Here is a 57003-nt window from a genome sequence, read left to right as displayed (position 1 = left end):
GATTGCCCGTACCCTCTGCATGGAATCGGAACTCATTCTCTTTGATGAAGCCTCAGCGCCCCTTGATCTGGATACGGTAAGGGAGGTGCTGTCTGGCTTGAAGAAGGTCGCCGAAGGCGGCAGGACCTGCATTTTGGTTGTGCACGAGATGGAGTTTGCCTGCGAAGCTACATTTCACCGACAGTGGTGTAATTGTCGAGCACGCTCCTCAGGCTGAGTTTTTATGCGCGCAAGCGCCCCAGGCTCGAATGAATTTCTCTCCAAGGTTCCATAGGCATGGCAACTGGCGAAGCGCGGCTTGCCGTTCGGCGTCGCCTCGGACCGTGGCGGCTCACGCTTCACTCCATGATCTGTGTATACAGGCTTCTGGGCGATCTCTTCACGGCGGCGTTCCGCAGAGGCCTTGGCCAGTGATGTCGATTTAGAGGATTTGGATCTTATCTTCGTTCATTCGCTACTCTGACGAAATCCAAATCCAACTTATATCACAACCTCAAACTTGGGGAATTTGTGCTGACGGGGACCAAGATAGGAACTTTCCTGGCGGGTCAACGGAGACCGACTTCCTTGAAATAGCGTTCAGCTCCCGGATGCATGGGAACTCCGTAGTCCTTGGCCCCCAACTCGGGAGTAATTCCTGCGAAGCTCGAGTTCTGCTCCTGCAGCGCTTCAAGGTTCTCCCAGAAGTTCTTCGTGAAACTGTAGATCATTTCTTCGTCTGCATCCGCATCGGTAAACACGACCTGTGCCAACCCGAATGTCTGGACCGCCTCGTCCTGCCCCTTATAGGTCCCGGCGGGAATCTCGAACGGCACCAACAGCCCGTCATAGGCTTCGTTCATACCGTCGATGATGGGTTGCGGGATATCCAGATACCTGATGGGAGTAGTTGCGGAAAGTCTTTGCGCGTTTCCAAGCCCGAGCTGGAACACATGGCTTCCACCGACAAAGATTCCGTTCTGAACCTCGTCGAATACCTGCCCCGTCGGGACATTTCCGGGCTGAAAGTCGGACATGGAGATCCCGGCGGCCTTGAGGAGCTCGACATTGAGGCCGTGGGTAAAGCTCGCGGGAACGTTGATATTGAAGGACTGGCCCTTGATACCGTCAATCGACGTGATGCCGCTGTCTTCACGGACAAAGAAATTCTCCGGAACGATGCCGAATGTGAAGAGCATACGCAGATCCTTGAACTGCTCCTTGATCGGAACTTCGGCAAAATCGCCCTTTTGCTGATAGGCGAAGCTCAGATCGATCAAGGTATTCAGGCCGATATCGACATCATCGTTCAGCACAAGGCCAAGATTGTCCTTGTAACCACCGCTTGTCTGAACCGAAAACCTGTAATCACTCTGTGCTTTGTTGGCGACATCGGCCATCAATGCCCCATTCACGTAGGGTCCTGAACCGGATGAGCTCGATCCGATCGAGATCTGGTCTTGCGCGAATGCAGGGCTCGATAAAATGGTGATGCCGGTCAAGACCGTTGCCAGTGATGTAGTCAGTTTCATGGGTTTCTCCTCTGTTGGATCTTTAGCTTGCTAAGCATGTTTTCTGGGGGTTCTGCGCGCGAGCCGAAGGGCCAGAATAGCTCCGACGACCGCAAGACCGGCGAGATCCGTTATGGAGCCGGAATCGATCAGCGCAATCGCAGCGACCACCAGTACCGCCCGCTCCGGCCAACCGATCCAGTCACCGCACCAGCCCTGGATGCCAGCCGCCATTGCAAAAACTCCGACGCCTGCCGTGACGGCTGCCATCGCAATCTGAATCGCGTTGCCCTGCAACAGAAGTGCGTCGGAATACAGGAACATGAAGGCCACAATGAAGCCCGGCAGGGAATGCACGAAAGCGGTGACGGCCGTTTTCCACCAGTTCGCTTTCGCGATACCGGCGGCGACAACCGCGACCAGCGCGACCGGAGGGGTCGAGCCGGATTTGATCGCGAAGTAGAACAGGAACAGATGCGTTCCGAGCTTCGGCGCGCCCGCGGTGATCAGGGCCGGTGCGGCAAACATTGCCAGCAGCAGGTAAGCGATGGGCGTGGGCATACCCATACCCAGAAGGGTCGCGGCAATGACTGCCAGGAATGCCGTGACAAGCAGTGAGCCATCACTCACGGCCAGAATGATTTCGGTAAGACGAGGACCCAGCCCCGTGGAGACAATCCCCGCCTGCAATATGCCGATTGAAACGATGAGCGCGGTAATCCCGGCCGCCTGACGGATACCTATATCGAACTGGTACAGTAATTCAGCCAAAGATATGCGTGTTGACGCACGAGCCATACCTGCAACCAGAGCCACAGCCAGGGAAATGAGGCTGGCATAGGCAGGCGTGAAGCTTTCCACGATCAGCAGCCAGAATAGCAATGCCGGGGCGATAAGCAGATGCCACCCATCGCGCATAGCCTGACGGGCGGACGGAATTTCGCTTTCCGGCATGCCATGCAGCCCTTCTTTCAGGGCTTCGATATGGATCACCCAGTAAAGGGAGAGGTAATACAAGATTGCCGGCAATATCGCAGCCATGGCGATGGTCGCATAAGAGATACCGGTAATCTGCGCCATGATGAAGGCGGCCGCCCCCATGATCGGCGGAACCAGTTGAGCGCCTTCCGAAGTATTGGTCTCGATCGCGGCGGCGACATGGCGGCGGAATCCGGTCTTGATCATGAGCGGAATGGTAAATGTGCCGGTGGCAACGACATTCCCGACGGAACTGCCCACCATGGTGCCAAGCCCGGCGCTGGCAGCCATGGCGCCCTTCGCCGCGCCGCCAGTTTGACGTCCGAGCGCGGCATTCGCGAGATTGATGATAAAATCGCCGGTTTTCGTGGCCTGCAGGGTTGCCCCGAACAGCATGAACATGAAGAGATAGGTGGCGGCGACCTGCAGGCCGGTGCCGAACAATCCCTCACTGGTATAGGATACGAGATAGGTGAAGCGCTGGATATCCATTCCGGCGTGCGAAAACACACCCGGTAGATGATTGCCCCAGAGCATATAGGCAACGCTTGCCAGTCCGAGCAGGGCCAGAACCACCGATTGCCGCCGGGCCGCTTCAAGGGCGACAGCAACCATCGCAAGCCCCATCCAGACGTCCAGGGAGGTAAGATAGTTTGCGCCCCAGAGGTTTAGAAGCCGTTCATATTCGATGACCAGATAGACCATGCTGATAACGGCTATTGCCGCGGCGAGGATATCCAGCCCCCATTGTCCTTTCCGCAACAAGGGTTTCTGGGACCTCTGGCGGGCAAGAAATGCGATGAACAAGGTGGCGGCCGCGAAGATCGCCAAGTGAACCACTGTCGTCTTGTAGGGACCGAACAGGGTCGCATAGGCCATATATACGAAAAGCCCCAGGCCGATTACCCGCAAGACAAAATCCAGCAGGACCGGTGTTTCCTGTTCCGTTTCAGCCGTCATTGGACGTTTCCTCATCTGGTTGAATTTCCGCCTGACTTGTTTGGCCGCGAAGGAAGTCCAGTATCGGGGATATGAAGAGATCGGGCTTTTCCACGAGCCCGAGATGCTTGAGCCCAGGAACCGCATGTAATCGGGAATTCGGCATTTCCGATTTCATGGCCCGGGCCATCGCCGGCGTGCTGCCGATGTCGTGTTCAGAGGTGATTATCAGCGCCGGCGTGTTCAGGGCCGGTTGTGGTGCGATCAACTCCTTGATGCCGAACGCCAGAACCCGACGCGCTTGCGCATAGCTGTCGGCATTACAGGACAGAACCCATTCCCTGATCTCTTCCACTGATTCGGGGCTGCGATTCCGGAATTCCTCCGTGAACCAACGCAAAAGCGCCGCGTCAATTGTTGCCGCAGGTCCACCATCTGCGCTCTGCTCGGCCTGCGCTTCGACCTTGCGCTGCCAATCCGGAGCACGTGCATGTGGGGAATTCATGATGATCAGTGCATCTGTCATCTCGGGATATGTCATCGCGAAACGACGGTTGATCATCCCTCCAAGTGAAAAGCCTGCTATCGTGGCTGACGAGAGCCCGACATGGCTTATCAGCCCATGCAATTGCTCTGCATAAAGGTCGAGCGAGGTAGTTGTAGGTGAGGCACCGCTCTTGCCGTGCCCGTAAAGATCGTAGGTCAGGACATGATAGCGCGCCGATAATGCGGGCAAAAATCTTCGCCACAACCCCCGATGAAGTCCAAGTCCATGAATCAGCACAAGCGATGGTGCATTCGCGGAGCCATGAAGATCGTATGCGGTCTGATCCCATCGGGCATCAAGCATTTACGGCCTCATTATTGTGTGACGGTATGATTGTCATACAATCTGTCGAAATGCAAGCTGGAAGACGGATGCGACTTGGTGTCGGGCCTGACAGGCTCAGGCGTGAGCCCCGATATATTCGGTCAGTCCTGTGGAAAATCGCGAAGGCGTATCAGCGCGGATTCAGCAGCAGCGGCAATATGTGCCTCACTGGCGATACGCGCTGCATCAACATTGCGTGCCTCGATTGCCTGGACGATCTTTCCGATTTCCGCCACGCTCTGACCAAGCCGCCCCGGTCGTGTCATCGACTGCGTGCGCAGGAAGGCGATGCGGTCGAGAACCGGCTCGAGCACGGTTCGGATTTCCGGGTTGCCGCATCGATCCATGAGGATATCGTAAAAGGCGGATGTGGCGGCCCGGACACTGCTTAATTCCGGCTTGTCGATGAGCGCGCGAAGTTCGCCGAACCGGGCTTTCAACGATGTGATATCCGCCTCGGCGCCGCGTTCCGCAAAGAACTGTGCCGCAAGCCCTTCCAAGGCACTGCGAAGCTCGTAAAGCGCGGCAACGCGATCGATGGAGGGCTGCGCGACCACGAAACCACGCGCGGGAATCCGATCGATCAGGCCGCGCGCCTCGAGATGAACAAGCGCCTCACGCAAAAGAGGCCGGCTGACCCCCATCGCCTCGCAAAGCTCCCGCTCGACGAGATGTTCTCCCAGTTGAAACTCTCCGTTGAGGATCGAGCTGCGCAGCGTCTCCTGGACATGATCCCGAAGGCTGGTGGGGCGTGGAACACGCAAACGCTGTCCCTTGGCCGAGGAGGAAATCGTCATATGACTGCCTGGGTTACGAACTCTTGCGCTTCTACAATATGCTGGTCTACCCGCCAAATCGCGAGCAGACATTCATATTGATAGACAATATGGCATGCATTCCGATCTACCATATTCAAAGAAACATCGGAATAACGCAGCGGCAGGCCAGCGCCGGATCACATCCCGTCAATGATGGCTATATCGGCGATGCAGGCGTCACTTCGGGCACCCCTCGCGGCGCGGTATTCGGGAGAGTTGTAGCAGGCGTTGGCTTGCTCCCTGCTGTCGAATTCGATCACCACGTGGCGTTCCCAAGCGGTTCCTTCGAGTGTTTCTGCAAGACCGCCGCGAACCAGGAATCGTGCCCCGTATTTGCTGAAGGCTTTCACGGCGAGGGCCTGATAGCTCGCGTATCTTTCGGGATCGGTCACGGTGACATTGGCGATCCAGTAGGCTTTTGCCATCGATATCAGCTCTCCAGGTCTTCGGCTGCAAGCAGGTGTTCGGCGATCGTAGTCACGTCGTCCAGATGCCGGTTGACTGCTTGGCGGGCGGCTTCCGGGTCACCGCTGACGATAGCGTCGCAGATCGCCTTCATATGCGCTTGCCCCGGCTGCTTGCGGTCGGAACTGGACAGGGTCATCATGCGCAACCGCGAGATACGCCCATTGAGCCGCTGCACGATTTCCCAGGCAACGCTGTGCCCGGCACCTTCGAAAATGACCTGGTAGAAACTCGCGGTCGCCCTGAACAATGCGCCGGGAGATTTTTCACCATAGCTTTGCTTCAGATCAGCCAGTGCCGCCTGTAGCTGCCCGGCAAGCTGCGGCGTCATGTTGGAGGCGCAGGTCGTGGCGGCTGCGGTTTCGAGCATGCGTCGGATATCATAGATCTGACGCGCTTCGTTCCAATTCATGCGGGCTATGATCGGGCCCTTATGGGGCAGGTACTCCACCAGCCCTTCCGCTTCCAGATATCGAATCGTTTCGCGAATGACTGTCCGGCTGACGCCGAGCTGCTCGCACATGACTCGTTCGATCAGCCGCTCGCCGGGCTTGAAATGACCATCGATGATCGCTTCGCGCATCCGCTCCTGAACCATGTCTCGCAGGGTTGCGGGAGGCTTGTCGATCTTGCTGAGAGGGGCGTTTTCCATGCTCGTCGAATACCAGTACGGGGTGAAGCAAACAAGCATTGATTGACAGACTATATGATTGTATACCATAAGACAGTAATATGAAAAATAGAGGTGTGATCGTGCCCGCCAAGATTCGCAAAACGCTGCTGCATGTCGAAGAGACCCTGATTGAAGGTGGCAAGGCTGCCCCGGTGCCACTGAAGATGATCGCGGCCGTTGCCGTCATCGAGAACCCCTGGGCCGGGCAGGGGTTTGTCGAGGATCTTCGGCCTGGGATCCTCGATTGTGCACCAGGACTGGGCGAATTGCTGACCGGCATGATCCTTGATGCCGCAGGTGGCGGAGATAAGGTGGAGGGATATGGAAAATCTGCCATTGTCGGCGTGAATGGCGAGGTAGAGCACGCTTCGGCGCTGATCCATACGCTGCGTTTCGGCAATCATTATCGCGAGGCGGTCGGGGCAAAATCCTACCTTGCCTTCACCAATACGCGCGGTCCAGCTAATGCGCCGCTGCAAATCCCGCTGATGGACAAGAACGATGGCGGTCGTCGCAGCCACTACCTGACAATCCAGCTTTCGGTGGCGGATGCCCCCGGACCGGATGAGATCGTGGTTGCCCTGGGCGCATCAGTGGGTGGGCGGCCGCATCACCGGATAGGTGATCGTTACCAGGATCTGAAGGAACTGGGGCATGATGTTGAAAACCCTGCATCTGTCTGATTCATACGGCCGGCTTTCCTGGCACGAGGCGGGGCAAGGCGCTCCCGTGGTGCTGATCCACGGGGTCGGGATGCAGTCGGCGGCATGGGAGCCGCAGATTGCCGCCTTGTCGGACAGCCATCACGTGATCGCTCTGGATATGCCGGGGCATGGCGGCAGTGGACTCCTGCCCGAGTCCGCAGCTTTGCCGGATTTCGTGGACTGGTTGCATGCCGCATTGCTGGCGCTTGATCTGGGGCCGGTTAGTCTGGCCGGGCATTCCATGGGGGCGCTGATCGCAGCCGGTTATGCAGTGACCCACCCGGAAATGGTCACCCGGGTGGCGCTGCTGAACGGGGTGTTCTGCCGCGATGCACCCGCCCGCGCCGCCGTCGAAGCGCGTGCCGCCGAGATACGGGCGGGCATGGTGGATCTGGAAACGCCGCTGGCTCGCTGGTTCGGAAGCGGCGATGACGTCCGGTCAGCGAGAGAAAAGGTGGCAGGCTGGCTGCGGACGGTCGATCTACAAGGCTATGCGACAGCCTATTCGGCCTTTGCTTGCGGAGACCGGATCTATGCCGACAGGTTTGGCGATATCGCCTGTCCGTTGTTGGCCATGACCGGCGAACTCGACCCGAACTCGACCCCGGGAATGTCCCACGCCATGACCGCCGCCGCGCAACATGGTCATGCGGTGATCATGAAAGGGCATCGCCACATGATCAACCTGACCAGTGCGGAAGAGGTTAATCGCGAGTTGCGGCACTGGCTCAATACATCAGCGACAGGAGGAGATGACATGAACGCTATCGATCCGCGCGCGCTGCGCAACGCCTTCGGAACCTTCATGACCGGTGTAACCGTTGTCACGACCAAGGATCCCGAGGGGAAACCGGTAGGGTTTACCGCGAATTCCTTTACCTCGGTGTCGCTCGATCCGCCACTGGTGCTGGTTTGCCTAGCGAACTCGTCGCGCAATCGGGCGGTTTTCGCCGAGGCGTCCGGATTCGCAGTCAATGTCCTTTCGGAGGGACAAAAACATATTTCCAATACCTTTGCCCGCCCGGTCGAGGATCGTTTCGAGGACGTAACCTGGCGCGACGCCCCCTTCGGCGCGCCAATTCTCGATGACGTGTCAGCGTGGTTCGACTGCTCCCGGCATAAGCTTGTTGAGGCGGGCGACCATGTCATCCTCATCGGCAAGGTCGAGGCCTTCGATGAATCTCCCGCCCCTGGCCTAGGTTATGCGCGCGGGGCTTATGTCACCCCGGCGATGGAAGCGCAGGCTCTCGGACAACAGGCGGATTTGATGGTGGCTGCGCTGATCGAGTATCAGGGCGAAGTCTTGTTGGTCGAGAATGACAACGGCGAACTGACTTTGCCGCTCGCCAGGGTTGGCAAGCAGGGCGTTTCGGCAACGCTTGTTCGCCTGATCTCGGAGTTTGGGGTCGAGACCGAACCGGGTTTCATCTACGCCGTCTACGAGGATGCCGATGCGGGTTGCCAGCATATTTCCTTCCTGTGCCAGTCGGCCGAACCCGTATCCGGGCGCGGGACCTTCCAGGCATTGACGCCCTCAGTGTTGGCGAAAATCGCGGACCCGGCCATGCGTACCATGCTGAAGCGTTTCGCAGCGGAAAGCCGGATCGGCAATTTCGGCGTCTATTACGGCAATCAGGTCAGCGGCAAGGTTCGCCCCATCGCCGCAGGGAGTGGATCGCAATGAAGTTTTCCCTTTTCGCGCATATGGAACGTATCTCGCCCGAACAGGATCAGCGGCAACTCTACGAGGAATTCATCGAGCTGTGCAGGATCGCCGATGAGGGTGGCATGCATGCGATCTGGACGGGTGAGCATCACGCGATGAATTTCACCATCGCGCCGAACCCGATGCTGAACCTGGTCGATCTTGCGCGGCGCACGAAGAATGTCCGCCTTGGCACCGGCACGGTGGTCGCGCCCTTCTGGCACCCGATCCGGCTGGCGGGCGAAGCGGCGATGACCGACATCCTCACCGATGGACGACTGGAACTAGGCATCGCCCGTGGTGCCTATACCTTCGAATACGAACGCCTGATGCCCGGCATGGAGGCGTGGGAGGCCGGGCAGCGTATGCGGGAGTTGGTTCCGGCGGTGAAGGCCTTGTGGAAAGGTGATCACGCCCAGGAGGGGGAGTTCCATTCATTCCCCAAGACCACCTCCTCGCCGCAGCCGGTGCAGCCGGATGGCCCGCCGATCTGGGTGGCTGCCCGCGATCCCAACAGCCACGAATTCGCCGTCTCGCAAGGCTGCAACGTGCAGGTCACGCCGCTGTGGAGAGGCGACGGGGAAATCACCGAGCTGATGGACAAGTTCAACGAGGCTTGCGCGAAATTCGCCGACCGTCCCCGCCCGAAGATCATGCTTTTGCTGCATACTTACGTTGCCGATAGCGCAGCGGATCTGAAGCGGGCTACCGAGGAACTGAACCGTTTCTATTGCTATTTCGGCGCCTGGTTCATGAACAAGCGCGAGACCAGCCAAGGCCTGATCGCGCCTCTGTCGGACGAGGAGATCGCGGCGCATCCCTTTTATACGCCTGACGCGATGGAACGCGACCTGGTGATAGCTCAACCCGATCAGGTCATCGAACGGCTCAAGGGCTACGAGGCGCTCGGTTATGACGAATACGCGTTCTGGATCGATTCCGGCATGTCCTTCGAACGCAAGAAGGCATCGCTTGAACGCTTCATCGCCGAGGTGATGCCAGCTTTTCGATAGGAGGTCGAAATGCAGAAATTCCAGCACTATATCGGCGGCGAATTTTCCGGCGGCGGCGCCCAGTTCGAAAGCATCGATCCCGCGACAGGACGTCCGTGGGCGCTGATGCCGGAGGCCCGTGTTGATGACGTAAACCGCGCGGTTGAGGCGGCGGAGCGTGCCCTGTTCTCACCCGAATGGTCGGGAATGGCAGCAAGTCAGCGTGGCAGGTTGCTGTATCGTCTGGCGGACCTGGTGGCCGAGAATGCCGGGCGACTGGCAGAGCTTGAAACCCGCGACACCGGCAAGATCATTCGCGAGACCAGTGCCCAGATTGCTTATGTCGCGGAATATTACCGCTATTATGCCGGTCTCGCCGACAAGATCGAAGGGACGCATCTGCCCGTGGACAAACCCGACATGGAGGTCTGGCTGCGCCGCGAACCGATCGGAGTTGTTGCCGCCATTGTGCCATGGAATTCGCAGCTTTTTCTTTCCGCCGTGAAGATCGGCCCGGCATTGGCCGCGGGATGCACCGTGGTGCTGAAAGCCTCAGAGGACGCTCCAGCGCCAATGCTGGAATTTGCCCGCATCTTCGATCAGGCGGGATTTCCCAGGGGGGTACTCAATGTCATCACCGGCTTCGGCGATCAATGCGGTTCGGTGCTGACCAGCCATCCCAAGGTGAACCATGTCGCCTTTACCGGTGGTCCCTCGACCGCCCGCCATATCGTGAGGAATTCAGCGGAAAACCTTGCCTCGACCTCGCTGGAACTGGGTGGGAAGTCGCCCTTCATCGTCTTCGAGGATGCCGATCTGGAAAGCGCCGTGAACGCCCAGATCGCGGGCATCTTCGCGGCGACCGGGCAAAGCTGTGTCGCGGGGTCGCGCCTCGTGGTGCAGAATTCGATCAAGGAAGAATTCCTGGCCCGGTTGAAGGAAAAAGCTGAAAAGATCGTGATCGGAGCGCCGGATGATATGGTGACCGAGATCGGCCCGCTTTGCACGCAGCGTCAACGCGATCATGCTGCAGAACTGATCGCGACATCGGTGAGGCAAGGTGCCCGGATTGTAACTGGTGGGGCGATATCGAAGGGCGAGGGATTCTATTTCCCGCCGACGATTCTGGATTGCTCGGATGCCCCCGAAGCGCCCGCCGTGACCAGCGAGTTCTTTGCGCCCGTTCTCTCGGTCCTCGAATTCGATACCGAGGCCGAGGCGCTCGAGATTGCCAACAACACCGCATTCGGGCTGGCCTCGGGGTTGTTCACCCGCGATCTGACCCGCGCGCATCGGATGATCCGCGGCATTCGTGCCGGTATCGTCTGGGTCAACACCTATCGGGCAGTAAGTCCCATCGTTCCCTTCGGCGGTCACGGCCTATCCGGGCATGGCCGCGAGGGTGGTTTGCAGGCGGCGCTCGATTACACCCGCGTCAAATCCGTCTGGCTGCGAACCAGCGACGAGCCGATCCCGGATCCATTCATCATGCGCTGAACCTCACCGCGTCCACGGCCGTGGTCCGGCGCATCCCGCACCGTGCCCGGTCCCATAACAGGGAGACAAGAAATGGCACAGGACACCGGGGCTCCGCCCAAAGACCGGATGGTTTCGGACAAGGGACCCTTCAAAGGCTTGCACAATGGCATGAGCATCGCATCCAAGGCGATGGTTGCGGCATTCGTCGTTTTCACCGTCCTCAATGTCGAACTGGCGGGAAAGCTATACGGCTCGATCCGCTCCTGGGTCGAGAGCGCACTGAACTGGTATTATATCAGCTCGGTCGTCGTCCTGTTCTTCATCTGCCTGTTTCTGATGTTCAGTCGCTTTGGCTCGATCCGATTGGGCGATGACGACAGCCGCCCCGAGTTCAGCAATTTTTCATGGTTCGCGATGCTGTTTTCCGCTTCGGTGTCGATCGGCATCATGTTCTTCGGCGTGGCCGAGCCACTGTTCTATTTCGACAATTCGGCAGGGTGGGGCTATCCCAACAATCCCTTTGCAGACAGGCTGGGTCATACCGGGCTGACGCCCGAGCGCGCGGTTGACGCGGTAAGGGTAACCAATTTCCACTGGGGTCTGCATGGCTGGGCGATCTATACGATCACCGGGCTATGCTTGGGCTATTTCGCCTTTCGCAAGAAACTGCCGCTGACCTTCCGCTCCGCGCTCTACCCGATCCTTGGCGACCGGATCTATGGCCCGGCCGGGCATGCGGTGGATCTGCTGGCGATTTTCGGCACAGTTTTCGGCATTGCGACCTCACTCGGCCTGGGAGCAACCCAAATGGCGCAGGGCATGAATGTATTGTTCGGCGTCGATTCAGGAATATTGACGCAGGTCTTATTGGTCCTGGGGGTTTCCGTCGTTGCTACCTTGAGCGCGGTGTCCGGTATTGGCCGGGGAATCAAGATCCTGTCGGAATGGAACATCATCCTGACGATCGCGCTGATCCTGTTCTTCCTTTTCGCAGGGCCTACCCAATGGCTTGTCGGTTTCTTCCTGAATTCGCTCGGAGCCTATGTGACGCATTTCGTGCCGATGGGGTTCTGGACGGCTTCCGAGCCCGGTGATGCCGCCTGGCAGGGCGGCTGGACCATCTTCTATTGGGGGTGGTGGCTGAGCTGGGCGCCTTTCGTCGGCATGTTCATTGCCCGGATCTCGAAGGGCCGCACCATTCGTGAATTCATGTTTGGCGCCATGTTGGTTCCGACCGCGATGGCCTTCATCTGGATATCGATCTTTGGCGGCAACGCGCTGTTTATCGAGATGAATGCGGTGGATGGTGTCGGCACCGCCGGGCTGATCGAGATGGTCAACAACTGGAATCTGGGTGGCACGCTGTTCGGGACCATTGACGGATTGGCAGGCGGGGGTGCCCTGACCTGGGTCATATCCGCTTTGGCGACTTTGCTGCTTGCAACCTGGTTCATCACCAGCTCGGATTCCGGAACGCTCGTCGTGACGACGATACTTTCCATGGGCAATCCGCATCCGCCAAAGCGGTACCGCATCATCTGGGGAGGGGCGCAGGCACTTGTCGCTGCCGTGTTGCTGATGGCAGGTGGATTGGGAGCGCTGCAAACTGCATCCATTGCCGCAGCCCTGCCGACCTCGATTCTCGTGGTGCTCATGGCTGTCGGGGTTCTGAAATCATTGATGGAGGATCCGAGCGCCGAGATCGCTCATGGTGGTTTTGCGCCGGACGGTACGGCGCTTGATGACGATCTGCGCGGTTAAAATACCTTGAAAACACCATGCAAGGGTAGATCGCGTCCGCCCTTGTTTCATGCCTTCCGGAGAAAGCAAATGCTGCACCTGTCCCGTGCCGATCTGCTGATCAATGACGCCTTTATCGCCGGCGAATGGATCAGTTTATCAAACCGTTTTGCGATAAAGAATCCTTCGACAGGAGAAGTGCTTGCGGAGGTGGCGGATTGCTCAAGGCAGCACGCTCGGCACGCGATTGACGCTGCCGCTGTCGCACAAAAGGAATGGGCTGCCCGGACCGGTAAGGAGCGCGCAGAAATTCTGCGCCGCTGGTTCGATCTGTTGATTGTTCACGCCGACGATCTCGCGGCAATTCTGACTGCAGAGATGGGAAAGCCCCTGCCTGAAGCCAAGGGCGAAGTTCTTTACGGAGCCAACTTCATCGAATGGTTCGCGGAGGAGGCAAAGCGCGTTTACGGTGAAACAATCCCCGGACACCAGCGTGACAAGCGCATCATGGTTATCAGGCAGCCAGTTGGCGTTGTCGGAGCCATCACGCCCTGGAACTTTCCCAATGCCATGATTACTCGAAAGGCTGCGCCCGCTTTGGCCGCAGGCTGTGCCATGGTGGTGAAACCGGCAGCAGAGACGCCGCTTTCGGCACTGGCACTGGCCAAGCTCGGACAGGAAGCCGGGCTTCCTTCCGGTCTCTTTTCAGTATTACCCGCAACGGACAGCGCCGGTATCGGGTTGGAGTTCAGCGAAAACCCCAAGATGCGCAAGATCAGTTTTACCGGCTCGACAAATGTCGGCCGCATTCTGATGCGTCAGGGAGCGGATCAGATCAAGAAGCTTTCCCTGGAACTGGGCGGGAATGCGCCTTTCATCGTGTTTGACGATGCGGATTTGGATGCGGCGGTTGAGGGAGCAATCCTGTCCAAGTTCCGCAATGCCGGTCAGACCTGTGTCTGCACCAACCGGATTTACGTGCAGGACGCGATCTATGAAACCTTCATCGAGAGGTTGGCTGCTGCAGTGGACGCACTTCCGGTTGGTGACGGTTTTGCCGAAGGCACCGCGATTGGCCCGCTCATCAGCGATACCGCCCTGGACAAGGTATGTCACCATATCTCTGATGCCGAGTCCAAGGGGGCGAAGGCAATTGTGGGTGGTGATCGGCACGCATTGGGTGGAACCTTCTTTCAACCCACCGTGCTGCGTGATGTTACCGCCGATATGGTGGTCGCCCGCGAGGAAACTTTCGGCCCTCTGGCTCCGGTATTTAGATTCTCTACCGAGGAAGAGGTGCTGACTGCAGCGAATGACACCGAATTCGGATTGGCTTCCTATTTCTATAGCCGAGACCTGTCTCGTATCTGGCGAATGATGGAAAGGCTCGAATATGGCATGGTGGGAGTCAATACCGGGTTGATTTCGACCGAGGTCGCGCCTTTTGGCGGGATCAAGCAATCCGGCCTTGGCCGCGAGGGATCGCGTCATGGTATCGAGGATTATGTCGAGCTCAAATATTGCTGCTTATCTGTCTGAAGGCGGAAATTTTGCCCTGGATCTCAGCCCAGCGGATGAATTTGCCCGAGATCGCGTGGAAGCGATATTCTGTCATGAATATGCAGAAGATTATCGACCGCCATTTTCCAATCACATCATCAACCCGAGAAGGGATATCCCAAGTCTGACATTCCGGAAGCCGGCCCCGGCCAGGATCGAGAAGAAGCACAGGAATATATCGATAAAATCGCCCGAGCCCGCGGATATGTACTGCCATATCACAAGCTGATGGCAAATGCCGACCTGCCTGTGCTGAAGGCCGCAAACAACCTTGTTGCCGCGGCCTATACGGATCAGCGCCATCTGAGCAGAGCCACGAAAGAGTTGATTTTTATCAATAGCCTGACCGCTCTTCGCGCACCCAAGGGACAAATCGCAAGCCATATACGCGTGGCTCTGGACCTCGGCATATCACCGATAGAGATTCTGGAGGCGATAGAGATTGTTTTGCCGGAAGCTGGTATCGTTGCCTTCCAGCACGGGTTCGAGGTTTGGGCTGAGATCGTGGGGGCAGAGGCCATTGAACCGACAATCTCAGTTCATGATTCTGAAAAATAGTCCGTAATCGGCGTTCGGTTCGATGGGTTTCGGTCTGGATTGCCGACAAAGCGGCTTATTTGAAGCCTAGGGCAGGGGTGCTCAGTCATCTCGGAAGGCTGGACGACATCTACGGCAAAATTCGGCAAAATCACCTACGTGAGATCCGCGCGACTGCCCTATTAATATTACACGCGCATTGCATATCAGTTGGAGGCAGGGCTATCCGGCCCATCATCAAAATCCTGCGAATTCACTGTGACCAAGAGATATCAAGCACGCGCCTGATCTCGTCGAGCATGCGCATCATCTCCAAAGTTGCGGCTAACGGTCTTTGACCGGCTTCCATGTGGCCTTCCGCGATGCAGCGCGCGACCTCTGCCGCTTCGAAATACAGGCCTTCGAAATGGCGACCGGCGGGTTCCGCATAATGCAGGCTTGCCGAACCATTCGCCGAGATGAGTTCGAACGGGCCCGGGAGGTTGAATTCGGACCCGAACCGGATCGTCGCCTCTGTGCCAACGATGGCGGCGTTTGTCGGGGTCAGGCCGTAAAGGGTCGTCGACATGCTGCCCTGATTTCCCGCCGCGTTCGCCATGGCGATCGAGAGCTGCCCATGAACACCGCTTGGGTCCTGCTGCTTCAAGCCGACCATCTGCTCGGCCGGTCCGAGAAGCTTTGACAGAAGTGAAATCGGGTAGGTTCCCAGATCAAGCAGCGGACCGCCCGCAAGCGACGGGTTGAAAATGCGGTGATCGCGGGTGAAATATTCGCCATATTCCGTGTGAACCGACTTGATCTCACCTAGGATTCCAGCATCGAAAATCTGTTGCAGCACATCGAATTTCGGCAGGAAATAGGTCCAGAGCGCCTCGCACAGGAATAATTTCTTCCGCCGGGCCACGGCCACCATTTCGGCAGCCTGCGCATGATCGAGCGCTATCGGCTTCTCGACCAGCACATTGCGTCCTGCGTTCAGCGCCAACAGGACATGAACATGATGCATGTTGTGTGGTGTGGCGACATAGATCACGTCAAGGCTGTCATCCGCGGCCAGTTCCTCATAGCTGCCATATGCGTGCGTGATGCCCCAGTTGCGGGCGAAGGCGGAGGCCTTGTCCAGGTTTCGGGAGCCCACGGCTGCAATTTCCTGCCGCGTATGGGCACGGACGGAACGGATGAACTGCTCGGCGATCCAGCCGGACCCGAGGATGCCCCAGCGAAGCGCGGGTGCCTGCATCGCGTCGGGAATTCGCGAGGCGGGCAGGGCATTCGGAAACGCCATCAGACGGTCTCCCATGCGCGAGATTGCAGCGAGCGTTCCATTGCATCCGCGATCCGCATGTTTTGCAGACCAAAGGCAAAATCGGGGTCACAGCCATTCTGCCCGCATATACCGGCGATCAGATCATGGACCTCGATCACCTTCACGTCGAAATAGCCCAATCCGCCGCCGCCGAAATCGAACGGGAAGAAGGCTGCGAATTGCGGCACCTGTGATCCGGCGAGCAGCGTCTTGAAACCCCGGTCGCGCTTGTCATCGCCAAATCGTGCGACTTTCAGCTCGTTGAAGCGCTCGCCCTCCATGATGATCGTTCCTTCGGTGCCCGAGATTTCCCAGTAGACACCGAACACCTTGCCCGCCGCGACGCGGGATGCCTCGATCGTGCCGCCGGCGCCGCTGGCAAAGCGGATCATTGTCTGGATCTGATCCTCGTTCTCGACTTCACGCCGCGGGGCGTCGGCATCGGCCTTGGCGCTGTAGTTCGCGGCACCCTGTGGCAGGGGGCGGGTCGGAAAATAGGTCTGCGCCTGCGCAATCGCGCTTTCAATATCGCCCATCAGATATTGCGCGACCGAAATGACATGGCTGCCCAGATCGCCGAGCGCCCCGGACCCGGCCTCCTTGCGGGTGCAGCGCCATGAAAAGGGAAGATCCGGATCGTTGAAGAACCCCTGATCGAACCAGCCGCGGAAACGCATCGGGGTGCCGATCTCTCCGGCGTCGATGATCTGTTTCGCCAGCATCGCGGCGGGTGTCTTGACGTTGTTGAAGGCAACCATTGTCTTGACGCCCGCAGCTTTGGCCGCGGCAGTCATCTCTTCGGCCTCGGCCACCGTCACGGAAAGCGGCTTTTCGCAATAGACATGCTTACCCGCCGCAATCGCCGCCAAAGCCATCTCGTGATGCAGGGCGTTCGGAGAGGTGATGTCGACCACATCCACCTTCGGATCGGTCACGAGTTTCCGCCAGTCTCCGGTCCAGGTCTCGAAGCCGAAGCGGGTGGCGGCATCGGCGGCAAGCTGGTCGCTGGCGTCAGCCAGTTTGTATAGACGCGGCACGGCGGGCAGATCCTTGTAGAGCATGCCCGCGCGGCGGAAGGCGTCGGCATGGGCCTGCCCCATGAAGCCCGATCCGATCAGGCCGACATTGAGTTGTTGCTTGGTCATCAGAACTCTCCGGAAATGTGGCGGAATAGGGTTTCGACATGGCGCATCGCCTGGGTAACAGCGGGCAGCGGCGGCGCCTTGGCCGGATCCTGCTCGGCCTCGACCACCATCCATCCACGATAGCCGCTGTCGCGCACAAAGCGCGCAACAGGAGCGAAATCGATGCAGCCATCGCCCGGCACGGTGAACATGCCTGCCCGGACGCCGGTATTGAAACTGGCATCGCGCGCGCGGATATCGTCCATGACCCGATCTCGCACATCCTTCAGATGAATATGCACGATCCGGTCGCCATGACGCTCGATCAGTCTGCCATAGTCAAAGCCCGCAGCGGCGGCATGCCCCGTGTCCAGCAAAAGTCCGAGTTCAGGCCCGCCATGGTCGAGGATACCACTGATCTCGCTCAATGTTTCGGCGATCATCATCAGATGGTGATGATAAGCCAGCCGCAGCCCGTATTCACCATGCAGCCAGCGGCCGAATTCCGTCAGACGCCGTGCATAGGCAGGCCGGGCCGCTTCATCTATCACCAGCCGCCGTGACATGGGTTCATCCAATGGCGCCTCGCCCGCCATCATCGCGACCTCTCCATAGACCATGACATCGCAACCCATTTGGGTCAGCAGCGACGCATGTGCCTGTGCGGCGGCACGTTCTTCCGCGGGGTTGCGCGAGGCGAGCTCGCCGGAATACCAACCCGATGCGAGCTCCAGGTTTTCCGCCGCGAGAAGTGGTGTGAGCTGCCCGACCTCTCGCGGGAACAGCCGCCCAAGTTCAACACCCTGATAACCGGCCTGCGCGGCCTCTTTCAGGCAGGTTTCAACCAGAGTCGTGCCACCCAGATCCTCCAGAACGTCATTTGTCCAGGATAGCGGACTGACCGCCAAGTGTACCCCTTTGGGCAGGAAATCCATCGCTCAGTCTCCCTGGTCCGGGGCCCAACCGGGCCCGAAAGCGATTGCCTCACCCGTCCGCGCGGACTGGGCGGCGGCCTCGACCAGCCGCTGCGCCTCCAGACCGTCTTCTATTCCGGCGAATGGCTGGGTGCCGTCACGCAGCAAGGCGACGAAAGCATCCATCTCATCGCCGTAAGCCTGCGCGAAACGTTCGAGGAAATAATTCTCGGGCGGAGCGGCTCGGCATCCTAGCGGATCACTGACGCTCAGCGTGGATTGCGGCTGGTTCCCCACCGTCAGCACTTCCCTGGCGCAAAGCGCCTCCAACCGCTGATCATAGCCCATCGGCCCCCGACGGCAGGCGGTGATCTGTGCCATCCGCCCGGATCGGGTGGTCAGGGTGATCATGATCGTATCGACATCGCCAGCGGCGCCGATCTCGCCGGAAATCAGGCAGGAGCCGACGGCGTAAACGCTTGCAATAGGCTCATCCAAAAGATGCCGCGCCATATCGGCGTCATGGATGGAACTGTCGCGGAACATCCCGCCCGAGGTTTCGACATAGCTGCGCGGAGGCGGCGCGGGATCGCGCGAGAACATCACCACCTGTTCCAGCCGCCCGCTGACGCCGGAGGATATGCGCTCTTTCAACTGTCGGAAGCTTTTGTCATATCGGCGCTGGAAACCCATCAAACAGGGAATACCGGACTCCCGCACCTTCTGCACGATATCGGCGGTCAGGGCGAAATCCAGGCTGATCGGCTTTTCGCAGAACACGGCCTTTCCTGTTTCGGCGGCGCGCTGCAACAACCCGGCATGGCTGCCGGTTGAACTGGCGATAATGATGCCGTCCACGCTGTCATCTGCGAAGACTTCGTCTGATCCGGCGATTTCAGCGCAGGTTCGCGCAGCCAGAAGATCGCGGTCAGCACCGGTCATCGGATCGACCAGATAGGCCAGTTCCACATCGGCATGCGCGGCCGCATTGAGCGCATGAATCTGACCGATACGGCCCGCGCCGAAACAGGCAAGCTTGATCATGGAATCCTCCTCTTCCGCCTCGTGGCAGCCTGGCCTGTAGAATTGCGATTGCGAGTGCTGCCGCCAAGCGCCATTCTTGAAGAAATTTCTTCAGAGAGGTGAGCGATGGCGCGCAAGGCTACCGCACAGGATGTCGCGCGTGAGGCAGGAGTTTCGGCTTCGACCGTGGACCGTGTGCTGAATGGCCGCGGTGGTGTCAGCTTCGAGAAGGAACAGCGCGTTTACGCAACAGCCCGCCGATTGAAGCTGGATCGCGCGCTGAACCCGCGCGATGCGCGCACATTGCGCGTTGCGGCTTTCATCCAGCCGCCATCGAACCCGTTCCACGCGGCGCTGAAGCGGGCCATGAAGGAGGAGAACCGGGGGCCGAATCCGTTCAATGTGCAGATCAAAGTGTTTCACGTCGACATGTCGCGCCCCGCTGAAACCGCCCGGAAGGTGAATGAATTAGGTGCGACGCATGACGCGCTGATGATCTGTGTCGCACATGACGAGAAACTGGGGCAGGTGCTGAGCCGCTTCGTCGATACGGGTAAACCGGTTGTGGCTTTGGCAACCGATATACGCTGTCATGGCACGATCTATATTGGCCCTGACAATTATCGCTCGGGCCGGCTTGCCGGTGAGTTGATGGGACGACTGCTCGGACCGTCGGGTGGCGATCTGATCGTCATTGCTGGTCTTTTGACCATGATCGGCCAGCAGGAACGCCATGCCGGGTTTCAGGCGGTGCTGCAGGAGCGTTATCCGAATTGCCGTATTGTGTCGGTGCATGAAAGCGGGGAACGGGGTGACAGGGCAGGCAGCCTCGTTCGACGCTCTCTGCGGCAGTGGCCGGAGGTCAGGGGTATCTATAATCAAAGCGCGGGCGCGGGGCCGGTGGTCGATGCCTTGCGGGCCGAGGGAAGGTTGAATGACATCCTGTTCATTACCCATGAATTGACCGACAGTCGCAGGAAATTGCTTGAGACCGGAGCCATCGATCTGTTGATCGACCAGAATCCGAGGCTCGAGGTCGAAGCCGCCGTCAGGGCGATTGCCGGAGCCTTCGGAAGGCTTGAACCTGCGCCGGGTCAGACAATCACGCCGGTTGCCATCTTCACGCGCGAGAATTGCCGACCGTAGCCGGGTATATTGCAATAGATCATCATCTGATTGATGATTTACATCATGTGTTACGTAGTGAGGCCATCATGACCCGACCGACGATCGCCGATTTGGCCAAGGCTGCCGGAGTCAGTACGGCGACCGTTGATCGGGTGCTGAATGGCCGCCAGAATGTGCGCGAAGAAACCATGCGCCGCGTCCATCAGGCCGCCGGCGAGATCGGGTATCACGGGGCAAATGTGATCCGGCACCGGATGCTGGCCGATAAGCCGGAGCTGCGCATGGGCCTTTTGCTGCAAAAGCCCCGCCATGCCTTCTATCAGGACGTGCAGGCGATTTTCGAAGCGCAGGCCCGCGCCTGTATGCAGCGCCGGGTCGAGGTCACGACGCGTTTCACCGAAACCGGTCAGCCCGAAGAGATCTCGGATATCCTTCGCAGCTTCAGGGGCCGCGTCGACGCGGTTGCCGCGACGGGGATCGATCATCATCTGGTCACCCACGCCGTGCAGGAACTGCGCGGAGCCGGTGTTCCGGTCTATTCGCTACTGTCGGATTTCGCGCAGGGTGTGCGCGAAAGCTATTTGGGGACTAATAACCTCAAGGTCGGTCGTATTGCGGGCTGGTTCATCGCCGGCCTATCGAAACGGCCTGGTAAGGTCGCGGTGTTCATCGGCGGGTCGCGCTACCATGGGCATGAATTGCGGGAAACCGGGTTCCGCAGCTTTTTCCGAGAATCCGCGTCCGAGTTTCATTTGTTGGATACCCAGATCAATCTCGAAACGCGGCAGCTGACATATGAAGCGACGGTCAACCTGTTGTCGCGGCATGACGATTTGGTCGGGCTTTATTGTGCAGGTGGCGGCATGGAAGGCGCCATCCAGGCCGTGCGAGAGATGCGCAAACCCGGTGACATGGTGCTGATCGTCAATGAATTAACTCCGGAATCGCGCGCGGGCCTGCAGGATCAGACGCTCAGCGTGGTTTTGTCAACGCCGGTGCAGCAGATCGCCGATGATCTGATCGGTATGATCATCGCGACATCGGACAAGGGAATGGCCGAGACACCTGGCCAGCGGTTCTTTCCCGCGCAGGTCTGGACTCCGGAAAGCGACTTCCTGAGGTAATTACCTCATTTCAATTTCATTTTACATCATGAATGATGGTTTTGAACGACTCCTTTCATTGACCGGTTGAGCGAAATCGGGAATCGTAATGCCATCGGCACGGGTGAGGAGACCCTGCTGCAACAACATGGTGAGAGTCAGGCTGCTGCCGCCGCTTACAACGGTAGGATGAGCTTGTCCTCGTGGCATCGACGGCGCTCATGCGTCGCGTTTGGAGGAGACGATGAGAAAAATTTTGCTTTCGACCGCGTTGGTCGCCGGCCTGGCCGGAACGGCCTCGGCCGAGAATATCGGCGTCAGCATGGCGCTGTTCGACGACAATTTCCTGACCGTTCTGCGGAACGGTATCCAGGATCTCGCCAATGGCATGGATGACGTCGATGTCCAGATCGAGGACGCGCAGAACGACGTGGCCAAGCAACTCGACCAGATCAACAACTTCATCGCCAGCGGCGTGGATGCGATCATCGTCAATCCGGTCGACACCTCGGCCACGCAGGCGATGACCGATGCGGTAGAAGCGGCCGGGGTACCGTTGGTCTTCGTCAACCGCGAGCCGGTCAATGTCGATGCGCTGCCGGAGGGACAGGCATTCGTCGCCTCGGATGAGCGCGAGTCCGGAACGCTGGAAACCATCGAGGTTTGCGATCAGCTTGCCGAGGCTGGAAAGAGCGAGGCCAATGTCTATGTCATGATGGGCGAGCTTTCGAACCAGGCCGCCGTGCAGCGCACCGCCGACATCCATGATGTGATCGAAGCGGGAAAATGTGCCGTGACGCTGAACATCATCGACGAGCAGACGGCCAACTGGAACCGTGACGAAGCGCAGGATTTGATGACCAACTGGCTGACGACGGGTGAGCCCTTCGACGCAGTGATCTCGAACAATGACGAGATGGCGATTGGCGCCATTCAGGCCATGAAATCGTCGGGTATCAGCATGGACGATGTCGTCGTCGGCGGCATCGATGCCACGCAGGACGCGCTGTTGGCCATGGCGGCAGGCGAGTTGGACGTCACCGTGTTTCAGGACGCCGCCGGACAGGGCTCCGGTGCCCTGGATGCGGCGCTGAAGCTTTCTCGCGGGGAAGAGGTGGATCAAAAGGTGTACGTGCCGTTCCAGCTTGTGACGCCCGAGAACATGTCCGAGTTCACGCAGAGTAACTGAGGCGGGGCCTCGCATCCGGGCGGCGCGCAAGGTGCCGCCCGCGGAATCGGCAGGCGAGACGCGTCTCGCAAGAGGGGATTACCATGTCAGATACGTCCCACGGGGTCGGAGGGCTGAGCTTTGATCAGTCAAGGCGCGGTCTGCCGGCAGAAGCAGGTGTGGCCATCGCACTTGTCCTGATCGTCGTCGTGTTCGAATTGCTCGGTCGGATACTGATGAATGACAGTTTCCTGTTCAATACGCGCGAGAATATTGACGGAATATTCAATGTGGCGCGCCTGGAGATCATCATTCTGCAGGTTTCGATCATCGGGATCATCGCGCTTGGCGTGACGCAGGTCATCATTACCGGAGGTATCGACCTGTCTTCGGGTTCGGTTGTCGGCATGACAGCGATGATCGCCATGAGCTTCGCACAGGTGGGCGAGATCAACGGCCTCGAAAACACCCGCGCTGTCTTTCTCGACCGCGGCTGGGTCAATCTGCCGGTGATCATTCCGGTGCTTGTCGGGATGGTCTGCGGGCTGTTGGCAGGGCTGATCAACGGGTTGCTGATCGCCTATACTAGGATTCCACCCTTTATCGCGACGCTGGGGATGATGGTCTCGGCGCGCGGAGTCGCAAAATGGTGGACGGCCGGTCAGCCGGTGTCCTTTCCAACCGAAGGCTATGCAGCCATCGGCAAGGGCATGATGCCGGTGGTGATATTCGTGGTCCTGGCGATCCTGTTCTACCTGATCCTGAAATATACCGTCTATGGTAAGCACACCTACGCAATCGGCTCGAACGAGGCGGCGGCGCGCATGTCGGGTATCAATGTCGCGCGACACAAGGTCCTGGTCTATGCCATCGCCGGGTTGCTGGCGGGTATCGCCGCCATCGTGCTGAGTGCAAAGAACCTGACCGCGCAGGCCGGCATGGGGGTGATGTATGAACTGGACGCGATTGCCATGGCGGTGATCGGCGGTATTTCCCTGGCCGGTGGACGCGGAACGATCCTGGGCACTGTTCTGGGTGCACTGATCTTTGGCGTCATCATATCGGGTTTCACCTTCCTGCGACTGGATGCTTATTACCAGGAAATGGTCAAGGGCGCGATCATCGTCGGCGCCGTCGTGCTGGACCAGTGGCGTCAAAGCCGCGCGGCAGCAAGGTCCTGAGGAGGATATCATGTCAAGCGATCTGCAAACCAACATTTCGGGTGCCGAGGCACCGCAACCGCAGTCCGGTCTGGGCGAGGTTATCCTGCGCACCGAAGGTCTGACCAAACATTACGGTGGTGTTCACGCCCTGGTCGATTGCAATTTCGAGATCCGCAAGGGCGAGCATGTGGCGATCATGGGCGATAACGGGGCTGGTAAGTCCACATTCGTTCGCCAGATCACCGCGGTCGAGCAGAAGACGGCGGGCAAAATCTGGTTCAATGGCGATTATGTCGAGTTCGATGGACCGCTGGCTGCGCGTGAAGCCGGGATCGAGACGGTGTTCCAGACTCTCGCGCTGGCCGATCATCTCGACGTGCCGGACAACCTGTTCCTCGGGCGGGAAAAGCGGCTGCTCAATCTTGGGCCGTTCTCGATCCTCGATTACAAGGGCATGCGTGAGGCGACGAAGCGCGGGTTGGAAAAGACCGGGGTGAAAATCCCCAATATTCGCAACACCATCGAGAACATGTCCGGCGGACAGCGGCAATGCGTGGCCATCGCCCGCACCGCGACCTTCCACTCCAAGCTGACCATCATGGATGAACCCACCGCGGCGCTTGGTGTGCAGGAAACCGCGCAGGTGGAAAATATCATCCGGACCTTGAAGGAGGCAGGCGAGCCATTGATCCTGATCAGCCATAACATGCGGCAGGTGATGGACCTGTGCGACCGCATCGTCGTCTGGCGGAGGGGTCGGATCTGCGCGAATCTTCGGAAAGAGGACACCGATGGCGAAGATGTCGTCGCATATATTACCGGCGCCAAGACGCAGCCGGAATATGAAAGCGCAGCGTGAGACCCGTCAACAACAGGAGAGAATGATGCAATTCTCGAAAAAGGCCTTTTCCGTGCTGGCGGTGTTCGGTGTCGGGATGGTTGTCGCAGGTTCTGCGGTCGCCGAAACACGCATTGCGGTCTCGATGACGGCCTTCGATAATCCGTTCCTGACCATTATCCGTGAGGGCATTTCGTCCGAAGCGCAAAAACACGACGATGTCGATGTCGTGGTCGAGGATGCCCAACTTGATGTGGCGAAACAGCTTGCCCAGGTGCAGAATTTCGTGGCCGATGGTTATGACGCGATCATCGTGAACCCGGTGGATGGCGACTCGACTACCGCGATCACGCAAACGGCTGTCGAGGCCGGTATTCCTCTGGTTTATGTGAACCACCCGCCGGGCGATATCGACAACCTTCCCGAGGGTGTGTCCTTTGTCGGCTCGAACGAAGTCGACTCGGGCACCATGCAGACAAGGCAGGTGTGCGAATTGCTGGGTGGGGAAGGCAAGGTTCTGATCATGATGGGACCGCTGGAAAACCATGCGGCCCTGACCAGAACCCGGGATGTTCACGACGTCATCGCAACGCCGGAATGTTCGGGCATGGAGGTGATCGAGGAGCAGACCGCCAACTGGAAGCGCGGCGAGGCGCAGGATCTGATGACGAACTGGCTGACTTCCGGCATCGAATTCGATGCTGTCATCGCCAATAACGACGAGATGGCGATCGGTGCGATCCTCGCGCTCAAGGCTGCAGATATCCCGATGGATGATGTCGTTGTCGCCGGTATTGATGCCACGTTAGACGGCCTGACGGCCATGCAGGCTGGTGATCTTGATGTCACGGTCTATCAGAACGCGACAAGGCAGGGCGAAGTGTCCTTGCAGACAGCGATCGGGATGGCCGCTGGCGAAAGCTCCGATAGCAATATCTGGATTCCGTTCGAGCCTGTCACCCGCGACAATCTCGACGCCTACAAGTAACCCGGTCGCGGGTTGCGCCCGCGCCGTACACGACCATGCGGAACACCGGCGATAACCCGGCGGCCCGTCCGCTACACCTTAAAGGCAAGATCATGAAAATCGCTCTCGACCCCTTTATGCACCGTCACCTGTCGCTGGACCAGTTACCCTCCAAGGTGGCAGAGCTTGGCTATGAGTGGATCGAACTCAGCCCGCGCGCCGATTTCCTCGAATGGTTCAAGGCGCCGCGCGTATTTCCCGATCGCATCAAGTCCTTCAAAAAGGCGCTGAATGACGCCAATGTCGGTATTGCCAGCCTGCTGCCGATGTATCGCTGGGCCAGCAATGACGAGGAAGAGCGCAAGGCCGCCGTCCGTCACTGGAAACGCGCCATCGAGATTGCCGTGGAACTGGGCGTCGATACGATGAACAGCGAGTTCGGCCGCGGCCCGCATCCAGACAAGGGCACCTGCTATTGCTGTCATACCGGCTCGATGATCGAGGCATGCGAGGATGCATGGTGGCGCTCGATGGAGGAACTGGTGCCGATCTTCGAGAAGGAGGGCATCAACCTGCATATCGAACCCCATCCCGAGGATTGGGTGGAAACGCTGCAGCCCTCGGTGGATCTGATCCGCACGGTGAACTCGCCGCGCGTCAAGTTCCTCTATTGCACGCCGCATACCTTCTATTTCGGAGATGACACCGTGGCGATGCTGCGCGAATGCGCCGATGTGCTGGCCCATGTCCATATCGCTGACACCTTCAATCACAAGGCCAGCTCCGGCCTGCGCTATATCATCAACCCGCCGGGCTCGTCGGCCCGTGTGCACCAGCATCTGAATATCGGGCAGGGTGAGGTGCCGTGGGACGACTTTTATCGCACGCTGGCCGAGATCGGCTTTGATGGCGTCATGACCGCCTGCGTCTTCGCGTGGGAGGAAAAGGCCGACGAGTCGGGCAAATTCATGCGCAGCGAGATGCAGCGCTATGTCGATCAATATTTCAAGTGAGGCACAGGACATGACCGTCACAATTGGCGTTATCGGAACAGGTATGATCGGCCGCGATCACACGCGGCGTATTCAGCAGGTGTTGGCCGGGGCCAAAGTGGTCGCGCTGAGCGATTATAACCCGGACTCGGCGCGGGCCGTTCAGGTCGATCTCGCGCCTGAAGCGAAACTCTATGAGAAGGGCGAGGATCTGATCGCCGCCGAGGATGTGGACGCGGTACTGGTCTGCTCGACCGGCTCGACGCATGAGGCATATGTGCTGGCGGCGATTGCAGCGGGCAAACCATGCTTCTGCGAAAAACCGCTGGCGACGACCGCGGAAGGTGCGCTTCGCATCGTCGATGCCGAAGTTGCCCATGGCAAGCGACTGGTTCAGGTTGGATTCATGCGTCGCTACGATGCTGGGTACCGGCTGCTCAAACAGGCTGTCGATCATGAGATCGGCACCCCGCTGATGGTCCATGCCGCGCATCGGAACCCCACGGTGCCGGAGCAATACGTCACCCCGATGGCGATCCATGACACGCTGATCCACGAAATCGACGTGTTCCGCTGGTTGCTAGACGATGATTACGTCTCGGCGCAGGTCGTCTTTCCGCGCAAGAGCAGCCACGCCCATGACAGGGTGGCAGACCCACAAATCGTCCTTTTGGAAACCGCCAAAGGCATCCGCATCGACGTCGAGATTTTTGTCAATTGCCGCTATGGTTACGACATCCAATGCCAGGTGGTCGGAGAGGAGGGGCTTGTCAATCTACCCGACCCGATGGCGGTTACCCTGCGCAAGGCGGCGCGTCTGCAACGCGAGATCCTCACCGATTGGAAGGACCGCTTCATCGACAGCTACGATGTCGAGTTGCAGGATTTCGTCACCGCTGCCGCGAAAGGAACCGCCGCTGGCCCAACCAGCTGGGATGGCTATGTCGCGGCAATTTCTTCGGATGCCTGCGTCGAAGCGCAGGAGAAATCCGGCCAGATCATTCCCATCTCGCTGCCGGACCGACCGGCGCTTTACGACAAGGGCTGACTCATGCGTTTCGCGATCAACCATATTTCGGCACCGAAATTGCCATTGGCCGAATTTTTTGCCATGTGCCGCGGGCTCGGCGTCACAGAGGTAGAAATCCGCAACGATATACCGGATGTCCTGGGAACGATGACACCTGCCGATGTCCGTGCCGAGGCCATTGCCCAAGGTATCACCATCCTGTCGATCAATGCGTTGTATCCGTTCAACTTGTGGGCGGAGGATCTTCCCGACCGTGCGCAGAGAATGGCCGACTATGCGGCGGAATGTGGGGCCCGGGCGCTGGTCATGTGCCCGCTGAACGATGGGACCAAGGTGCCGCATTCCGAGGTGGTGAGGGCGCTGGACGCCATGAAAGACATCCTGCATGAGCGGGGCCTGACCGGTCTGGTCGAGCCTCTGGGGTTTCCGATCAGCTCAATGCGCAACAAGGCCGAAGCCATCTCCGCCATCACCGAGGCTGGCGCAGACGGCACCTATGCGTTGATGCATGACACGTTTCACCACCACCTTGCCGGCGAGGCCGAGGTTTTCCCGAACCGTACCGGCCTCGTTCATATTTCGGGTGTGACCGATCCGGGCGTGGAGGTGGACGCTATGCTGGATGCGCATCGCGTTTTGGTGGATGCTGGCGACAGACTGGGGAATATCGCGCAGATCAGGGCGCTTCTGGCGGGCGGGTATGGCGGCCCATATTCCTTCGAACCCTTCGCGGAAGAGGTTCACAACGCTGCCGATCCCGAGACGGCGCTGCGTCAGAGCATGGATTTCATCTTGACCGCTTTGGCTGAAGAGGGGGCGGCATGAAAACGCTTGACGTGATCACGATCGGCCGAAGTTCGGTTGACCTTTATGGCCAGCAGGTTGGCGGGCGGCTGGAGGATATGGGGAGTTTCGCCAAATATATCGGCGGCTCTCCGACCAATATCGCCTGCGGGACGGCGCGGCTCGGGTTGAAATCGGCGGTGATCACCAAGGTCGGTGATGAGCATATGGGGCGGTTTATCCGCGAGCAGCTTGTCCGTGAGGGTGTCGATGATCGCGGCGTCGCGACCGATCCCGAGCGGCTGACGGCGCTGGTGCTGCTGGGCATCCGCGACGAGGACAGTTTCCCGCTGATCTTCTACCGCGAGAACTGCGCCGACATGGCACTGAGCGAGGACGATATCGACGAGGATTTCATCGCCGAGGCGCGCTCGGTTTTGGCGACGGGGACGCATCTGAGCCATAAGCGCACCGAGGGCGCAGTGCTCAAGGCGCTGGAACTGGCGCGGCAGCACGGGGCGAAGACGGCGCTGGATATCGATTACCGCCCGAATCTCTGGGGCGTGGCCGGGCATGGCGAGGGCGAAAGCCGCTTTGTCGAAAGCGCCAAGGTGACGGCCAAGCTGCAAGCGACACTGCATTATTTTGACCTGATCGTGGGCACCGAGGAAGAGTTCCACATCGCGGGCGGCACGACCGATACGGTGGCGGCCTTGCGCGCGGTGCGGGCAGTCTCGGATGCCACGTTGGTCTGCAAGCGCGGGGCGGCGGGGGCGGTGGCTTTCGAAGGCGCGATCCCCGACAGTCTCGATGACGGCGAGACCGGGCCGGGCTTCCCGATCGAGGTGTTCAACGTGCTGGGTGCGGGGGACGGGTTCTTCTCGGGCCTGCTGAAGGGCTGGCTGGATGGTGAGAACTGGCCCACGGCGCTGAAATACGCCAATGCCTGCGGCGCCTTCGCGGTCAGCCGCCATGGCTGCACGCCGGCCTATCCCTCTCTGACCGAACTGGAATTCTTCCTCAAGCGCGGGGTGATCCGCCCCGATTTGCGCAATGACGCCGAGCTGGAGCAGATCCACTGGGCCACGAACCGGCATGGCGACTGGTCCAGCATGCGAGTATTCGCCTTCGATCACCGCATTCAGCTTGAGGACATGGAGGGCTATACCCCCGAGAAGGGCGGGGCCTTCAAGGAATTGTGCCTGAAGGCGGCGCTGCGGGTCGCGGACGGGCGGCCGGGTTATGGCATTCTCTGCGACAATCGCATCGGGAAACGGGCGCTGCATGCGGCCTCTGGCACGGGGCTGTGGATAGGGCGGCCCTGCGAATGGCCGGGCTCGCGCCCGCTGGAGCTGGAGCCGGAACTGGGGCCGGATTGCGGCGGCTTGCAGGAATGGGCGCGCGAGAACGTGGTCAAGGTATTGTGCTTCTGCCATCCCGATGACGATGCGGCCACCCGCGCGGATCAGGAGGCCACGGTCAAGCGTCTGTTCACGGCGGCACGGAGGGACGGGCTGGAATTTCTGCTGGAGATCATCCCGTCGAAAGTCGGTCCGGTGGATGACCAGACCACGGCTATTCTGATCCGGCAGTTTTACGCGGCTGGCATCTATCCCGACTGGTGGAAGTTGGAACCCTTGAAGACCCGCGCAGCCTGGAGCAATGCCATCTCTGCGATCGAGGAGCATGACCGGCATACGCGCGGCATCGTGGTGCTGGGACTGGACGCGCCGGAGGCCGAATTGGCGGCCAGCTTTGAAGTCGCCGCCGGGTTCGATCTGGTGCGGGGCTTCGCCGTGGGCCGGACGATCTTCGGCGAGGTGGCGCGGGACTGGCTGGCCGGACGGATCGGCGACGAGGATGCCGTGGCGCGGATGGCTGAGCGTTACGGGCGACTTTGCGGGATCTGGGATAAGGCGCGTATTCGGGCGACAGCGTGAGGTTGGCAGAGAAAGGCGGGGGCGCTGCCCCTCTTGGCCTGCGGCCAATTCACCCCGGGATATTTGAATGAAGAAGAAGGGGCTTGAGATGGGGGAAACGGTTCGGCTGACAGCGGCTCAGGCCATGACGCGTTGGCTTTCGGTGCAGATGACCGGGGAGGGTGAGCGCTTCATCGAAGGGGTCTGGGCGATTTTCGGGCATGGCAATGTGGCCGGTATCGGCGAGGCCCTGCACGGGATCGGCGATGACCTGCCGACATGGCGCGGGCAGAATGAGCAGACAATGGCCCATGCCGCGATTGCCTATGCGAAGGGGTGTGCGCGCAGGCGGGCGATGGCGGTTACAAGCTCCATCGGGCCGGGGGCGACGAATATGGTGACTGCGGCGGCGCTGGCGCATGTGAACCGGCTGCCGGTGCTGTTCATTGCAGGAGATGTCTTTGCGAACCGCAGGCCGGATCCGGTCCTGCAGCAGGTCGAGGATTTCGAAGACGGCACTGTTTCTGCGAATGATTGTTTCCGGCCGGTGGTGCGTTATTTCGACCGCATCACCCGGCCCGAGCATCTGCTGACCGCGTTGCCGCGCGCGCTGCGCGCAATGACCGACCCGGTCAATTGCGGGCCGGTCTGCTTGTCCTTCTGCCAGGATGTGCAGACCGAGGCCTATGACTGGCCCGAAGCGTTCTTTGCGCCGCGCGTCTGGCATATCCGTCGGCCCGAGCCGGATATGCGCGAGTTGGAGGAGGTTGCGGAGATGATCCGGGCGGCGAAAGCCCCGGTGATCGTCTGCGGCGGCGGGGTGATCTATTCGCAGGCCGAACATTCGCTGGCGAAGTTCGCCACCCGATTCAACATACCCGTGATCGAGACACAGGCCGGAAAGTCCGCCTTGCCGCAGGATCATCCGATGAACTATGGCGCGGCGGGGGTTGATGGCTCGGCGGCAGCGAACCGGCTGGCTGCGAAGGCCGATCTGGTGATCGGGATAGGGACCCGGCTGCAGGATTTCACCACTGGCTCCCGGACGTTGTTCGGTGGGGCTAAGCTGGCAAGCATCAATGTGCAGCCCTATGACGCGTCCAAGCATGGCGGAGTGTCGCTGGTGGCTGACGCGATGGCCGCTTTGAGGGCACTGGTCAACGCGCTTGGCGACTACCGCGCCGATACTGCCGATCCGAGGGCGCGCGCAGACTGGCTGGCGGCGGTGGACGCACATTGCGCCGCGCCTGCCGGGGGGAACGAGTTGCCGACGGATGCGCAGGTGATCGGGGCAGTGCAGCGCGCCTCGACCACGGACAGTATCGCCATGTGTGCCGCCGGAACGATGCCGGGCGCCTTGAAGCTGCTCTGGCAGGCCGCACAGGGCGGCTATCACATGGAATATGGCTATAGCTGCATGGGCTACGAGATCGCGGGCGCGATGGGGCTGAAGCTGGCGCAGCCGGACCGCGAGGTTCTGTGCTTCGTGGGCGATGGCAGTTACATGATGGCGAATTCCGAACTGGCGACGGCGGTGATGCGGCGCATCCCCTTTACCGTGATCCTGACCGACAATCGCGGTTATGGCTGTATCAACCGGCTGCAACAGGGCTGCGGCGGGGAAGAGTTCAACAATCTCTACAAGCACTGCAATGTCGAGGCGCAGCCGCAGATCGACTTTGTTGCACATGCCGCCAGCATGGGCGCTCATGCGGTGAAGGCAACGGGCATCCCCGATCTGGAGGCGCAGATCGCGGCGGCGCGAACCCGCGACATCCCGACCGTGATCGTGATCGACACCACCGCTGCGCCGGGGCCGGGCGACGGTCTGGAAGCGGCGGGCCATTGGTGGGATGTCGCCGTGCCGGAGGTGGCCGGCAGCGAGAAGCTGAAACGGGCCTATGCCGAATATCTGGGCCATGCCGCACGGCAGAGCCTTGCGAATTGAGGGAAACGCGATGATTTTCTATGGCACCAATCCGATTGCCTGGTCGAATGACGACGACCACTCGATCGGCGATCATCTGAGCCTGGATGACTGCCTGTCCGATTGCCGCGAGATCGGTTTCGACGGAATCGAGAAGGGCCACAAGATGCCCTCGGAGGGTGCGGCGTTGAAATTGGCCCTGGGCGCTTACGGACTGCGCTTTATCGGCGGCTGGCATTCGACCAATATTCTTGCCGATGGTTCGACGCTGGAATCCGAGAAGGCCGCGATGGATGCGCATATCGCCATGTCGAAAGCGGCGGGCACGGATGTTCTGATCGTCTGCGAATGCTCGAACACCGTGCATGGCCGCCCGGATGTGCCAGTGAATGACCGCCCCGTCCTGTCGGATGGTGAATGGGAACGCTTCATGGCCGGGATCAATGCGCTGGCCGATCACGCGAGCGCGCAGGGGATGCGTTTCTGCTATCATCACCACATGGGGACCTGTGTGGAAAGCTCTGCTGATATCGACCGTTTCATGGCGGCGGCAGGGCCCGAGGTGAAGCTGTTGCTGGATACCGGGCATTGCCTGTTCGGCGGCGCGGATCCGGCGGAGGTGGCGCGGAAGCATATGGACCGGGTGGGGCATATCCATTGCAAGAATATCCGCCGACCCGTCATGGAGCAGGTGCGCGCCGAGGGGCTGAGCTTTATCGAGGGAGTGAAGCGGGGCGCCTTCACTGTGCCGGGCGATCCCGAGGGTTGTGTCGCCTTCGAGCCGGCGCTGAAGATTGCCGCCGAGCATGGTTATCAGGGCTGGCTGGTGATCGAGGCCGAGCAGGACAGCGCCATCCGCGAGCCCCTGCATTACCAGCGCATGGGGTATGATGCACTGCGCCGGATGGCCGTCACTGCGGGACTCGACCGGAATGCCGCTGCGTGACCGTGGGCGAGGGGGCGCTCGCGCCCCCTCTTGGCCTGCGGCCAATTCACCCCCGAGGATATTTGGATGAAGAAGAAAGGGACGAGGATGAGCCAGCTACTGCGCAGACCGTTCGGCAGCCACGGCAAGACCCACCAGATCACGCCAGCGGATGCGGGCTGGCGATACGTGGGATTTTCCCTTTACCGGTTGCGGCCCGGAGAGAGCGCCGAGGAGGCGACCGGCAGCAACGAGGTCATCCTGGTCATGGTCGAGGGCAAGGCCGCGTTTCATGCCGCGGGCCGGGATTGGGGTGTGCTGGGCGAGCGGATGGATGTGTTCGAGAAGACCCCGCCGCATTGCCTTTATGTGCCCAATGGTGCGGAGTGGCGCGCCGTGGCCGAGAGTGATTGCACCATCGCGGTCTGCACGGCCCCCGGACGGGGGGGGCATGAAGCGCGCCGGATCGGACCGGATGGCATTTCCCTGACCGAGCGGGGAAAGGGCGGTAATACCCGCTATATCAACAATATCGCGATGGAGGCCGAGGATTACTGCGACAGCCTGCTGGTGACCGAAGTGTTCACGCCAGCCGGGCATTGGTCCAGCTATCCCAGCCATCGCCATGACGAGGACGATTTTCCGCGCATCACCTATCTGGAAGAGACCTATTACCATCGCCTGAATCCGGTGGATGGCTGGGCCGTGCAGCGGGTCTATACCGATGACGGCAGTCTTGACGAGGTGATGGCGGTGCGGAACCATGACGTGGTGCTGGTGCCGCGTGGCCATCATCCCTGTGGGGCTCCCTATGGCTTCGAACTCTATTACCTCAATGTCATGGCAGGACCGCGCAGGAATTGGCGTTTCGTGCCGGCGCCGGAAGTGGAACAACTCATGTGAGGGCGCGCGGATTACATGCCCACAAGCTTGATCTCGGTATCCATGCGGAGAGAGCCTCGGGCCCGGGCATTTGCCGTGTTGGGGATTTGCAGGAAGTTCGGCGTTATCCTTGTCAGTTTACCTTGGCGTGGCAGGGTTTCTGATCGGAATCTTGCCATTCCCCAATGCTTGAGACGGAGGCTAAGTCAGACGCTTCCGGCAAGCACCGCGCCGGCAACTGGACAGGCGGAATCTATGGCCAACTGCCAACACCCGATGCAACGATGCCCATTGGTCGCATGTGTTGGTTCATTTTTAGCTGCAGTCAGGCGGCCAGTTCTTCATCCGCTGGCACACAGAACTGTCCTTTACCCCCGATTGTGCTTTCAGACGCGTCACACGATCGGCCAGATACGATGTCATGGCGGGGACGCTACCAGCGTCCGAATTCTGTCGTGAAGGGCCCCGCCAAGCGGAGCGAAGTCGCCGCGCATCATAGCAAACGCAGGTTCTGGAGGAGAGTGGTCAAGGTCGTCACGCTACGGATCCTCAGAAGTGGGTTCTGGGAAAACTGTTTGGCTACCAGCTATGCAATTATCATATATCATGCATGATGCTTGACGAAAGGATATTGGAAGGCTAAAGATCGCTTGGAATAGCTGCGACGGCCCGCAGCCCTAACCCTGATCATGGGAGGATAAGCGTGACGGTGAACACCGATATTTCAGCGGAGCAGATTGATAGGCTTGAAGATCGAGCTCGCTTCGTCCGGCTGGAGACGATCAGACTGATCGAGATCGCCAAGGTCGGGCATTATTCGTCGGTCTTTTCCTGTGCCGAGATTTTCGCCTCTCTTTATTATGATGTCATGAAGATCAGCGATGATCCGAATTGGCCGCTACGGGATCGTTTCCTTATGGGTAAGGGGCACGCAGCTGTAGGGCTTTTCCCGATTCTCGCCGACAAGGGTTATTTTCCCGAGGAATGGCTGGACAGCTACACCCGTCTTGGCAGCCCTTTGGGGGATCATCCTGACATGCGCAAAGTCCCCGGCGTTGATTTCAGCTCGGGTTCCATTGGACACGCGCTGTCGAACGGCGTTGGCATGGCGCTTGGCGGGCGGATGCGCGATCTTGATTTCACCGTCTTCGTCATGCTCGGAGACGGTGAAATGCAGGAGGGGCAGGTCTGGGAAGCCGCGATCTCGGCCGCAAGCCACAAGCTGTCCAATGTAGTCGCCATCATCGACCGGAACGGCTACCAACTGGACGGCAAAGTGGATGATGTCATGGCCATCGAACCATTGGCCGAGAAATGGCGCGCTTTCGGTTGGGAGGTGCACGAGGTCGACGGTCATGACGTTGTCGCCCTGACCTCGATGCTGCGCAGGGTCAAGGCCGATAAGAACCGTGACAAACCATGCTGCGTGATAGCAAAAACCGTGAAAGGCCGTGGCGTCGACTACATGGAGACTGAGCCGGGCTGGCATCTTGGCTATCTCTCGCCCGAAGACAGCGAGAAAGCTCGCCAAACCATCTTGAACACCCGCATCAGCGGAGGCACGCAATGAACGCCAAACCCGATCTGACCCCTGAAAGCTGGCAGTATCGCGACCTGAACTCCCGCGCTCCCAGCCTTTCTGTTCTCGCAGACACGCTTATTGAACTGGCTGCCGAGGGTCATCCCGTCGCTGCTGGAACAGCCGATCTGCAGCACTCCAACGGCTTGGTCAAATTCGCCGAAGCCCATCCCGATCGTTTCGTGCAGTTCGGGATCTCGGAACAAAATATGGTTTCGGCCGCAGCGGGCATGGCCACGACGGGGATGATCCCCTATGTCGCGACCTTTGCTTCCTTTCTTGGGCTCTTAACCTGTGAACAGATCCGCATGGATGTAGCTTATTGTGCTCAGCCGGTGCGGATGATTGGCCATCACACCGGCATCTCGATGGGTTTTTACGGCACTTCTCATCACGCGACCGAGGATATCTCGACCATGCGTGCTATTGCCGATCTTGCTGTGATCTCACCCGCAGATGGCGCCCAATTCCGTCAATTGTTGCGACATTCGGCAACTTATCCGTTGCCTATCTATTTTCGCATCGGGCGCGGGCACGATCCCGTCGTTTATGATCGCAACGACTCTTTCCAAATCGGCAAGGCCAAAGTTCATGGCATCGGCAAGGATATCACCATCATCGCCTGTGGCATGGCAGTGCATGGAGCGAAACAGGCGGTTGAGGCGCTGAACGAGGCCGGTCATTCGGTGGGGTTGGTCGATATGCACACGATCAAGCCACTGGACGAGGCGGCCGTGCTGGAGGCTGCGCAAACATCTCGGATCGTGCTGACGGTCGAGGAGCATAATATCCTTGGTGGGCTAGGCTCGGCCGTCGCCGAGATCATGGCGGAGAGCCCTGGAAGGGCCCGGCTCAAGCGGCATGGGATCATGGATGAATATGCACTCATCTCGCCACCGATGAGGCTGTACCAGCATTACAAGCTGGACGGGCCCGGCATCCGTGATGTGGCACAGGCGCTGCTCTGATCCAGTGCCTCGGATGGCATCGGTCGGTCCGGATCCAATTTAATCGCCGATCGGCCGAAGGCGACGGTCCCGAGCCACGGGACCGTCGTCGCTCTTCATGAAATGGCTGTGGGGTTCAGCACACCTGCGATTGGCGGTCCTCAGTTCAGGTCAAATAGCACCTTCATCGCTCGTCCGTGATCTTGCGCCATGGCAAAGGCCGCTTCGGCCTCGGCCAGCGGAAAGCGTCTGGAGATCAACGGGCGGACATCGATGTGCCGCTCGGCGATCAGCCGAACAGCCTGTGGGAACTCCACGTCGAAGCGGAAAGTGCCGCGAAAGTTCAATTCCTTCGTCACCACATGGGTCAAAGGTGCGGTGGTCTCGGTGCCGAGCATGCCGACCTGAACGATGGTGCCACATGGGCCGGTGGCGGCGATGGCGTCGGCAATGGCTGCGGGTTGGGCAGAACATTCCAGCGTCAAGTCCATCTCGCCGCCCCCATTGGTCAGCTCGCCCAACGCGGCCGACTGGCTGCTGTCATAGGCGCCATTTGCGCCCAAACTTTCAGCCAGTTCCAGTGGTGCCCGGGCAACATCGGTGACGATGATCTCTGCCACGCCAGCGTGTCTGGCCGATGCGCTCACGAAGCTCGCCGGGGCCCGGATCAGGCAAGGCGCGATTTTCGATACGCAAACTGCGTGGCTGATCCAAAGCTAGCACCATTGTCAGTGTGCTTTTTCCTCTTTGGGCGCATGATTGCGAAATCACGCCGCTTGACGACAATCAAATATCATGCATGATGTTTTATGACAAGGTAATGGGAGAGAAGTATGCAAATCGATGGAGTCACGGCCGTGCTGGTGCATTTGGCCTATCCAGCGGCGCATCTTCAGACCCCGCAGCGCTTCAATCCCCGCTGTGTCGAACGCGGTGTGAATGCGGTGCTTGTGCCCTGGCAGGTGCGGTCCGAAGATCTATCTGCCACCATGGAAGCATTACGCAAGGCGGAGAGCCTGGCCGGCGCTATAGTGACCATTCCGCACAAGGAAAACGCAGCACGACTCTGCGATCGGCTGGATGGAGTCGCAGAAACCCTGGAAGTCGCCAACGTGATACGGCGTGAACCCGACGGTACGCTGACTGGTCGCATCCTGGACGGGGACGGTTTTGTCGGTGGGTTGCGTGCACATAATGTCGCGATCGGTGGACGCTCGGCATTGATTGTCGGTGCCGGAGGCGTGGCGCTGGCCATTGCCGCAGCGCTGATCGAGGCCGGCATCGCGCGATTACGCGTTGCCAACCGCACACAGCCACGAGCCGAGTCTATGCTTGCACGCCTGCGGAGGCTGGCCGACAACCGGAGCACTTCAATCGTGTTGGAGATCGGAGCGGCCGATCCCGCAGGCTTCGATATTGCCATCAATGCGACCTCGCTTGGCATGCATGAGGGCGACGCGCTCCCCATGCTGGCGGAATCCATCGCGCCCGGCATGACGGTCGCGGAAGTAATCATGATGCCGAAGATCACAGCGCTGCTGCGCGAGGCAGAAATCCGCGGGGCCGAGACTGTTTCGGGCGATGCAATGATCGCCGGACAGATCGACCCATTCATTGATTTCGTGCTCGGTCCTGCTGCTAACGGAGCGGCCGGCGACACAGCTTAACAGGAGGACAAGATGATTGTATTCGGAGCGCCCCGCCGTTATGTGCAAGGGCCTGGTGTGCTGGGCGACATTGGAAAAGAACTCGGAGCCATCGGCAAATCGGCGGTTTTCATCGCTGACGAACGGGTGATGAAAATGTGTGGCGAAACGGTTCGCCAAAGCGCCGAGGCCGAGGGGGTCGCTCTGACCCTGATGCCCTTTGGTGGTGAAGTCACCTATGACGAAATCGCCCGCATCGTTGCCCGGATCGGCGATGCACCGACTGACATCGTCATCAGCGCTGGCGGCGGCAAGACCATCGATACCGGCAAAATCGTGGCGCGCGACATCGGCGCACATTTCGTGTCGGTCCCGACCGTGGCCTCCAACGACTCGCCGACCAGCCATATCGCGGTGATCTATGACGATCAGCACAAGCTGGTCGGGGTCGAGGAAAACCGGGGCAATCCTGAACTGGTGCTGGTCGACACCGACATTATCATCAAGGCCCCCATCGAACTGCTTTCTGCCGGTGTGGGCGATGCATTGGTCAAGGTCTTCGAAGTCGAGCAATGCATCGGCGCGGGCGGCAAGAACGTCTTTGGCGCTGGCTCGCCGCTGACCGCGCTGGCGCTGGCGCGCGCCTGCTACACGACTGTGCGTGAAAACCTGGTCGGCGCCTATGCGGCTCATGCCAAAGGTAAACCCAATGCCGCCTTCGAAGCGTTGGTCGAGGCTGCGGTCCTGATGAGTGGCCTGGCATTCGAAAGCGGTGGCCTGTCGGTCAGCCATGGCATGACGCGCGGATTGTCCGCTGTACCCGGAGTGGCGACCGCACTGCATGGCCACCAAGTGGCCTATGGGCTGCTTGTCCAGCTGGAACTGGAAAACCGCGATCCGCAATTTATGGCCGATATGCGCGAATTCTATCGCGCGGCGAAATTACCACTGAAACTTTCCGAACTTGGTGCGGATCAGGCTTCGAACTCGACAGTGCAGACCATCGCGGAACTCTCTGCGGCGGCCGCGCATATGAAGAAATTCGCGCGCGAGATCACGGCGAACGACATCGCCGAAGCTATCGGCCGGATCGAGGCTGCGTGACATGACCCCTGATCTGAACCAGTTCTCGCTCGAGGGCCGCGTCGCCCTGATCACCGGCGCGGGTCGCGGCATCGGCTTTGCCTTCGCGCAGGCGCTAGCGCGCGCCGGTGCGCAAGTCATCATAAACGACCTGCGCAGCGAAACGGCCGAAGAGGCCTGCCACGCCATTCAGACGGCGGGTGGCCGGGCAGTTCCTGCTGTCTTCGATGTCACCGATTTCGACGGGCTTGACGCGCAAGTAGATCGTCTTGTCGCCGCCTCGGGCCGGCTCGACATCTTGATGAACAATGCCGGTATCCTGATCCGTGCGCCGATCGAAGATCACGGGATGGAGGAATTTTCCCGTGTCATCGATATCAACTTGAATGCCGTTTATGCGATGGCGCGGACCTGTGCACGGCCGATGAAGGCGCAGGGCAGGGGACGGATCATCAATACCGGCTCGGTTATGTCGATTTCCTCGCGGCCGGGCGTCATCTCGTATGTGGCGGCCAAGCATGGGGTTCTGGGCCTGACCCGGGGACTGGCCGCAGAACTTGGGTCGCATAATATCACTGTCAACTCGATCGGCCCCGGCTATATCCTGAGCGAGATGAACCGCCATGTGCTTGGCACGCCCTTCGAGCAGGTGGTGATCGACCGCACCCCCATGTCGCGCTGGGCCAAACCGGAAGAGCTGACGGGGACTGCGATCTTTCTCGCCTCGGATGCGGCCAGCTTCGTGACGGGTCAGTTGCTGATGGTCGACGGCGGCATGACCAGCAATTCGCTGTTGGTGGAAAGTCAGAACCTTGGGGCGTCGAGTTGACCAAAACACCGGAAACGATCACCCGGATAGAGGTGCTGCGGCTGGTCATCCCGCTGGAGCATCCCGTCCGGCTGGGCCCGATGCCGATCCGCGAGCGGGCCTATGTGGCATTGCGGCTGGAACTGGACGGCGGGGCGGTGGGCTATGCTTATGGTTATGACCGCGGCATGCCGCTGTTCGAGATCGCGGTCGAGGCCGCTCGGCGGTATCTTGGGCATCCGCTGGCCCACAAGGCGCGCCTGCGGCACGAGTCCCTTGGACCCACGCCCGCGCCACGCGCGACCATGGTTCGGGGTGTGTCGCTTTGCGATATTGCCCTGTGGGACGCCGAGGCGCAGGTCCGGGGGCTGCCGCTGCACGCCATGCTGGGGACCCTGCGCGACCGCATAGAGCTGATGCCCGTCATCGGATACGGCATGAGTCCGCAGGTCGCGGCGGAACAGGGCGCGGCCCTGGCGCAGCGCGGCTTTCGTACCATTAAGCTGATGATCGACGGCAGCGATTTCGCCTTTGACCGCGACGTGGTCCGCGCCCTGAAGTCGGCCTTGCCCGAAGGGGTGCGCTTTGGTCTCGATGCACACTGGTCTTGGCGGCGGGCGCAGGACGCATTGCCCTGGTGCCGATTGGCCGAAGAAACCGGCGCACTGTTTCTTGAGGATCCCGTGGCACCAACGGATTGGCGCATCGCGGCAGAACTGCGCCGGCACACCGAGGTGCCGGTTTGCCTGGGCGAGGACGCTATCGATCTTGCGGCGCTGCGCGACATGGCCGAGGGGGCGGATATCCTGCGTCTGGACGCTGCGGCTTCGGGCGGAATCGGCTATGTGCTGGATGGGCTGGCCTTGGCGCGTGTGTATGGCAAGGCGGTCATTCCCCATGTCTTTGCCTCGCTTCATCAGCATCTTGGCTTTGCCGATCAGGCGGTTTCGCGTATCGAGGCAATCTTGCCTGAACTGGGGGCCGATCCCATCGAAAGTTTCCTGACACAGCCGATCCGCATCGAGGCGGGCATGCTGGTCGCGCCCGAGACACCGGGCACGGGCTTGGCGCTCGACTGGGAGGCCATGCAATCGTTCATTTCTCGAAGGGAGGTTCTAATTCTATGACAGATGCAGCGAAAACGGATTGCGCAGCGGAGCTGCCAGCGCTGCCCGACATCAGTTTCGACCATACCGGTTTCATCACTCCGGATATGGAAACGTCGGTGCGGTTCTGGCAGGATGTGTTGGGTTTCGAGGCTCAGCCTATTGGTGTGCGCCATCAGGAATGGCTTGGCGGTTTCATGGGAGTCGAGGGCGCGCAGGCCCGGTTGGTGCATCTGTTCGGCCATGGCACACATCTCGAGTTCATCGAGCTCAAGGCGCCAAAGGATAGCCCATCCGGCACTCGCGCATCGCAGGGGAATGTGGCACATGTCTGCCTGATGACCTCCGACGTAGACGCGCTGCGGGCGCGCATTCTTGCCGGAGGTGGGCGCGAACAGGGCCGGATGGTTGCGATCACTGAAGGCATCGCCAAAGGCCGCCGAGGATTGTATATGATGGATCCGCACGGTGTATTGATCGAGATTGTCGAGAAACCGCGCGGATAAGGATGGAATGACATGGATAAGAAAATCGTTCGTCTGAACCTGTCGGCACAACTTTACGAAAGCCTCCGACTGGCACTGATGAACGGTCAGTATGAACCTGGGCACCGACTGACGATTGCCGGTCTTGCCGAGGAATATGGCACCTCTATTACGCCGGTTCGCGAGGCGATTTTCCGGCTTGTTAGCGAGCGCGCGTTGCAGATGCGTGCCGCAACCTCTTTTCAGGTCCCGCGGTTTGACACCGTGCAACTTCTGGAAATCCAGGCAATTCGCCAAGAGCTCGAGGGGCGTGCGGCCTATGAGGCGGCTGCGCGGATCACGCCCGAGGAGTTGGACGAGCTACGCGAGATTCACGCCCGATTCATTGCCGCGGCGGCGCGCGACCCGGCCAAGGCCAGCATTCTGAACCGCAATTTTCATTTCGCGCTGTTGCGCATGTCCGGCATGCCGCTATTGGTTGGGCTTTGCGAGAATATGTGGACATTGATTGGCCCGCTCCTGCGACTGTTCCACATAAGGATGCCTGTGCGTGAAATCGCCAGCGATGAACACAAGCATCACGAACTTCTCGACGCCCTTGCTTCCGGCAATCAGGAGCGCAGTCGAAAGGCCATACAGGAGGACATCGCCTGGGCCGAAGACCTCATCCGTGAGATCGGGGCCGAGCTCTCGGATGGATCAGTTCTCCGATGATACGACGCGTGTAAGCAAAATTCATTCATCTGAACTGATCTTTTCGTCGCCGGCGGGAGCTGGTGGCATGAGAAGATGTGCCCGTAGCCATGTTGTACAATTGAGAGTCATCAATCGGTTTGAAAACCAGCCATATAAACCTCTTGACGCGCGCCACGCATCATGCATCATATATTTAAAAGGAGGATCCGGGCGGTCAAAATATTGGCAGCCGGAAAACGAAGTGCCGGATGGGTGTGGCTCGCCCTGATGCCGGGAAACCGCGCCAAAAATGCGCGTTGGGAGGAGGATCCATGTCCATTACAAGAAAGCAGTTCCTGAAAACTTTTGCTCTTGGTGGGGCCGCGGCGATGTCGGGTCTTGCCGCGCCGACTGTCCTTCGTGCGCAGTCGCCGGTGCTTCTGCGAATGAATCTCGTGGTCAGCAATCAGGACCCGAGTTTCCCCATGTGGCAGGATTTCGGAAAACGGATCGAGGAGGCTGCCGAAGGGACGCTGAAAGTCGAGGTCTACCCGACCGAAACTCTGGGCAAGACCAATGACATGATAGAAGCCGTCTCGCGCGGGGCGCCGATCCTGCAAGACAGCGACCCGACCCATCTCTACAACTACAAGCCCGATTTTGCCGCCATGATGGCGCCCTATCTGGTGAAGAAACCTGAAGATATCGGCACGCTCTGGAATTCGGACCTTGTCCGCGGTTGGGAGGAGGAGGTTCAGGCTCAAGGTATTCGCGTCCTGACCATGACCTATTTCGGAACGCGTCACCTTCTGTCGAATCGTCAAGTCGAAAAGCGTACCGACACCCAGGGGCTGAAAATCCGCAATGCGCCGACCAAGATGTGGAACGAGGTTGGGCGTGTTCTGGGCGGAATCATCACCAATACCGCCTTTTCGGAAGCCTATACCGCGCTCAGCCAGGGCGTCGCGGACGGTGCCGAAAGCCCGCTTTCAGTGATCTATTCGACCAAATGGTTCGAGACCAAACCTTATATCTCGCTTACCGGCCATTTGGTTGCGACAACATCGATCCTGATGTCTCAAAAGGTCTATGACGACCTTCCCGAGGCAGCGCAGAAGGCACTCGATACTGTCGGCCGAGGTTACACCGCTGTCCGACAGCCGCAGATTATCGCCCTCGAGGATGAATATCGCGGCAAGCTGGAAGAGGCGGGTCTGACCTTCAATGACGTCGACCGTGAAAGCTTCTTTGCGGCAGCTGCCGAAACCCCCGACCACTTCCCGGAATGGACTCCAGGGCTTTACGACAAGATCAACGAGATTATCGGTTGAGCAGCAGCATTCGGGGTGGCCGAACAAGAGGCGCCCCGCATCCTACGAACGGCACAAGCCCAGGACGGTATTTGATGACCTATTCGCGTCCCTTGAGCGTACGGACCATCGCGCACAAAGCTGAGCTTTATGTGGCCGGGCTGTTCTTCCTGATCATGCTCGCCGTTGTCATAGCCAATGTCTTCCTCCGATACTTCTTCAGGGGTGGGCTCCTCTTCACCGAGGAGCTGGCGTATATCGGTTTTACCTGGTCGGTCTTCGCTGCGGTCGCCTGGCTTTACCGAACCAGGATGCTGATCTCCGTCGACATCTTCTTCGGGTTGCTCCCGCCACGCCTGCAGCGTGGTCTTTCGATCTTGGTGAACCTCACCCTTTTCGGAGCCAACCTCTGGTTCTGCTGGCTATCCTGGACCTTGGCTGCCGGTGGCTTCGTGCGCAAAACGCCGGTATTGGAGGTGCCTTATTTCTGGATCAATCTCGCACCAATGGTCTCCTTCGGCCTGATGGCTATCTATTCGATGGCCCATCTCATTCGGGATCTGAAGGGCGGACGCTACGGCGCCAATGCTCAGGAACCGGCCGAGTTGAGCGAAGGATCGTCCCTGTGAAACGCATGTGGTCCAAGCATAATCCGAAGGAACTCCAATGACGCTCCTTTCGTTTTCGCCCGTTATCTTGCTATTTTCGCTCTTTGCTCTGAGGGTGCCCATCGCAGTCTCGCTTTTGATGGCAACTGCTTTCTACTTCGGTATGGTCAATACTTTCATGCCAAAAGAAACCATGATCCAGACGATGGTCGCCTCGATGGAGAGTTTTCCCTATCTGGCGATTCCCTTCTTCACGTGCGCCGGGGTTGTGTTCAACTACGCTGGCATCACCCAACGGCTCATGAACCTGGCCAGCCTACTCTTTGGGCATTTGCGTGGAGGTATGGCGCAGGTCAATGTAGCACTGTCAGCCATGATGGGAGGACTATCCGGATCGGCCAATGCCGATGCGGCGATGCAGACCAAGATGATCGTGCCCGAGATGGTACGGCTGGGTTACGATAAGGCCTTCTCGACGGTCGTCACGGCCGCATCCTCCTGCATAACCCCGATCATTCCGCCTGGCATCATTCTCATCCTCTACGCACTCGTGGCGGACGTATCGGTTGCGAGCATGTTCATGGCAGGTTTTCTTCCCGGTTTGTTGCTCTGCGTTGTCTTGATGGTGACCGTGGCGATCATTTCGCGGCGCAGAGGCTATGCCCCTTCACACGAGCGCCGGGCAAGCCTGCGCGAGATTGCCACGCAGCTGGGCAAGAGTATTTGGGCTCTTTTCCTGCCTTTCGGCATCATCATGGGGCTACGCTTCGGGGTCTTCACGCCCACCGAAGCTGGGGCAGTCGCGGTCGTTTATGCCATTTTTGTCGGCGCAGTAATTTATCGCGAACTGAAATGGAGGCATGTCGGCGCGATCATCGAGGAATCCGTGGTGGCAACCGCAGGCGTCATGTTCATCATCTGCGCCGCCAACGCCTTTTCGACCTACTTGACCTGGGAAGGTATACCGCAGGCTTTCTCGGATTTCCTTCTCGTCTCGATACATGATCCCATCATCTTCCTACTGGTTGTTAATGTCCTGCTGCTGTTCATCGGGTTCTTCTTCGAGGGAGGGTCGGCGATTATCCTGATGACGCCGCTGCTACTACCGGTCGCGACACAGATAGGTATCGATCCGGTTCATTTCGGTATCGTCATGGCGGTCAACCTGACCATCGCGGGCTTCACCCCGCCTGTTGGGACGATGATGTTCATCACTATCTCGATCGCCAAGGTTCGGCTCGAGGACTACGTCCGCCATGCCTGGCCCTTTTTCATCGCGCTAGTGGCGGCGTTGCTGCTGCTGACGATGATTCCGACGATATCAATGCTGCTTCCGAGAGTGTTTCTATGAGGGTGCCCTGCCTGTATTTTGCTGCACCCTCGCCCTTCGTTCGCAAGGTCCGCATCGTCGCGCAGGAGGTCGGGCACGAGTTGGAACTGGTCGAGGTCTTCGCCAGCCCCATTACTTTGCATGAGGGCCTGACCAACGCCAATCCATTGGGCAGGATTCCGGCATTACGACTGCCTGGCGGCGAGGTGCTTTACGACAGTTCTGTCATCTGCCGCTATCTGGGTGAGACGACTCCACTTTATCCTAAGGGAATGGCGCTGTGGAGGGCTCTGCGTCGCGAGGCGCTGGCCGATGGTCTGATGGAAGCCGCGCTGCTCGCGCGCTACGAGACGACGCTGCGGCCTGAGCCGATGCGTTGGCCGGAATGGGTGCACGGTCAGATGGACAAGGTCCGTCACGCCCTTGCCGTCATGTGCGATGATGCCCGGCAAGGGAAGACATATGACATCGGCGATATCGCCACTGGATGCGCGCTGGGATATCTCGATTTCCGTTATCCGGATTTGGACTGGAGGGCCGATTTTCCGGAGCTCTCACATTTCGTCGAGAGGATCATGACGCGTTCGGCCTTTCTCGCAACGGCACTTGATTGACACCAAAGGCAGGAGAGAGGAATGACCCTGAACGGTCAGCTGACGGATGGGCCCTTCTAGGCGTCGACCGCCGAAACGCAGATCCGGAACCTCATGACTAATGCGGTTGATCGAAATCCTGCCAGAGACAACCTCATTGGCTATGTATGCGATGGCGATGAACTTCACTTACCCATCTTCTGCCGGTTCCACCGAATGGATGACAGCATGGCAAGGCCAATCAGGGAAGCTCCGAACAGGCCTGTGATGATCTCTGGGATATGTATGATTGCTTGCAGGAACATGACGATCGAGAGGGAGACGACGGCGTAAAACGCGCCATGCTCGAGATATCGATACTCTCCAAGTGTCTGTCTTTCGACCAGCATAATCGTCATTGACCGGACATACATAGCGCCAATCCCGAGGCCGATCGCGATAATGAACAGATTCTGTGTCAGGGCAAATGCGCCTATGACGCCGTCGAATGAAAAGGATGCATCAAGCACCTCAAGATACAGGAACGCCCCCAGTCCGCCCTTTGCCGCCTCGACCGTCAAGCCATTGTCGCTGTCCAGCAGGCTTCCGAGGATTTCGACTGCAAGGAAGGTGAAGATCCCCCAAATTGCTGCGCCAAGGAATACTGTAGTCTGGGTTTCCGTCATGAACCGGGAGAGACCCAGAACGATCGCAAGGACGACTGCAATCTCGATGCCACGGATCGTAGCCGCGCCGCACACGCGTGTTTCCAGCCAGTGTATCCAGTGAATCTCTTTTTCGGTGTCAAAGAAGAAGCTCAACCCGACAAGCATCAAAAACGTCCCTCCGAAAGCGGCAATGGGTAAATGTGCGTCGTGCATGATGTCGGCGTATCGGGCGGGTTCGTAGATCGAAAGAGATATTGCTTCCCAGGGTCCGATACCGGCACTGATGACCACGATCAAAATGGGGAAGACGATCCGCATCCCGAAAACCGCGATCAGGATGCCCCAGGTCAGGAACCGCTTTTGCCATTCCGGCGACATCGTCCTCAACTTGTTCGCATTGACGATTGCGTTGTCGAAAGAAAGGGAGATTTCGAGGACTGCCAGGATTCCGCAGATGAAAAGGCTGAACAAGAGCCCCTCCAGGGTTCCTGTGCTTCTCCACCCGAGAAAGGCGCCGAGCGCAAGGCCGGCTGCGGTTACGAAGAAAGGCCAGCGGAAGTAGAGAAGTGTGGACGACTTTTCAAAGTGGTGCTTAGGAGTTAGCGAGGTCATAGAGGCGCTCTCTTCGCGGCGTCATCGCGTTTCAAGTGCCGACATCACGAAAGCGCCGCGTCTTCCGCCAGAGGGGCCCGGTCACGGGGTGATATGCGGCCCTGAACAGGCCGGGATACAATTCAGGTCACAATGCCGTCTGAGTTGATCGTTCGCAGCGCGGGGGCGGCCGTCAATGTCGCTTCAGTCAATGCCTGAAGATCTTTCAACTCGAGGTCATCTATCATCGCATCGACCACAAGCCCGGCGTCGGTGACCGTGATGAGACACAGGTTGGTGAAAATTCGGCGCACGACTCCGACAGCGGTCAACGGCATTGTGCATCTGGAAACGATCCGGGGGGCGCCATCACGAGTGGTGTGCTCCATCATTACCCAAATTTGACTGGCTCCGACTGCAAGATCGACAGCCCCTCCTACGGCGGGCGGTGCGCCGTCGTCGCGTCCCGTGTTCCAATTGGCCAGGTCACCATCTTCCGAGACCTGGAAGGCCCCAAGGACTGCGACATCGATATGTCCGCCCCGCATCATGGAGAAGGACAGGGAACTGTCAAAGAAGCTTGCCCCTGGCAGGGTGGTGACAGGTTGCTTTCCGGCATTGATAAGGTCGTGGTTTTCCTCACCCTCGGCCGGAGCGGGGCCAACGTTCAGTAGACCATTCTCGCTATGCAGAATGACACCTTGGGAGGCATCCAGGGCGTTGGCTACCATTGTCGGTGCCCCGATCCCAAGGTTCACGAAGCTTTCGGATGGCAGATGATTTGCCACCATGCGGGCGAGTGCGTTTCGAGACAAAGGAGTCATGTCAGGCCTTTAGGATACGGTTGACGAAGATGCATGGGGTGACGATGGCTTCGGGATCCATCGCTCCCGGCTTAACGATGCGCGCGGCCTCTGCTACAGTGACGCGTGCAGCGGTCGTCATAACAGCGCAATGATTGCGTGCCGTCTTGTTGAAGTTCAGGTTCCCGAGCGTGTCCGCATCCCTCGCGCGGACGAGCGCGAAATCTGCCTTGAGCGGGAGTTCAAGCAAATGCTTGCGCCCCTCAACCTCGATGACTTCCTTGCCTTTGGCGAAATCCGTCCCAACGCCGACCGGGCATAAGAAACCGCCAAGGCCCGCGCCACCGGCCCGGATACGTTCTACGAGCGTGCCTTGCGGTACCAGTTCCAGTTCAACATCACCACGTCGATACTGCTCAGTGAACGCCTCCGCACTGCGAGGGTAGGAGCAAATGATCTTGTCGACGACATGCGCTTCGAACCAGCTCGACAAATCGTCACCCGACGTGCCGGCATTGTTCGAAATGACGGTCAGGCCGCGCACACCGGTTTCCAGCACGGCTTTGAGCAACACGCGAGGCAAACCGGCCCCGCCGAACCCGCCAACCATGACGGTCATGCCATCGGATATGCCTGCGACAGCCGCTGCCGCATCGGGAACTACGACGTTCCTCATGTTTTGGCTCCTTGCCTGGAGTTGGAAGAATAGGTCTTTTGAAGCTCACGCCCGATCCGATCTGTCAGGATCTGGCTTGTTCCGTCGCCGAAACCGCCGAGGCGAACTTCGGAGAGATGCATTGTGATGCGATGTGCTTGGGTCGCACCGATCGCACCCATTGCGCTTAGACATCGCTCCAGGCCCCAAATGGCAGTTTCTACCGCAAAGACCTTTGCCTGGGCTGCAAGCGTTACGACATTCCTCATGTTGTCGATCGAACGCGCCGCGTGGATCACGAGTGCCTGTGCGGCTTCGAGACGGGTCGCAACTTCTGCCAGTTGCCAGGATAGACCTTGCTGCTCGATCACCGGCTTGCCGAAGGCGAGGCGGCCCGATGTGTATTCAACGGCTTCCGTCAATCCGGCGTAGAGGGTCGCCACGGCCATGCCTGCGACATGAACCCTCGCGGCGTTGATCGCCTGAAGGGACGTCTTGAAGCCCTCGCCAGGCGGTTGGAGCATAGCCCATTCAGGAAGCACGAAATCATCGAGAAGGAGGTCGGCCAGGCGAAAATTCATCGCACCGGGGAGAGGCAGCGCCGTTCTGGAAACCTGGTTCAGTTCGGGGTCGAGAACAGCGAATGTGCCGATCCCGTTCGGGCCGTTACCGTCATCGACCTTGGCCATGACCGAAAACATCCCGGAAATGGTGCCATTAGTGATCCAACGTTTGCGCCCGTTGAGCTTCCATCCGCCGGAAACCCGCGTAGCCACAGTTTCTATCGCAGGAAGGTCCGATCCGGCCTGGGGCTCCGACATGGCTGGCGCCGACAAAAGGGAGCCAGTCATCATATCGGGCAAAAGATTTCTTTGTTGGAGGTCCGAACCGTCGCGAGCGATGCGCGCGACGGTTCCCTGGAGATTGTTTATCGCGAAGGCTGCCGCAAATGATTTTGTCGCCATTTCCTGGGCGACACGAACTTTGCAAGCAAAGCTTGCCCCAAATCCTCCTTGAGATTTGTCCACCATCAAGCCGAGCATTCCAAGCTTGGCCCAGTCGTCGATCATCGCCGGATCAAACGCTCGATGTTCCAGGTAGGCAGTGTGCACTTCCCGAGCGAACTGGCCTGCACAGAAGGCCCTGGCGCGATCAACGATCGCTTGCTCGTCCTGACTAAGCACGGCATCGAAAGAAGCAAAGAAGGTCATTGCGGTCAGCCTTTGGCGGTTACTGTTTTTTGAAATCGACCTTCGCGGCCCAATCGGCCCAGAAGGGGATCTCTTCAGCAACTTCGGCAGAGAGTGTCTCCGGCGTGCTGCCTTCGACCGGTACGGCACCGATCGTCACAAGCTGATCAAGATAGCCCTCATTGCTGTTCATCCGGTCCAGCGCATCTCCGATGACCTCGAGCGTGTCTTCCGGCGTGCCTGCCGGGGCCGCAATGCCAAACCAAGGTGAGATTTCCAATTCTGCTCCACCAGCTTCACTGACGGTGGGCAGATCCGGGAAGGTGGCGGAGTGCTTCTCGGAGGCAACGGCGAGGGCGCGTAGTGAGCCCGACCGGACGTGTTCAGCAACTTGTGATTCCGTGAAGAAGGCCACTTGGATCACGCCGGATAGCAAGTCGATCAACGCAGGGCCGCCACCGGAGTAGTTGATGAAAGTCATCTCGGTACCGTTGCTCATGTCGAACAGGGAGGACGCAATGTGCGATGACGCCCCAAAGGTGCCGCCGGTGTTCAATTCGCCCGGGTGCTCCTTGGCATAGGCAATAAGTTCTTCGACGGTCTTGGCCGGAGTTTCGGGATTTACCACCAGAAGGTTGCGCTGTTCTGCGACCTTGCGGATGTATTCGAAATCAGTAACAGGTTCGTAGGGAACATCAATTCCCAAAGCCTTTGCCCGCGTCAGTGCAGATTGCACCGCCACGAGCAGCGTATATCCGTCCGGCTTGGCCTTTGCGACGGCGTTGGAGCCGACCACACCGCCTGCGCCGCCTTGGTTCACTACGACAACGCTTTGCCCTAGCTCCTTGGACAAGTTCTCTGCGATGACCCGTCCGAGAATGTCTGTCGGTCCGCCGGGCGGAAATCCTATAACGAGATCGACGGGCTTTGACGGATAGTCGGCGGCAGTTGCCATTGGGGCCGTCAGTGCTGCCGTCGCCGTCAATATTGCTGCAAGCATTGTGTTTTTCATGATGGTGAACCTCTCTGTTGTGTTGGTCGCCTGCCTGTTACGCGGCAGCCGTTGCGTCAGGACACAACATTAGGACACATGTGTCAATAAGGACAATGCAGGTATGCCCCAAAGGCTTGACGAGGATGAGGGTGTGCACGGTTGCTAGGGCCTTCAATCTCGGAATTATATATATCATTTATTATCAATGTATTGATTGTGTTAAAGCAATCGAAGGGGTAGTGCTCACATCGGGAGCGGAAGGTCGATTTTTCCTCTCGGGCACTTTTTCCTTGCTTCTATATTGTCGACCGATGTAGGCATTATCATCAGATAATATGTCATTAGTGACACTAGTGTCATTTGGTTGTGCGCATCATGACCGTCGGCTCGTAACAACTTTAAACGCGCGCTTGCCGGGATCAAAAATGCGCGCGCCGACAGTGAAATTGGAGGAAGTACATGAAAGCCATAATCCTGACCAAAGATCCTGAATTCGAAGCAAAAGTCAGCCAACTCGACCAAGGTGACCTGCCAAAGGCGGATGTGCTGGTGGATGTTGAATATAGCACGCTGAACTACAAGGACGCGCTGGCGATCACCAATTCAGGGCCTGTCGTCAGAAGCTATCCGATGGTCCCGGGGATTGATTTCGTTGGCACTGTTCGCCGCTCGGACAGTGATCGGTTCGCCGTCGGCGACCGGGTTCTTCTCAATGGTTGGGGGGTAGGTGAGAATCATTGGGGTGGGCTGGCTCAGAGCGCCTGCGTCCACGGCGACTGGCTGATACAGATGCCGGAAAGTCTTTCATCAAAACAAACCATGGAGATCGGGACTGCTGGCTATACGGCAATGCTCTGCATTCAGGCCCTTGAGCGTTTTGGCGTGAAACCGGCAGACGGTCCGGTCCTGGTTACTGGTGCAGCCGGTGGAGTTGGAAGCTTCGCGACCTATTTTTTGTCGAAGAAAGGCTTTGAAGTTCACGCCTCGACAGGTCGTTCCAACGAGACTGAATACCTAAGGCAGCTTGGCGCGACGGAGATCGTGGATCGGGCCACCCTGTCAAGCGCTGGCAAGCCGCTTCAGAGGGAAAGATGGGCCGCCGCTGTCGACAGCGTCGGAAGTCACACTCTTGCCAATGTCTGTGCCAGTATCAAGGCGGATGGAGCGGTTGCGGCTTGCGGTATGGCGCAGGGGCTCGACCTTCCCGGTTCAGTCGCCCCCTTCATTCTTCGGGGAATTGCGCTTTTCGGGATCAACAGTGTTACACGTCCCATTCATGAGCGTGAAGGTGCCTGGGCCGAGATCGCGCACCTGTTGGATGGGCAGATCCCGGGAGACATCACCAAGACCATTGGACTTGGAGATGTGATCCCGACCGCAGCCGAAATCATCAAAGGAAATCTCCGCGGCCGGGTGGTCGTGGATGTAAATAAATGAGGAGTTCGCCATGACCATCAAACGTATCAATGCCGGATCGCGCATGTCTGACGTCGTGATTGCCGGGGGAATTGCATATTTTTCCGGGATTGTCCCGACAGATACCTCTGGTGATGTCGCTGAGCAGACGACGAGCGTATTGGATCGCATCGACGTGCTGCTCGCCGAGGCGGGGCTGGTCCGCAGTAACATTCTTCGGGCCGAAATCTACCTGGCCAATATCGTTGATTTTCCCCGCATGAACGAGGTCTGGGACAGCTGGGTCACGGCTGGCGAGACGCCGTCCCGCGTCACGTCCGAAGCGAAACTCGCACGTCCTGAAATCAAGGTTGAGATTATGATCACAGCACTCGCGAACTGATCGCGAAAGAACGGCATCTTAAACGCTGCGCGCGACCGACAGTGGAGATTACATTGAACACCATCAAGAATACCTCAGACTTGACGACCGGTCTTGTCTTTACCGTATTGGGACTCACTTTCACGATACTCTCCGACTGGAGTGCATTTGGCACTGCTGTGCGAATGGGACCCAGTTTTTTTCCCATTATTCTCGGCTGCCTACTGGTAGTGATCGGGGTTGCTTGCCTGCTACGGTCGCTGAAAGTCGAAGATGTAGGCCTGACTCCGATCGCGAGGAAGGCAATTCTGCTCATCCCGCTGAGCGTGGTGTTCTTTGGGCTTGTCGTGCGTGGGCTGGGTTTCGTGCCAGCCGTAGCTGGTGTCACTATCCTATCTTTTACCGCAAGCTCGAGGTTTCGACTTGGCACAGCGCTGATCGCAGCAACCGTTTTGGTCGTCTTTACGTCGGCTGTCTTTATCTATGGTCTCAAACTTCCGCTGCCGCTTTTCGGCGAGTGGTTGGGCAACTGAGGGGCAGACGATGGAACTCTTCTCTCATCTTCAGCTCGGATTCGAGACGGCGCTGTCCATGCAGAACCTTCTCTACTGCTTCATCGGCGTGTTCTTCGGCACCCTGATTGGGGTGTTGCCGGGACTGGGTCCGACAGCGACCATCGCAATGCTGCTGCCCACAACCTTCGCTCTTGAGCCGGTCTCCGCCCTCATTATGCTCTCTGGCATCTATTATGGGGCACAATACGGCGGCTCAACGACCGCGATCCTTATCAATTTGCCAGGTGAGGCGTCATCCGTAGTGACAGCCATGGACGGTCACGCCATGGCCCGACAAGGGCGTGCGGGTACTGCACTGGCGGCAGCTGCAATAGGCTCGTTCATTGCAGGAACCGTCGCAACCGTGCTCCTTGCACTTGCGGCGCCTCCTCTGGCAAAGGTTGCGCTGAGTTTCGGGCCGCCTGAATATTTCTCACTGATCGTTCTCGGGTTGATCGCTTCGATCGTTTTGGCTCATGGCTCGCTGCTTCGCGCTTTCGGAATGATTCTTCTGGGGTTGTCGCTTGGATTGATCGGGGTTGATGGCAATTCCGGCGCGACCCGGATGACCTTCGGCATCACCGAATTCTACGACGGTCTCGATTTCGTCGCGGTCGCGATGGGGATGTTCGGGCTGGGCGAGATTATCAGGAATCTCGAACACGAGGGTTCGCGGGTCGCATATCACAAGCGTGTCGGAAGCCTGATGCCGACCCGGGAAGACTGGAAGCGCATGGTCGCGCCGATTTTTCGCGGAACGTTAATCGGATCTGCGCTTGGTGTTTTGCCCGGCGGTGGTGCACTGCTGTCGTCATTTGCCGCCTATTCGCTTGAGAAGAAGGTTTCTCCGCATTCGTCGGAATTCGGAAAGGGAGCCATCGAGGGGGTCGCTGCGCCTGAAGCGGCAAACAATGCTGGATCCCAGACATCCTTCGTTCCGATGCTGACACTCGGCATTCCGTCGAACTCCGTCATGGCGCTGATGATCGGGGCGATGATCATTCAGGGCATTCAGCCTGGGCCGTCTGTCATGCAGAACCAGCCGACGCTCTTCTGGGGAATCATTGCCTCCATGTGGATAGGGAACTTGATGCTGGTCATCATGAACCTGCCGCTCGTGGGCGTTTGGGCCAAGCTGCTCACCATACCGTATCACTTCCTGTTCCCCGGAATCGCGGTGTTCTGCTCGATTGGCGTTTTCTCGATGAATGGGTCGCCATTCGACGTTTTCACGATGGCCGTTTTCGGGGTCGCTGGATACCTTTTCGTCAAGATCGGATGCGAGTTGACCCCGCTTTTGCTGGGGTTTCTGCTCGGACCGATGCTCGAGGAATACTTGAGGCGCTCGCTCACACTGTCGCGTGGAGACTTCGCCGTTTTCGTTGATCGCCCGATCAGTGCTGGCCTGTTGGCATGTGCACTGGCGATTCTCGCGATGCTTTTGATGCCTTGGTTCAAGAAGACCCGCGAAGAGGCGTTCGTCGAGGAGGAGTAACCCCGAACTTACTGTTCGGGGCGATACGGGTCGCCCTGAACACCTTTCACCCAACCTCGAGGAACGCCGAAAAACCTTGCCGACCAAGGACCACAATGTCGAACCGGTGACTAGATGTCTCCATGTTCTCAATATCGCGGAATATAAAGATGACCAGATACAGGATTGCAGATCTCATCGCCGAAACGATCCGACTCAATGGAGGCGACCGTGCCTTCAGCGTGCCCGGGGAAAGCTTCCTTGGATTGTTGGATGCGTTGCGCGACATGGATGACATCGACGTGGTGACCTGCCGTCACGAAGGTTCTGCAGGGCTTGCCGCTGTGGCGGATGCAAAACTCACAGGCAGGCCTGGTGTCCTGATGGTCAGCCGAGGACCTGGCCTGTTCAATGCCGGGCTTAGCCTTCACGTGGCTCAACAAGAGGCCATACCCATGCTGGTCTTCGTCGGACAGGTGGACCGTGGCGACCTTACCCGCGGCGCAGTGCAGGAAGTGGACGGCGGTCGGGCCTTTCTGAGCACCGCGAAATGGCACACGAGGCTGGATCGGGGAGACCGTGCTGCAGAACGGCTCGCTCGCGCATTTGCCGTCAGCCAGACCGGCACTCCGGGGCCCGTTGTCATCGAATTGCCCGAGGACGCCTTGCTGGATGAGGTGAATGACCAGGCCACCGCTTTCCGCTTGCCGCGGCCTGGCCCGACCCTTGCCGAGGTCGAAGAAGTTGTGCACATGATAACGCATGCTCGCAAGCCTTTGATTTTGGTTGGTTCAGAGGATCGCTCGTCCGAATTTCGCAGCTCGATCCTGGCCGTCGCGGAGGCATTTAATATCCCCGTCATGGCGACCAACAAATGCCAAGACCAGTTTCCCAACACGCATCCGCTCTGGGCCGGGCAGCTTGGTTTTTTTCCGACTGAAGCGAATAAGGCAAAGATGGAAGCGACGGATCTCCTTATCGCAGTTGGGACCCAGATGGGCGATCTGGATACACTGGGGTATAGCGCGCCTTCGGCGGCTACACCTGTCATTCACGTTTTTCCCGATCAGGGGCCTCTGGCACATCTTCGCGGTGCGACTCTGCCGGTCTTGTCGGGAAGCAGGGCCTTCCTGATACCGTTGGCGAACAAAGCACCAATCGAGCTTCCTGATCGCCGGACCTGGTTGAAGGAGATTGCCCGGTTACAGTCGACACCGACCACCCCGTCAAAGAGCGACATCTGGTCCACAAGTGTCGCCATGATAGCCCAATGCGCAGAGATGGATGCGGTGATCACGACAGATAGTGGCAATTTCGCTGCTGCTGTTCATGCGAACTTCCGATTCAATCCCGAGATGATGCTACTCGGGTCGGCCTGCGGCGCGATGGGAACAGGAGTGCCCTCGGGCCTGGCCGCGGCGCTGCGGACACCAGGGCGGCAGGTTCTGGCGTTTTGCGGTGACGGAGGGTTCGCGATGACGGGACTGGAAATGGCCACAGCCGTCGATCGTGCCGTCAATCTGAAGGTGATCGTCTGTAACAACGCGAGCTTCGGAACGATAGCTCAGCACCAGGAGCGGCAGTTTCCCGGTAGGGAATATGGGACGAAGCTAGCGGCTATCAACTTCATGGCTCTCGCGCAGGCTTTCGGCTTTGCAGGGCACCGGATCTCGCGCCTGCAGGAGGTCGCCAATCTGCAAGAGATTATCGCGCGGCCCGAGATCGCCATCATCGAGATTCTGGCCTGAGGCCATGAGCCATTCCTCTGAAAGGAGTTCAACATGACAATCCGCGAAACCCTCGAGACCCTGACCGATGCGACATGGTCAGGTGTGGTGTGCCATCTGCACAAGACGCCCCGGGCGTTCCTGCCAATGAAAAATTTCGAGACACTCCAACTTGTCGCAGGCAGGGGCATCGAAGGCGATCGTTACATGATCGGCAATGAAGCGGGTTTCTATTCGCACAAGCCTGAAGACGGACGTCAGGTCACGCTATTTGAGAT

Annotated in this window: 54 protein-coding genes (1 of these 54 cut by a window edge); 38 read left to right on the top strand and 16 right to left on the bottom strand. The window is 59.0% G+C overall.

Annotation, left to right across the window (positions count from 1 at the left end; genetic code table 11):
- Positions 1-548 precede the first annotated feature (548 nt).
- From JHX88_RS11175 to JHX88_RS11150, 6 genes are all read right to left on the bottom strand, one after another.
- Entirely contained in the window at positions 549-1511 is a 963-nt protein-coding gene (locus tag JHX88_RS11175; protein ID WP_076527071.1) for a TAXI family TRAP transporter solute-binding subunit, read from the bottom strand.
- Between the two features lie 30 nt (positions 1512-1541).
- Positions 1542-3428, bottom strand: a complete 1887-nt coding sequence (locus tag JHX88_RS11170) for a TRAP transporter permease (RefSeq protein WP_076527072.1) — start codon at positions 3426-3428, stop codon at positions 1542-1544.
- Positions 3418-4257 (bottom strand): alpha/beta fold hydrolase, encoded by an 840-nt coding sequence (locus tag JHX88_RS11165; RefSeq protein WP_076527073.1) that lies wholly within the window; start codon positions 4255-4257, stop codon positions 3418-3420. Before JHX88_RS11165 ends, JHX88_RS11170 begins: the two co-directional genes overlap by 11 nt.
- A gap of 122 nt (positions 4258-4379) precedes the next feature.
- Positions 4380-5075: a GntR family transcriptional regulator gene (locus JHX88_RS11160; protein ID WP_076527074.1), complete on the bottom strand. Its 696-nt coding sequence runs from the start codon at positions 5073-5075 to the stop codon at positions 4380-4382.
- 158 nt (positions 5076-5233) lie between these two features.
- Positions 5234-5521: a DUF1330 domain-containing protein gene (locus JHX88_RS11155; protein ID WP_076527075.1), complete on the bottom strand. Its 288-nt coding sequence runs from the start codon at positions 5519-5521 to the stop codon at positions 5234-5236.
- A gap of 5 nt (positions 5522-5526) precedes the next feature.
- Positions 5527-6213 carry a GntR family transcriptional regulator gene (locus JHX88_RS11150; RefSeq protein WP_076527076.1) on the bottom strand — a complete coding sequence of 229 codons (687 nt, stop codon included), beginning with the start codon at positions 6211-6213 and terminating at the stop codon, positions 5527-5529.
- Between the two features lie 101 nt (positions 6214-6314).
- Between JHX88_RS11150 and JHX88_RS11145 the strand changes: the two genes are divergently transcribed.
- The 7 genes from JHX88_RS11145 to JHX88_RS11115 all read left to right on the top strand — a co-directional run bounded on the left by JHX88_RS11145 (position 6315) and on the right by JHX88_RS11115 (position 14972).
- On the top strand, positions 6315-6917 hold the full coding sequence (locus JHX88_RS11145) for an amino acid synthesis family protein (protein WP_076527107.1): 603 nt from the start codon (positions 6315-6317) through the stop codon (positions 6915-6917).
- Entirely contained in the window at positions 6889-8622 is a 1734-nt protein-coding gene (locus JHX88_RS11140) for an alpha/beta fold hydrolase (RefSeq protein WP_272847997.1), read from the top strand. Before JHX88_RS11145 ends, JHX88_RS11140 begins: the two co-directional genes overlap by 29 nt.
- Positions 8619-9656, top strand: a complete 1038-nt coding sequence (locus JHX88_RS11135; RefSeq protein ID WP_076527077.1) for an LLM class flavin-dependent oxidoreductase — start codon at positions 8619-8621, stop codon at positions 9654-9656. The genes JHX88_RS11140 and JHX88_RS11135 overlap by 4 nt, the downstream gene beginning before the upstream one ends.
- Before the next feature lie 9 nt (positions 9657-9665).
- Entirely contained in the window at positions 9666-11132 is a 1467-nt protein-coding gene (locus JHX88_RS11130) for an aldehyde dehydrogenase (protein WP_076527078.1), read from the top strand.
- Between the two features lie 72 nt (positions 11133-11204).
- Positions 11205-12875, top strand: a complete 1671-nt coding sequence (locus JHX88_RS11125) for a BCCT family transporter (RefSeq protein ID WP_076527079.1) — start codon at positions 11205-11207, stop codon at positions 12873-12875.
- Positions 12876-12944: 69 nt separating this feature from the next.
- On the top strand, positions 12945-14393 hold the full coding sequence (locus tag JHX88_RS11120; RefSeq protein ID WP_076527080.1) for an NAD-dependent succinate-semialdehyde dehydrogenase: 1449 nt from the start codon (positions 12945-12947) through the stop codon (positions 14391-14393).
- Between the two features lie 249 nt (positions 14394-14642).
- The gene (locus tag JHX88_RS11115; RefSeq protein WP_084203212.1) at positions 14643-14972 is read left to right on the top strand and encodes a carboxymuconolactone decarboxylase family protein; all 330 of its coding nucleotides are present in this window, start codon (positions 14643-14645) and stop codon (positions 14970-14972) included.
- A 232-nt stretch (positions 14973-15204) separates the two neighbouring features.
- Here the strand turns inward: JHX88_RS11115 and JHX88_RS11110 are convergent, their stop codons facing one another.
- From JHX88_RS11110 to JHX88_RS11095, 4 genes are read right to left on the bottom strand one after another with little or no spacing between them, the layout of a single operon-like run.
- Entirely contained in the window at positions 15205-16236 is a 1032-nt protein-coding gene (locus JHX88_RS11110; protein WP_076527082.1) for a Gfo/Idh/MocA family protein, read from the bottom strand.
- Positions 16236-17402 carry a Gfo/Idh/MocA family protein gene (locus JHX88_RS11105; protein ID WP_076527083.1) on the bottom strand — a complete coding sequence of 389 codons (1167 nt, stop codon included), beginning with the start codon at positions 17400-17402 and terminating at the stop codon, positions 16236-16238. Before JHX88_RS11105 ends, JHX88_RS11110 begins: the two co-directional genes overlap by 1 nt.
- Positions 17402-18316, bottom strand: coding sequence for a myo-inosose-2 dehydratase (gene iolE, locus JHX88_RS11100; protein ID WP_076527084.1), 915 nt, complete (start codon positions 18314-18316; stop codon positions 17402-17404). Before iolE (JHX88_RS11100) ends, JHX88_RS11105 begins: the two co-directional genes overlap by 1 nt.
- A 3-nt stretch (positions 18317-18319) precedes the next feature.
- Positions 18320-19339: a Gfo/Idh/MocA family protein gene (locus tag JHX88_RS11095; RefSeq protein ID WP_076527085.1), complete on the bottom strand. Its 1020-nt coding sequence runs from the start codon at positions 19337-19339 to the stop codon at positions 18320-18322.
- A 105-nt stretch (positions 19340-19444) separates the two neighbouring features.
- Between JHX88_RS11095 and JHX88_RS11090 the strand changes: the two genes are divergently transcribed.
- The 15 genes from JHX88_RS11090 to JHX88_RS11020 all read left to right on the top strand — a co-directional run bounded on the left by JHX88_RS11090 (position 19445) and on the right by JHX88_RS11020 (position 36690).
- Entirely contained in the window at positions 19445-20464 is a 1020-nt protein-coding gene (locus JHX88_RS11090; RefSeq protein WP_076527086.1) for a LacI family DNA-binding transcriptional regulator, read from the top strand.
- A 68-nt stretch (positions 20465-20532) separates the two neighbouring features.
- On the top strand, positions 20533-21570 hold the full coding sequence (locus JHX88_RS11085) for a LacI family DNA-binding transcriptional regulator (RefSeq protein ID WP_076527087.1): 1038 nt from the start codon (positions 20533-20535) through the stop codon (positions 21568-21570).
- 223 nt (positions 21571-21793) lie between these two features.
- Complete coding sequence (locus JHX88_RS11080; RefSeq protein ID WP_076527088.1) at positions 21794-22738, top strand: sugar ABC transporter substrate-binding protein; 945 nt, start codon at positions 21794-21796, stop codon at positions 22736-22738.
- 83 nt (positions 22739-22821) lie between these two features.
- Positions 22822-23898, top strand: coding sequence for an ABC transporter permease (locus JHX88_RS11075; protein ID WP_076527089.1), 1077 nt, complete (start codon positions 22822-22824; stop codon positions 23896-23898).
- 10 nt (positions 23899-23908) lie between these two features.
- Entirely contained in the window at positions 23909-24739 is an 831-nt protein-coding gene (locus tag JHX88_RS11070; RefSeq protein WP_084203213.1) for an ATP-binding cassette domain-containing protein, read from the top strand.
- Positions 24740-24764: 25 nt separating this feature from the next.
- Positions 24765-25706 carry a sugar ABC transporter substrate-binding protein gene (locus JHX88_RS11065; protein ID WP_084203214.1) on the top strand — a complete coding sequence of 314 codons (942 nt, stop codon included), beginning with the start codon at positions 24765-24767 and terminating at the stop codon, positions 25704-25706.
- A 92-nt stretch (positions 25707-25798) separates the two neighbouring features.
- A complete protein-coding gene (locus tag JHX88_RS11060; protein WP_076527090.1) occupies positions 25799-26698 on the top strand; it encodes a sugar phosphate isomerase/epimerase family protein in 900 nt (299 codons plus the stop codon).
- A gap of 10 nt (positions 26699-26708) precedes the next feature.
- On the top strand, positions 26709-27725 hold the full coding sequence (locus JHX88_RS11055) for a Gfo/Idh/MocA family protein (RefSeq protein ID WP_076527091.1): 1017 nt from the start codon (positions 26709-26711) through the stop codon (positions 27723-27725).
- Positions 27726-27728: 3 nt separating this feature from the next.
- On the top strand, positions 27729-28532 hold the full coding sequence (locus tag JHX88_RS11050; protein WP_076527092.1) for a TIM barrel protein: 804 nt from the start codon (positions 27729-27731) through the stop codon (positions 28530-28532).
- Positions 28529-30430, top strand: coding sequence for a bifunctional 5-dehydro-2-deoxygluconokinase/5-dehydro-2-deoxyphosphogluconate aldolase (locus tag JHX88_RS11045; RefSeq protein WP_076527093.1), 1902 nt, complete (start codon positions 28529-28531; stop codon positions 30428-30430). The genes JHX88_RS11050 and JHX88_RS11045 overlap by 4 nt, the downstream gene beginning before the upstream one ends.
- An 88-nt stretch (positions 30431-30518) precedes the next feature.
- Positions 30519-32357 carry a 3D-(3,5/4)-trihydroxycyclohexane-1,2-dione acylhydrolase (decyclizing) gene (gene iolD, locus JHX88_RS11040; protein ID WP_272848267.1) on the top strand — a complete coding sequence of 613 codons (1839 nt, stop codon included), beginning with the start codon at positions 30519-30521 and terminating at the stop codon, positions 32355-32357.
- 10 nt (positions 32358-32367) lie between these two features.
- A complete protein-coding gene (iolE, locus tag JHX88_RS11035; protein ID WP_272847996.1) occupies positions 32368-33282 on the top strand; it encodes a myo-inosose-2 dehydratase in 915 nt (304 codons plus the stop codon).
- A gap of 87 nt (positions 33283-33369) precedes the next feature.
- The gene (iolB, locus tag JHX88_RS11030; RefSeq protein WP_076524489.1) at positions 33370-34164 is read left to right on the top strand and encodes a 5-deoxy-glucuronate isomerase; all 795 of its coding nucleotides are present in this window, start codon (positions 33370-33372) and stop codon (positions 34162-34164) included.
- A 682-nt stretch (positions 34165-34846) separates the two neighbouring features.
- Positions 34847-35713, top strand: coding sequence for a transketolase (locus JHX88_RS11025; protein ID WP_176011403.1), 867 nt, complete (start codon positions 34847-34849; stop codon positions 35711-35713).
- Complete coding sequence (locus tag JHX88_RS11020; protein ID WP_076523844.1) at positions 35710-36690, top strand: transketolase family protein; 981 nt, start codon at positions 35710-35712, stop codon at positions 36688-36690. The genes JHX88_RS11025 and JHX88_RS11020 overlap by 4 nt, the downstream gene beginning before the upstream one ends.
- 140 nt (positions 36691-36830) lie before the next feature.
- On the opposite strand, the gene JHX88_RS11015 is transcribed toward JHX88_RS11020, so the two are convergent.
- Entirely contained in the window at positions 36831-37316 is a 486-nt protein-coding gene (locus JHX88_RS11015) for a zinc-binding dehydrogenase (protein ID WP_076523846.1), read from the bottom strand.
- 186 nt (positions 37317-37502) lie between these two features.
- On the opposite strand from JHX88_RS11015, the gene JHX88_RS11010 reads away from it, so the two are divergent.
- From JHX88_RS11010 to JHX88_RS10965, 10 genes are all read left to right on the top strand, one after another.
- Positions 37503-38336: a shikimate dehydrogenase family protein gene (locus JHX88_RS11010; RefSeq protein ID WP_076523847.1), complete on the top strand. Its 834-nt coding sequence runs from the start codon at positions 37503-37505 to the stop codon at positions 38334-38336.
- A gap of 12 nt (positions 38337-38348) precedes the next feature.
- Positions 38349-39419 carry a glycerol dehydrogenase gene (locus JHX88_RS11005; RefSeq protein ID WP_076523849.1) on the top strand — a complete coding sequence of 357 codons (1071 nt, stop codon included), beginning with the start codon at positions 38349-38351 and terminating at the stop codon, positions 39417-39419.
- Position 39420: 1 nt separating this feature from the next.
- The gene (locus JHX88_RS11000) at positions 39421-40227 is read left to right on the top strand and encodes an SDR family NAD(P)-dependent oxidoreductase (protein WP_076523850.1); all 807 of its coding nucleotides are present in this window, start codon (positions 39421-39423) and stop codon (positions 40225-40227) included.
- Positions 40224-41333, top strand: coding sequence for a mandelate racemase/muconate lactonizing enzyme family protein (locus JHX88_RS10995; protein ID WP_076523852.1), 1110 nt, complete (start codon positions 40224-40226; stop codon positions 41331-41333). Before JHX88_RS11000 ends, JHX88_RS10995 begins: the two co-directional genes overlap by 4 nt.
- A complete protein-coding gene (locus tag JHX88_RS10990) occupies positions 41330-41818 on the top strand; it encodes a VOC family protein (protein ID WP_076523854.1) in 489 nt (162 codons plus the stop codon). The genes JHX88_RS10995 and JHX88_RS10990 overlap by 4 nt, the downstream gene beginning before the upstream one ends.
- Before the next feature lie 12 nt (positions 41819-41830).
- Positions 41831-42511: a GntR family transcriptional regulator gene (locus tag JHX88_RS10985; RefSeq protein WP_076523856.1), complete on the top strand. Its 681-nt coding sequence runs from the start codon at positions 41831-41833 to the stop codon at positions 42509-42511.
- 293 nt (positions 42512-42804) lie between these two features.
- Positions 42805-43803 (top strand): TRAP transporter substrate-binding protein DctP, encoded by a 999-nt coding sequence (gene dctP, locus JHX88_RS10980; RefSeq protein ID WP_176011405.1) that lies wholly within the window; start codon positions 42805-42807, stop codon positions 43801-43803.
- A 74-nt stretch (positions 43804-43877) separates the two neighbouring features.
- Positions 43878-44411 carry a TRAP transporter small permease gene (locus tag JHX88_RS10975; RefSeq protein ID WP_076523859.1) on the top strand — a complete coding sequence of 178 codons (534 nt, stop codon included), beginning with the start codon at positions 43878-43880 and terminating at the stop codon, positions 44409-44411.
- Between the two features lie 37 nt (positions 44412-44448).
- The gene (locus JHX88_RS10970) at positions 44449-45741 is read left to right on the top strand and encodes a TRAP transporter large permease (RefSeq protein ID WP_076523861.1); all 1293 of its coding nucleotides are present in this window, start codon (positions 44449-44451) and stop codon (positions 45739-45741) included.
- A complete protein-coding gene (locus JHX88_RS10965) occupies positions 45738-46334 on the top strand; it encodes a glutathione S-transferase family protein (RefSeq protein ID WP_076523863.1) in 597 nt (198 codons plus the stop codon). Before JHX88_RS10970 ends, JHX88_RS10965 begins: the two co-directional genes overlap by 4 nt.
- 164 nt (positions 46335-46498) lie before the next feature.
- Here JHX88_RS10965 and JHX88_RS10960 read toward each other — a convergent pair whose 3' ends face one another.
- The 5 genes from JHX88_RS10960 to JHX88_RS10940 all read right to left on the bottom strand — a co-directional run bounded on the left by JHX88_RS10960 (position 46499) and on the right by JHX88_RS10940 (position 51211).
- Positions 46499-47572, bottom strand: coding sequence for a DUF475 domain-containing protein (locus JHX88_RS10960; protein ID WP_076523864.1), 1074 nt, complete (start codon positions 47570-47572; stop codon positions 46499-46501).
- Between the two features lie 122 nt (positions 47573-47694).
- A complete protein-coding gene (locus JHX88_RS10955; protein WP_272848266.1) occupies positions 47695-48342 on the bottom strand; it encodes a 3-oxoacid CoA-transferase subunit B in 648 nt (215 codons plus the stop codon).
- 34 nt (positions 48343-48376) lie between these two features.
- Entirely contained in the window at positions 48377-48973 is a 597-nt protein-coding gene (locus JHX88_RS10950) for a 3-oxoacid CoA-transferase subunit A (protein WP_272847995.1), read from the bottom strand.
- Between the two features lie 53 nt (positions 48974-49026).
- A complete protein-coding gene (locus tag JHX88_RS10945) occupies positions 49027-50220 on the bottom strand; it encodes an acyl-CoA dehydrogenase family protein (protein ID WP_076523869.1) in 1194 nt (397 codons plus the stop codon).
- A gap of 19 nt (positions 50221-50239) precedes the next feature.
- A complete protein-coding gene (locus JHX88_RS10940) occupies positions 50240-51211 on the bottom strand; it encodes a Bug family tripartite tricarboxylate transporter substrate binding protein (protein ID WP_076523871.1) in 972 nt (323 codons plus the stop codon).
- 441 nt (positions 51212-51652) lie between these two features.
- On the opposite strand from JHX88_RS10940, the gene acuI reads away from it, so the two are divergent.
- From acuI to JHX88_RS10910, 6 genes are all read left to right on the top strand, one after another.
- Positions 51653-52630, top strand: a complete 978-nt coding sequence (acuI, locus tag JHX88_RS10935) for an acrylyl-CoA reductase (NADPH) (protein ID WP_076523873.1) — start codon at positions 51653-51655, stop codon at positions 52628-52630.
- A 10-nt stretch (positions 52631-52640) separates the two neighbouring features.
- Positions 52641-52991 (top strand): RidA family protein, encoded by a 351-nt coding sequence (locus JHX88_RS10930; RefSeq protein WP_076523875.1) that lies wholly within the window; start codon positions 52641-52643, stop codon positions 52989-52991.
- Between the two features lie 53 nt (positions 52992-53044).
- Positions 53045-53503, top strand: a complete 459-nt coding sequence (locus JHX88_RS10925) for a tripartite tricarboxylate transporter TctB family protein (protein ID WP_176011406.1) — start codon at positions 53045-53047, stop codon at positions 53501-53503.
- Between the two features lie 10 nt (positions 53504-53513).
- Complete coding sequence (locus JHX88_RS10920; protein ID WP_076523877.1) at positions 53514-55019, top strand: tripartite tricarboxylate transporter permease; 1506 nt, start codon at positions 53514-53516, stop codon at positions 55017-55019.
- Between the two features lie 149 nt (positions 55020-55168).
- Positions 55169-56746, top strand: a complete 1578-nt coding sequence (locus tag JHX88_RS10915) for a thiamine pyrophosphate-dependent enzyme (RefSeq protein WP_076523879.1) — start codon at positions 55169-55171, stop codon at positions 56744-56746.
- A gap of 33 nt (positions 56747-56779) precedes the next feature.
- A protein-coding gene (locus JHX88_RS10910; protein ID WP_076523881.1) for an MOSC domain-containing protein crosses the window boundary here: on the top strand, positions 56780-57003 show its start. The gene runs 286 nt beyond the window's last position; 224 of the gene's 510 nt are visible here — the first part of the coding sequence; the start codon lies at positions 56780-56782; its stop codon lies off the right edge, out of view.

It is taken from the genome of Paracoccus saliphilus, assembly GCF_028553805.1.
Lineage (GTDB): Bacteria > Pseudomonadota > Alphaproteobacteria > Rhodobacterales > Rhodobacteraceae > Paracoccus > Paracoccus saliphilus.
This window is presented reverse-complemented; position numbering and strand designations above follow the sequence as displayed.

What these genes read in the sequence shown, in the direction of transcription:
- JHX88_RS11175 (WP_076527071.1), bottom strand. Translation starts at nt 1,511, where the DNA reads ATGAAACTGACTACATCACTGGCAACGGTCTTGACCGGCATCACCATT.
- JHX88_RS11170 (WP_076527072.1), bottom strand. Translation starts at nt 3,428, where the DNA reads ATGACGGCTGAAACGGAACAGGAAACACCGGTCCTGCTGGATTTTGTC.
- JHX88_RS11165 (WP_076527073.1), bottom strand. Translation starts at nt 4,257, where the DNA reads ATGCTTGATGCCCGATGGGATCAGACCGCATACGATCTTCATGGCTCC.
- JHX88_RS11160 (WP_076527074.1), bottom strand. Translation starts at nt 5,075, where the DNA reads ATGACGATTTCCTCCTCGGCCAAGGGACAGCGTTTGCGTGTTCCACGC.
- JHX88_RS11155 (WP_076527075.1), bottom strand. Translation starts at nt 5,521, where the DNA reads ATGGCAAAAGCCTACTGGATCGCCAATGTCACCGTGACCGATCCCGAA.
- JHX88_RS11150 (WP_076527076.1), bottom strand. Translation starts at nt 6,213, where the DNA reads ATGGAAAACGCCCCTCTCAGCAAGATCGACAAGCCTCCCGCAACCCTG.
- JHX88_RS11140 (WP_272847997.1), top strand. Translation starts at nt 6,889, where the DNA reads ATGATGTTGAAAACCCTGCATCTGTCTGATTCATACGGCCGGCTTTCC.
- JHX88_RS11135 (WP_076527077.1), top strand. Translation starts at nt 8,619, where the DNA reads ATGAAGTTTTCCCTTTTCGCGCATATGGAACGTATCTCGCCCGAACAG.
- JHX88_RS11130 (WP_076527078.1), top strand. Translation starts at nt 9,666, where the DNA reads ATGCAGAAATTCCAGCACTATATCGGCGGCGAATTTTCCGGCGGCGGC.
- JHX88_RS11125 (WP_076527079.1), top strand. Translation starts at nt 11,205, where the DNA reads ATGGCACAGGACACCGGGGCTCCGCCCAAAGACCGGATGGTTTCGGAC.
- JHX88_RS11120 (WP_076527080.1), top strand. Translation starts at nt 12,945, where the DNA reads ATGCTGCACCTGTCCCGTGCCGATCTGCTGATCAATGACGCCTTTATC.
- JHX88_RS11115 (WP_084203212.1), top strand. Translation starts at nt 14,643, where the DNA reads ATGGCAAATGCCGACCTGCCTGTGCTGAAGGCCGCAAACAACCTTGTT.
- JHX88_RS11110 (WP_076527082.1), bottom strand. Translation starts at nt 16,236, where the DNA reads ATGGCGTTTCCGAATGCCCTGCCCGCCTCGCGAATTCCCGACGCGATG.
- JHX88_RS11105 (WP_076527083.1), bottom strand. Translation starts at nt 17,402, where the DNA reads ATGACCAAGCAACAACTCAATGTCGGCCTGATCGGATCGGGCTTCATG.
- iolE (WP_076527084.1), bottom strand. Translation starts at nt 18,316, where the DNA reads ATGGATTTCCTGCCCAAAGGGGTACACTTGGCGGTCAGTCCGCTATCC.
- JHX88_RS11095 (WP_076527085.1), bottom strand. Translation starts at nt 19,339, where the DNA reads ATGATCAAGCTTGCCTGTTTCGGCGCGGGCCGTATCGGTCAGATTCAT.
- JHX88_RS11090 (WP_076527086.1), top strand. Translation starts at nt 19,445, where the DNA reads ATGGCGCGCAAGGCTACCGCACAGGATGTCGCGCGTGAGGCAGGAGTT.
- JHX88_RS11085 (WP_076527087.1), top strand. Translation starts at nt 20,533, where the DNA reads ATGACCCGACCGACGATCGCCGATTTGGCCAAGGCTGCCGGAGTCAGT.
- JHX88_RS11080 (WP_076527088.1), top strand. Translation starts at nt 21,794, where the DNA reads ATGAGAAAAATTTTGCTTTCGACCGCGTTGGTCGCCGGCCTGGCCGGA.
- JHX88_RS11075 (WP_076527089.1), top strand. Translation starts at nt 22,822, where the DNA reads ATGTCAGATACGTCCCACGGGGTCGGAGGGCTGAGCTTTGATCAGTCA.
- JHX88_RS11070 (WP_084203213.1), top strand. Translation starts at nt 23,909, where the DNA reads ATGTCAAGCGATCTGCAAACCAACATTTCGGGTGCCGAGGCACCGCAA.
- JHX88_RS11065 (WP_084203214.1), top strand. Translation starts at nt 24,765, where the DNA reads ATGCAATTCTCGAAAAAGGCCTTTTCCGTGCTGGCGGTGTTCGGTGTC.
- JHX88_RS11060 (WP_076527090.1), top strand. Translation starts at nt 25,799, where the DNA reads ATGAAAATCGCTCTCGACCCCTTTATGCACCGTCACCTGTCGCTGGAC.
- JHX88_RS11055 (WP_076527091.1), top strand. Translation starts at nt 26,709, where the DNA reads ATGACCGTCACAATTGGCGTTATCGGAACAGGTATGATCGGCCGCGAT.
- JHX88_RS11050 (WP_076527092.1), top strand. Translation starts at nt 27,729, where the DNA reads ATGCGTTTCGCGATCAACCATATTTCGGCACCGAAATTGCCATTGGCC.
- JHX88_RS11045 (WP_076527093.1), top strand. Translation starts at nt 28,529, where the DNA reads ATGAAAACGCTTGACGTGATCACGATCGGCCGAAGTTCGGTTGACCTT.
- iolD (WP_272848267.1), top strand. Translation starts at nt 30,519, where the DNA reads ATGGGGGAAACGGTTCGGCTGACAGCGGCTCAGGCCATGACGCGTTGG.
- iolE (WP_272847996.1), top strand. Translation starts at nt 32,368, where the DNA reads ATGATTTTCTATGGCACCAATCCGATTGCCTGGTCGAATGACGACGAC.
- iolB (WP_076524489.1), top strand. Translation starts at nt 33,370, where the DNA reads ATGAGCCAGCTACTGCGCAGACCGTTCGGCAGCCACGGCAAGACCCAC.
- JHX88_RS11020 (WP_076523844.1), top strand. Translation starts at nt 35,710, where the DNA reads ATGAACGCCAAACCCGATCTGACCCCTGAAAGCTGGCAGTATCGCGAC.
- JHX88_RS11010 (WP_076523847.1), top strand. Translation starts at nt 37,503, where the DNA reads ATGCAAATCGATGGAGTCACGGCCGTGCTGGTGCATTTGGCCTATCCA.
- JHX88_RS11005 (WP_076523849.1), top strand. Translation starts at nt 38,349, where the DNA reads ATGATTGTATTCGGAGCGCCCCGCCGTTATGTGCAAGGGCCTGGTGTG.
- JHX88_RS11000 (WP_076523850.1), top strand. Translation starts at nt 39,421, where the DNA reads ATGACCCCTGATCTGAACCAGTTCTCGCTCGAGGGCCGCGTCGCCCTG.
- JHX88_RS10990 (WP_076523854.1), top strand. Translation starts at nt 41,330, where the DNA reads ATGACAGATGCAGCGAAAACGGATTGCGCAGCGGAGCTGCCAGCGCTG.
- JHX88_RS10985 (WP_076523856.1), top strand. Translation starts at nt 41,831, where the DNA reads ATGGATAAGAAAATCGTTCGTCTGAACCTGTCGGCACAACTTTACGAA.
- dctP (WP_176011405.1), top strand. Translation starts at nt 42,805, where the DNA reads ATGTCCATTACAAGAAAGCAGTTCCTGAAAACTTTTGCTCTTGGTGGG.
- JHX88_RS10975 (WP_076523859.1), top strand. Translation starts at nt 43,878, where the DNA reads ATGACCTATTCGCGTCCCTTGAGCGTACGGACCATCGCGCACAAAGCT.
- JHX88_RS10970 (WP_076523861.1), top strand. Translation starts at nt 44,449, where the DNA reads ATGACGCTCCTTTCGTTTTCGCCCGTTATCTTGCTATTTTCGCTCTTT.
- JHX88_RS10965 (WP_076523863.1), top strand. Translation starts at nt 45,738, where the DNA reads ATGAGGGTGCCCTGCCTGTATTTTGCTGCACCCTCGCCCTTCGTTCGC.
- JHX88_RS10960 (WP_076523864.1), bottom strand. Translation starts at nt 47,572, where the DNA reads ATGACCTCGCTAACTCCTAAGCACCACTTTGAAAAGTCGTCCACACTT.
- JHX88_RS10955 (WP_272848266.1), bottom strand. Translation starts at nt 48,342, where the DNA reads ATGGTGGCAAATCATCTGCCATCCGAAAGCTTCGTGAACCTTGGGATC.
- JHX88_RS10950 (WP_272847995.1), bottom strand. Translation starts at nt 48,973, where the DNA reads ATGACCGTCATGGTTGGCGGGTTCGGCGGGGCCGGTTTGCCTCGCGTG.
- JHX88_RS10945 (WP_076523869.1), bottom strand. Translation starts at nt 50,220, where the DNA reads ATGACCTTCTTTGCTTCTTTCGATGCCGTGCTTAGTCAGGACGAGCAA.
- JHX88_RS10940 (WP_076523871.1), bottom strand. Translation starts at nt 51,211, where the DNA reads ATGAAAAACACAATGCTTGCAGCAATATTGACGGCGACGGCAGCACTG.
- acuI (WP_076523873.1), top strand. Translation starts at nt 51,653, where the DNA reads ATGAAAGCCATAATCCTGACCAAAGATCCTGAATTCGAAGCAAAAGTC.
- JHX88_RS10930 (WP_076523875.1), top strand. Translation starts at nt 52,641, where the DNA reads ATGACCATCAAACGTATCAATGCCGGATCGCGCATGTCTGACGTCGTG.
- JHX88_RS10920 (WP_076523877.1), top strand. Translation starts at nt 53,514, where the DNA reads ATGGAACTCTTCTCTCATCTTCAGCTCGGATTCGAGACGGCGCTGTCC.
- JHX88_RS10915 (WP_076523879.1), top strand. Translation starts at nt 55,169, where the DNA reads ATGACCAGATACAGGATTGCAGATCTCATCGCCGAAACGATCCGACTC.